This window comes from Chryseobacterium soldanellicola, from assembly GCF_900100115.1.
Lineage (GTDB): Bacteria > Bacteroidota > Bacteroidia > Flavobacteriales > Weeksellaceae > Chryseobacterium > Chryseobacterium soldanellicola.
The window spans coordinates 922,744-980,414 of the sequence record NZ_FNKL01000003.1 but is presented as its reverse complement, the minus strand read 5'-3'; the positions used below and the strand labels follow the sequence as shown (position 1 = coordinate 980,414).

Here is a 57,671-nt window from a genome sequence, read left to right as displayed (position 1 = left end):
AGCTTTACGGGCGCCACATAAATTTGTCTCTTTCCGGCAATATACTCTTTGGTAAGCTGTCCCGGGCGGATCATAAGATATTTTAAGGTTTTCCAGAATTGGCCGTCGTAGTGCGTAAAATCCTCAATAAAGTGTGTAAAAAGATAATGAAAAGGCTGTCTTGGCTCAGTATTTTCCTGTCCGCAATGTGGGCAGAAATTTTCTTCAACAAGATGCCCGCAGTTTAGGCAGTTTTTTTCTTCTCTGATTTTTCCGTGGCTCATGGTCTGTAAGGATTTGGAGCAAATATAATTATTTCAGAAAAGAAAAAATATTTTTGAATTTAAATTAAATATAAAGTTTGGATTTTTTTATTTATTTAATAATCAAGAAAATTATATTATCAAGGTTTTTTAAGGATCATTACAGATAAATTGATAAAGAAAGAGTTTAACGGATAAACTCTTTGCTTTATCATTTGTGTTTTTAGAATCTTCTAAAAATTTTTTTCATCGAAGTACTATTTACAATATTTATGCCATAGATAATTATAATAGATGAGTTTTGTCGAATCGTTTAACCGGACTTTACTTTCTAGGATTAAAATGAAATAAGTTTTTGCAGTCTGAAAAATATTTGTACCTTTGCACACCCTTTTAGGGGAAAATTATGTTTAATCTTTAACTAAAACGTGTGAATACATTAAGTTACAAAACTGTTTCAGCGAACAAAGCTACTGCAAATAAAGAATGGGTTGTGGTAGACGCTGAAGGACAGCCGTTAGGAAGACTAGCTTCTACGGTTGCAAAGATTTTGAGAGGTAAGCACAAGACGAACTTTACACCTCACGTAGATTGTGGTGATAACGTAATCGTTTTGAACGCTGGGAAAGTTACCCTTTCCGGAAACAAGTGGAACGATAAGACTTATATCTGGCATACAGGTTATCCTGGAGGTCAAAAGTCTATGACTGCTGCTGAGCTTCAGAAAAAAGATTCTTTAAAAGTATTGGAAAAATCTGTAAAAGGAATGCTTCCAAAAAACAGATTAGGATCTGCATTGCTTAAAAACCTTTATTTGTATGAAGGAACTGAGCACAAGCATGAAGCGCAACAGCCTACAACAATTAATGTTAACGAATTTAAATAATTAATTATGTCTATAGTTCACAAAATCGGAAGAAGAAAAACTTCTGTAGCTAGAGTTTATGTAAAGCCAGGTTCTGGTGTGATTACAGTAAACGGTAAAGATGCTGCAACTTATTTCTCTACAGACGTGATGGTTTATAAATTAAACCAGCCGTTTATCCTTTCTGAAACTGTTGGTCAGTATGACGTTACCGTAAATGTTTTCGGTGGTGGTAATACAGGTCAGGCAGAAGCTATCAGATTAGGTATTTCAAGAGCTTTATGCGAAATCAATGCTGAATTCAGATTAGCTTTGAAGCCAGCTGGTTTACTTACAAGAGACGCAAGAATGGTGGAAAGAAAGAAACCAGGTCAGAAAAAAGCAAGAAAGAGATTCCAATTCTCAAAACGTTAAAAAAGCGTATGGCTATTGGCTTATGGCGAATAGCTTTAGAAAAATTTTTAAAAAATTATTTTTTAACCCTAAGCTGGGAAGCCAGTTGCCAAAAGCAATAAGCCAACAGCAACTTTGCCCGTTACGTTTAGCATCCAAACACTTCTCCCATCTAAAGAAGTTGTTGATTGTTTAAGAAACGGAAAGTAAACTAACAAAAACAGAAAACATGGCAAAAGCAAATGTAAAAGACCTTCTAGAGGCTGGTGTACACTTCGGTCACATGACTAGAAAGTGGAATCCAAATATGGCTCCGTACATTTTTATGGAGAAAAATGGTATTCACATTGTAGACTTACATAAAACAGCAGTTAAATTGGACGAAGCGTGCAGCGCTTTAGAAAAATTAACTTCTGCAGGTAAAAAAGTTCTTTTCGTAGCTACTAAGAAGCAGGCGAAAGAAGTCGTTGCAAAACACGCTTCTGAACTTAATATGCCTTATATTACAGAAAGATGGCCAGGTGGTATGTTAACGAACTTCGTTACGATCAGAAAGGCTGTAAAGAAAATGAACTCTATCGACAAAATGAAAAAAGACGGTACGTTCGAAACTTTATCTAAAAAAGAAAGATTACAGGTTGACAGACAAAGAGCTAACCTAGAGAAAAACTTAGGTTCTATCTCTGACATGGTGCGTCTTCCTTCTGCGATCTTCGTTGTAGATATCATGAGAGAACACATCGCGGTAACTGAAGCTAAGAAATTAGGTATCCCGGTTTTCGGTATTGTTGATACAAACTCTGACCCTAGAAAAGTAGACTTCGTTATCCCAGGAAACGATGATGCTTCTAAATCTATCGATATGATCCTGAGCATTGTTTCAGAATCTATCAAAGATGGTCAGTCTCAAAGAAAAGCTGACAAAGAAAAATCTAAAGAAGAAGGAGAAGTAGTATCTGCTGATAAAGATGCTGATTTTGATGCTGAATAATTAAAGATTTTCTTTAAAATATTAAAACCGCTAAATAAGTTTAGCGGTTTTTTATTTTTCAATATTTTAAGGACATTTCACAAATGTAATATCCGGATTATTGGGGTCTTGATAAACGATGCCGATTCTGCAAACACCGCCGCAGCATATTTCACCTGCTTCCAGGTTACACCCGTCAAGGCAGCTTCTGTAACCTCCTTTAATTGTTTTTAATTCGTTTCTTGAAACTTTTTTTAAATTTTTCATGGTTTTAGTTTGTAATTTTCCTACTCTGTATGCTTTTCGGATTCCGCAGTAATATATTCAAATATAATAAAATATTGAATATCTCACATAGAAAGGAAAAATAAAATTTTAAGCTTTAAAATTTCGTTTAATTTGAAATTTTGATACTGGAAGAGCTTGATATAAACTTAGTTTTCTGATAAACAGAATTACATATTGTTCCGGATAAATTGTAATTCTGGTTTTTGGGAACCATTGCTGAGCCAATTTTACCGCTGGCAATTGGTATTTTTTTAAAATAATTATTTCCGCTGATTGTTAAAACCATATTGCATCTGGAAAGATTTTCTATTCTTATTGAAGTTGTAGGACCATCTGAGCCGTTTAAAATATCTGTAAGCACTTCGGCGGTTTCAGGTTTGTATGTTTTTATTAAATTACTGTATTCCAGCTCTGCCTGCGATATTTTGCTGGTATTGGAAACGGCCGGTTTTGGCTTTGGCTTTGAAATTGGGGCTTTTGGAGGTACCTTCGTATGGTGATTTACACTGCAATTTGCTAATAGAAGCAATAAAAAACTGCAGAACAGGAATTTCTTCATTAGATAATATTTGAGTATAAATGTAGGTAAAATTAATTTTTCATAGAAATCGTTTTATTCTCAACTTTTTCTGGGTTATTTATGGTTAAAAATATACTCTTATTAATGTCTTTCCGCGAAGAATATAAAACGTCACAAACATTGCTTGTTAACGTATAGCTGCCTTTATTGATCACAATAAAATTTTCTCCGTGAGAAGGAATTGCCATATTGTAGAATTCTTTTCCTTGAATTTTCATCACAAGATTGCAATCCGATTGGTTTTTGAATAAAATAATTACTTCTTTACTGCTAATATCTTCGTTAAACATTGTATTCAAAAGCTTCGTGGTTTTATCTTTATGCTGCCCGGAGGTTGAAGCGATCAGACGTTTAAACTCTTCTGCTTCATTCGAGTTTTTCATGACGCTGTTGGGGATTTCGGATAGGATAGGCCTTGCCTGCATAGGCTTTGCATTTTTCTTACCTTTTGTCCATTCTTCATTTTTCAGAGCGATTAATTTGGGTTTTAAAACGCTTCTTCTGGGATCTTCCTTATGCGCTGTTGCTAGGAATGATTCAATTTCTCTAATATTTTTAGTTTCTAAAATGTTTTTTGAAACATCAGCTGTGCCGCATGATATGAGCGTTATAAGTAACGAAATAATGAGGGATTTTTTTTTCATTGGGTGTTTTTTGTGTGAATTAATTCTTTGTTTGTGTTTAGGGACATTTAAAACATGCTCATACAAGACTGTAAAATTTACAGCCTAACGATTTTTAAATGAAAATTTTCATTTAAAATGTATGTTTTGGTTTAAATTGTAAAGTAAACGGAATTGTTAAATTTATTTTTCATCTGTTTTTATTGTGTGTTAATTAATTCTGAATTTAATGTAAGTGATTGTTTTTCCTTTCGCGGAAAACAATTCTTCATAATATGTTTTTATATCTCTTAAATGTTCAGTTCCGGGATCAAATTCCGGAGCTCCATAAATATCATGGTGCGCTGCAATTATTTCATAACCAGCACCTTGTAAATAACCCAAGGTATAGCCGTGTAAAAACTCAGAGTCAGTTTTTAAATGAACGATTCCGCCTGGCTTTAAGAATTTTTTATATCTTTCTAAGAAATCAGGGTGGGTAAGCCTGTGTTTTGTACGTCTGTATTTGATTTGGGGATCAGGGAATGTGATCCAGATTTCATCGACTTCATTTTCGCCAAAAAAATTGTCTACCAATTCTATTTGGGAGCGTAAAAAAGCAACATTGGTCATGTTATTTTCAACCGCTTCTTTGGCGCCAAACCAAAATCTGGCTCCTTTGATATCGATGCCGATAAAGTTTTTTTCTGTAAATGTTTTAGCAAGCCCTACAGAATATTCTCCTTTTCCGCAGCCTAGTTCAAGAACAATCGGATTGTCATTCTTGAAGAAATTTTTTCTCCAATTTCCTTTAAGTTCGAAACCATTTAAGGCTTCTTCTCTTGTTGGCTGAATAACATTTGGAAGTATTTTATTTTCTGTAAATCTTGCTAATTTGTTTTTACCCATGAGTCAAATATGAAATCCTGCAAAAGTAACAAAATTACAGCTAAAAACAGGTTTTTAACCTCAAAAAGACCTTAAAATCTTGATATTTAACTGAATTTTATTTGCCTGGATTTCCTAAAGCTACCATAATCGGCTTTTGAATTGTTTTTTGAGAAGCATATTGAGCGCCGCAGACAACGCTTGTAAAAAGATAGTCCCCTTTTTGTACCACAACAGAATTATCTCCGTGCGCAGGAACGGGAAGTCTGTATTTTATGGTTCCCGTGCTTTCCATTCTTACGATAATATTGCAGTCGGATTTATTTTCGATCATCACGATACATTCCTTGGTCGTCGGGTCATTGTCGAACAGGGAGTTTAATATTTTTACGGTTTTATTTTTGTGTTCCACAGGATTATCTGCCATCAGCATATTAAATTCCTGTGCTTCCGAATCGGGAATTGCAGCAGCAGTAGTTGTTGCGGGAGTATTTACAACAATTGCATTCTGCGGAGTACTTGGTGTATAAACGGCAAGAGATTTTCCTGCAGCCAGCTCAGCTTTATATTTTGCGATTTGTTTTTGCTTGATAATGGCATTCATCTCATCGAAAGAGATTTTTGTAGAAGGCCTTCTTTTGAGCATCGCAAGCCATTCCTGCATTTGCTTTACCTTTTGATCTGCGGGATGAGCATTTTTTATATATTCTCTCATCATTTCCATCACACGGGGCTTAAGAACAGATCTTCTGGGATCATCCGGATGTGCATCGCGAAGGAAAGCATTAATCTCGTAAATGCTTTTGCTTTTTAAAATATTACTGTAATCTTTCCCCTGCTTCTGAGCAGAAAGAGTACCGATCAACAACATTGTACTAAAGAGTAAAAGTAACTTTTTCATTCACTAATATTAAGTTAAAGATATACTTTTTTTCTTAATTTGTGCCCCGGCTATTAATTCTAAAATTGTATAACGATAGAAAAACAATTTTATTTTAAGACACTCATTTGTGAGATAAAATTAAACATATTTCTATAAAATCAAAAAGATGGGTACTGTAAAATTCATGAATACATCTCTTTTAAGCTGATAATAAGCATCATTATTTTATAACTTCCTGAAGATGAGAGTTTCTTAATCTTCTTTGATAAATAGGCAGATATTTTTCAATGGGGATTTTTACCGCTTCAAAATTACCCGACATGATATAAGGATCAATATTTTCTGAAGTATAAACGAATTGAAGGAAATTATCAATCAAATTCTCAGGAATTTTGAATTTTGTAAAATAATCTTTTCCCAGATAATTTTTAATCTGAGTGACAGAGCTGTTCATTCTCTCATAGGCGACATACCGTTGCTTCTTTTTTCTTTCACCTGATAAAATATCATAAATACTTTCTAAGCTGAAGGTAAGTCCGCCATCTCGCAAACCGGCTACAGGAAGTTGCGGAGAAGTTCCGTCTCCTTTTGGTTCGGGTAAGCCGATGACTTTTTTAATGGCTAATCCTTTATCTTCTTTTCTTAAAGCATTTACATCATACCTTAGATTTCCGGTTGGCCTGAATCTGTTGATGACCACTTCCTGGATATCATGGTAAGCGATTTTTAATTCAATTAAATTTTTCGGACCCATCATTTGAGGGGTAAGGCTGATATCTTTTCTTTCAGTAATAATAGAAGTAAAACGAATTACATCTCCCGGATTTGCCTGAATGCTGAAATCACCGTTGTAATCGGTAAGTACTGTTTTTTGTGCATTTAAATTGGTAACATATACCTGATTAAGATACAACACCGAATTATCCCTTAAAAATACTTGTCCGGAATATATTTGTGCATTAATTTTTGCCAGAAAAACTAATAGCAATAAAGTAATAAGTTTCTTCATATAATTGGCAAAATTACGGAGAAATACAGCAATTTATAATGACAGATGTTCTGAAAAGTGGTTAAAGTTATATTAAACTTTATGAGAAAAGTGTTAATGAATGTTATAAGGTTTTATATAATTCTTAATATGATTAAAAATATTCACTTATCGATGTTTTACCAACAGCCAGCTTGTATATTTTACGCTGGTAGTACCACCGAATTCAGACCAGGTGATAAAATACCAGTAAGTTGCTGTGCTTACAGGTCTTCCGCCTAAAGTTCCGTCCCAGGTAAATCTGTTGGTAGGCGTTCCTCTGAAAATTTCTGCTCCGTATCGGTCAAAAATTCTGAACACAATATTTTCATTGTCCATTAACGCGGAATAATCAATGTTGTCATTGTAACCGTCGCCATTTGGAGTAATCGTATTAATTAAATTGATAATCACAAAAGGTCTTTCCACAACCTTACAGTTTTTGGTGTCTCTTACGTACGCAATATGATTTCCGCGCGGTACATTGTAGAAAACACCGGACGTCTGCCAGTTTATGCCGTCCAAAGAATATTCATAAGGTGGTGTACCTCCTGCAGCGCCTATGGTCACTGTACTTCCGTTAATTTCTATAGAAACAATCGATGGAAGCGGAGAGGCAATAACATTTACATATTGTCTGTACACACAGCCTCCATAGGTAAGATCTACCCAATAATTTCCAGCGGGAACATTGGTAATCGAAGATGTTGTAGCACCTGTGCTCCATAAATAACTCTCAAAATTCGGTCCAGCATCCAGTGTTGTTTTTGCTCCCGGACAAATCTCTTTATCGACAAGAATACTTGAGCTTTTCGGAGCTTTAATGGTGATATTGATTGAGCCGATTTCAGGACAAACTCCATTTTTTTCAAATCTTATATAAATAGTCTGGGTTCCTGTAAGGTTAATAGGATTATTTAAAGGTGAAACATCATTCTGGGCATCAGCCAAACTTCCGTGGAACGTATAAGTTACAAGCGGATCTATTGTAAACTGACTGATAAACTGTGCCAGATCGACCTGTTTGATGCCATCCAGATCATCATCACACACACTTGTAATGACAGATGTTTTAATCAGCTGGATTTTTGCGCCGACACTGAAGTTTAAGGCTTTAATAACCGGCTGACAACCATCCGGAGAATCTACTCTGATGTAAATCGTGGTTGCGGCGGTATACGACCAGTTATTCGGAAGTGTATTGGTATTTCCTGCCGTAGCGTCTGCTAAAGAGGCATAATATCTTACATTTACAAAATAAGCCGGGTTATTGAGAACAATTTGAGTAATATCGGATAAAGTGATATTTACGGTTCCGTCTACATTATCATCACAAAATACCCCATTGTAATTATCAACGACGATCGCAAGATTATATAAATTAAGGGTAATTTCCGCAATGGCTTTACACCCACCAACATTATTTTTTACGACAGCATAAACAATGGTTCCTGCCGGAGCCTGATAAGTTGTCGGTGTAGAAATAAGGGCAGCAGCATTTTCGTTTTGGGCATCTAATAAAGTAGGATAATAGGTAATCGTTACAGGATTGTTATTCGTAACGTTTGCCGTTGTTAAATTAAAAGTGCCCTGTCCGTTTATGTTACAGGCATTTAAAGTGACATTTGTAACAATTAAAGCCTGAATATTAATGGTAACCGTTACTGTTTCACAATCAGGAAAATCCGGATCATTTCCGCAGAAAGTGTACGTAAATGTGTCAGTTCCTGTGGTTCCCGGATTGGTTACGGTGTATGTTATTACTCCTGTTGTTGGGTTAATGGTTGCCGTTCCCAACGTTGGCGGCGTTACAATGGCTACAGTTGAAACAACTGGAGTCTGTGTAGAGCTGCTGAATGTCGGTGTAATAATTTTATCTGTACAGACATCATATATTTCATGGGTAAGCCTTGTACAGTTTAAAACTTTATATTGTTCTGAAACCAAAGGCGCACAGCTTCCCATCGTAACCGAACACGTATAATATCCGGGTTGAGTTGGTGTGTGGCTTGATCCGGTAGCTCCCGGAATCAAATTTCCGTTGACGTACCATTGATAGGTATCATAAATAATAGGGTCTACCGTCAATATAATTCCGGGAACACAATCTCCTCCCGATTTTAAAATAACAGGCTGAGTCGGGAATCCCGCAAAAAAGCCACCATATCCTACAGCGTCACTTCCTGCATTAATTCCGGCGGTAATTGCTTTATCGGAAACAATAGTAAGAGTTCCTGTTACATTGGGAATTCCGTAAGTAACCCAATTATTGGTTCCGGTCATGCTGAAAGGTCCCGTTGCTGCAGGCGGAGTAACACCATTTACGGTAACATTCGCGCCTCTTTCCGTAATAAGATTAAGCTTTGTAGGAATGGTAAGAATTCCCGTAGGATTATTATTTGAATGAACAAAATTTTCATTAATAAACCCTAATTCATTGATCTGTTTGGGTAAGTAACAGTTTAAAGCCGGAATAAAATTAAAACCTCCGGTCGCAATTTCATTGGTTGTATTAGAATCTCCGGCCAATATCTGATAAACGTAAGCGTTCTTTGAGGTTCTCAGATATAAATTCGCATGGGTTGTGCTTTGAATTGCATATTTTGAATCAGGAACTACAAAATACTGCCCGGTATTGATTGTTGCAACAGGCGGAATTTCATTGTTAACAAAAATCTGCGTATTGTCTTCGGTAGCAATGACGATGGCACCTTCCATATGGGATCCGATGCGGCCATTTCCTTTTACAAGAGCAAATTCACTTCCCAGTCTTTCAACCGGAACAGACTGATCCATTAAAATATCAGAGCTGCCCGGGAAATTTCCTGCATACTGGCCGTTAAAATTTCCGTTGGTAACGTTGATAGGCTTGTTGGCTGTAATTTTAGCACCGATAAATCCGTCAAAATTTCCAGCAATATTCCCGATCCCGTCAATGATATAAGATTGGCCTTTATTTAAAGTAAAAGTAAGGGTAGGATTGGTAACGCCCGTCGTTCCGTTGGAAAACTGAACGGTCGGCTTGTATCCTGTAATCGTAACTGTCGTATTATCTTCGGTCGCCAGGATTCCCAACATAAAATTCAGAATCGAATTGGTAACACTGATCGGGGCAGATGCTGCATAAAAGGTTTTACCGGTTGAAGGTATCCCTTTTGAGGTAATAATTTCAGCATGATTAAACACCGAAAACCTTAAATTGGCATAAAAAGGAAAATCTGCTTTTATATATAAACCTTTTGAAGTAGGTGTAAATAAATCCGCCTGTTGAGTGGTGATGATATATTGTCTTAAAATATCAACTTTTTGGGGATTGTTTTTACTTATATTTACTGTAGCGATTAATACGTTATTATTATAGATGCTTACCGGAAAAGGGGTCGTTCTATTGGTAGACAGATATAACTTCTGGTAGGGATTGGGATTTCCGGTTCTGTCAACCATAGGTGCAAACCAATGCTCCCTATCCAATTGAGCAAAAGTAGAGGCGAATATTGAAAGTATAAACAGAAAAGATAGAATTTTCTTCATTCAGGACTAGCTTATATCACAAATTTAATAATAAAAAGTAGTAATGCCTTGAAAAAATAATAAAAAAACCACGATTTTGAGATCGTGGTTTTCTGTGTATCCATTTTATTAAGATTATTCTCTGTTTTTAACTAAAATCCAGCCTGTAAATTTAATGGCGGTCTTCTTGTTGGTTGGCTCGTTCCAGCTCACATCGTACCAATAGCTTCCTGTAGAAATTTTTCTCCCATTCATCATGCCGTCCCATTGGTAGTTGTTTAATTTATTTCCCTGATGGATTTTACTTCCGTATCGGTCATAAATATTGAAAACAAGGTTAGGCTTATGCGCTAATGCAGAATAATCGATCACATCATTTACTCCATCTCCATTTGGCGTGATGACGTTGATCAGATTAGGAATGGTGATTTCAACATTTATAGGCTCACAGTCATAGGCATCTTTTACATAAACGATTCCGTCACCTCTTGGTACTTCATTAAAGACATTAGAATCCTGCCAGTGAATATTATCCATTGAATATTGATAAGACGGTGTTCCGCCGGCTGCTGTTACGGTAACTGTATTGTTTGTAATATCAACATTGGTGATGACAGGCTGCTCAGAAGCATAAACATGTACCGTTTGCTTTGTTGTACATTCCCCGGTTTTAAGATTTACCCAATAAGTCCCAACTCCTACATTTGTAATTGATTGAGTTATTGCTCCGGTGCTCCATTCGTATGCGTTAAATCCAGGCCCTGCATCCAGCGTTGTTTTATCTTCAATACAAATGATTTTATCAGTTAACACAGAAGATTTTACAGGCGGAAGAACGACAAGGGTCACTTCTGCCACTCTGTAACATCCGTTTGCATTCGATACTTTAACGTAAACGACTCCGTTGGGTGCAATATATGCGGTAGGATTTGTAATTTCGTTGGTTCCGTTAACCGCATCTGTCGGAGATGGATAATATTTTTTGGTAATACCAGGTTCTACTGTTACTCCTGCAGCGGTAAGATTAAATAAGGCAGTTACAGGATTGTCTTCAAGAAAACAAGATCTTAAAGTAGCCTTATTCACAACCGGACTTGATGAAACGGTTAAATTAACTGTTACCTGCTCACAATCAATGAATTCGGGAGCATTTCCGCAGAATTTGTACACTAAAGTATCGGGCCCGAAATATCCCGTATTCGGAGTATAATTAATAACACCTGTTACCGGGTCAATTGTAGCTGTACCATTTGTTGGAGGTGTTACAATAGTCACTGTGCTCGGCACATAAGCCTGATTTGAATTGGTAAATTCCGGAATAATTGTCTGATATCCTTCACAGACCGTCAGCGTTTTTACAGATTGTTGCAGACATGTAAATACTTTATAAACAGGGGTAACTGCTGGCGGGCAAGATCCTACTGTAATTCTCACCGTATAATTGCCGGCCTGAGTCGGCGTATAAGTATTGGTTGTAGCTCCTGCAATCGGATTTCCGTTTAAATACCATTGATAAGTCTCAAAACTGTCATCCACCTCCAGAATAATTCCCGGAATACATTCTCCGGTTTGTTTTGCAATAACCGGAATTGAAGAGAATCCTGCAAAATAGCCGCCATAACCTGCTGTGTTATAACCGCCATTTACTCCGGCGGTTACTGCTTTGGTAGAGGTAATTGTTACGTTTCCTGTAATCCCCTGAATGGCGTAAGTTACCCACTGTGTATTTCCTGTAAGCGGAAAAGGGCCTTGCGCGGGAGTTGGAGTTACGCCGTTTATTGTTACTGCGGCACCTGCTTCTGTAAGGATATTTAATTTTAAATCTACAGCACCTGTAAAGGTTGGCATTTCGTTGATTCTTCCGATCTCATCGATTTTTCTGGGTAAAAAACAGTTCAATGGCGGAATATAATTGTAACCCCCGGTGTTATTTGCTGATCCTGAACCAACTAATTGATATAAATAAACATTTTTAGTTGTACGGACATAAATATTAGAATGGCCTCCTGCCTGTGTTGCGTAAGCGTTTGCTAAGATTCTGTAATATTCACCTTCATCAATTTGGGCAACCGGAGTTGTAGAATTGTTGATATAAATATCAGTATTATTTTCTGTAGCAATGATAATTCCGCCCTCCATATTGCTGGTGCTGGTGGAAATACTTTTTACCATGGCAAATTCATTTCCAAGACGTTCCAACGGAACAGACTGGTCCATAATCAGATCAGACCCGTCAGCTGATGTTGTGGTTGCATAAAACCCGTTGGCATTACCATTCGTAACGGATATGGGCTTGTCTGCATCAATTTTAGCTCCGATAAAACCTGTCTGGTTGGCAACAATGTTTCCAAGGCCCGCAAGAATGTAAGACTGTCCTTTATTTAAGGTAACAGTCATTGTCAACGGCGGAGTGGTGTTGTTAATAAACGAAATATTCGGATCATACCCTGAAACGGTAACATGCGTGTTGTCTTCAGTTGCCATGATCCCGGTAGTAAAGTTGTTGGAACTTGAGCTTACCGTCATAGGGGTTGCCGCAGCATAAAAATGCATACCGATTCCGGCCTTTCCTTTGGATGTTACGATCTCACCGTGAGAAATATTGTACATTCTAAGAGATGCAAAATAAGGTCTTTCCCCTTTTGTATAAACTCCTAAATTAGTAGCAACGGCCGCGCTTGAAGCTGCCGAGGTTCTAATATACTGAGCCCCCAAAGTGAAAACCTGTGGATTGGTTTTGCTGATTGTTACGGTTCCGATCACAACATTATTGCTATAAATTTTTACCTCAAACGGTGTAATTGCATCTGTGGAAAAATATAAAGCGTGTGCATAATTGGTAGCAGAAGTTGATGAGCTGTCAAAATACGGCGCAAACCAGTGATCTGTATCCCGTTGTGCCAAAAGTGTATTGACTGCAAAAAGCATCAATACGAAAGATAATAGAATTTTTTTCATAGAATAGGAATTAGGATTATTACAAAAATAAGAGAATATTTTATATTTGAGAAAGTAATTCCTAAAATAGCCTTGTTTATATAGCAAAAAAACCACGATTTTATAATCGTGGTTTAAAATTTTATCTAAAGAATGTTAGTCTATGTTTTTCACTAAAATCCATCCTGTATATTTAATTGGAGTTTTTTCTTTGTTTGGTTCGTTCCAATTAATATGATACCAGTAGGTTCCGGTTACTATTTTTTTGTCATAATGTTTTCCGTCCCATCTGTAGTTGTTGAATTTATCTCCGGTAAATATTTTGTTACCGTATCTGTCGTAGATTACAAATATAAGATTGTCTTTGTAAGATAATTCGCTGTAATCGATGTAATCATTTTTGTTGTCACCATTTGGCGTGATTGCATTAATCAGATTAGGAACAGTTACTTCTACATCAATCGGTGTACAATTATAAGAATCTTTTACATAAAATGTATGCTGGCCTCTTGAAAGCCCTGTGAATACATTTGAATCCTGCCAGTTTACAGTACCGTCTACAGCATATTTGTAAGGCGGTGTTCCTCCGTTTACGATCACTGTTGCTGTATTATTTGAAATTTGAATTTCAGTAATTACAGGGTCCATAGCTTTTTTAACGCTTACAAACTGTTTAACAAAGCAGCTGTTGTCTTCAAGAATTACCCAATAATCTCCAACAGGAACTCCCTGGATAGACTGAGTCGTTGCTCCTGTGCTCCATTTATAAGACTGGTAACCAGGTCCTGCATCAAGATTTGTTCTTGAATCGATACAGATATATTTGTCAACCAATAATGGTGATCTTTTAGGCGGAATTACCACTAAATTGATCTTAGCAATCGCATAACAGCCATTAGAATTGAATACTCTTACATAAACAGCTCCGTTTCCGGAAATATAGTTGGTAAGAGGTGTTATGATTTCGTTTGTTCCGTTACTTGCGTCCGTGAAAGTAGGGAAATATTTCTTCGTAACCGGAGTTTGAGAAGTTACGTTTGCAATCGTTAAATCAAATTCAGCTTTAGTTTCATTGTCTTCAAGGAAACACTCACTAAGAGTCGCTTCATTTACAATCGGAGTAGGATAGAAATCTAAAGTAATTTTAGCATTCCCCGTACAGCCTTCAGAAGTTGTTACTTTTACATAGACAAATCCTGCAGCGGATAAATAATTGGTCGGATTAAAGATTTCATTCGTTCCGGCATTAAGATCTGCTAAAGTAGGATAGAATTTCTTTGTTGTAGGGTTATAATTTGTAACATTAGCGGTTGTAAGATCAAAAAATCCTTTTCCGTTGTACTGGCAGGCATAAATCGTTCTGTCTGTCAGAGTAAATGGAACTACCGTTAAATTTAAAGTTACCTGCTCACAGTCGATAAATTCAGCGGCGTTTCCGCAGAACTGATAAACAATTGTGTCCGGTCCTAAATATCCAGGTGTTGGAATATAAGTAATTTGTCCTGTTGTAGGGTTTACCGTTGCTGTTCCGTGGCTTGGAGCCGTGATAATTGTTACGGTGCTCGCGACAGGAGTTTGTGTAGATGATGTGAATGCAGGTACGATTACTTTCGTAGCACATGCATTTAATGCTGTAGTGGTTTGTTTTATACAGGTAAATACTTTGTAGATAGGGGTAATTGCAGGCGGGCACGTTCCCATTGTAACTTTTACCGTATAATTTCCTGCCTGTGTTGGTGTATATGTATTTGCTGTAGCTCCAGGAATGATAACACCATTCAGAGACCATTGATAAGTTTCAAAACTGTCGTCTACTTCAAGTACGATTCCCGGAACGCATTCTCCGGTTTTTTTTGCAATTACAGGAACTGAGGAGAATCCTGCAAAATAACCGCCATAGCCCGCTGTGCTATATCCTCCGTTTACACCTGCTGTTACTGCTTTGGTCGAAGTAATGGTGAGATCTCCGGTTACTCCTGTAAGAGCGTATGTTACCCATTGGGTATTACCTGTAAGAGGATAAGGCCCTTGTGCGGCAGTGGGAGCAACTCCGTTTACAGTTACGGCAGCGCCAGCTTCTGTAAGGATATTAAGCTTCAGGTTGATAGCTCCTGTATATGTTGGCATTTGATTGATCTTGCCGATCTCATCAATTTTTCTAGGTAAGAAACAGTTCAATGGCGGGATATAATTGTATCCACCGGTGTTATTTGCTGATCCGGCACCGACAAGCTGATATAAATAAACATTTTTAGTTGTTCTTACATAAATGTTAAAGTGCCCGCTACCCGGAGTTCCCTGTTCAACATAAGCATTTGCTAAAATTCTGTAAAACTGACCTTCATTAATGGTTGCAACAGGTGTCGTTGAGTTATTAATGTAGATTTCTGTATTGTTTTCAGATGCGATGATGATTCCCCCTTCCATATTATCAGAACTCGTGGAAATACTTTTTACCATGGCAAATTCTTTTCCAAGACGGTCTACCGGTACAGACTGGTCCATAATAAGGTCTGATCCGTCCGCTGATCCTGTTGTTGCATAAAACCCGTTGGAGTTACCATTCGTCACAGAAATCGGTTTATCAGAGACAATTTTAGCTCCGATAAAGCCTGTCTGGTTAGCGGTAATGTTACCTTCTCCTGCCAGAATGTATGACTGCCCTTTATTCAGCGTTATGCTGATAGAGGCAGGCGGAGTGGGGTGATTGATAAATGAAACCGCAGGATTATAACCTGAGATCGTTACAACAGTATTGTCTTCTGTTGCTAAAATACCTGTTGTAAAATTATTGGAGCTTGAGCTTACCGTCATAGGTGTAGCGGCAGAAAAGAACTGTGTTCCGATACCAGCTTTACCTTTTGAAGTAATAATTTCTCCGTGAGCCGAGCTATATACCCTTAATGATACATAATACGGTTTATCTCCTTTTGTATAAAGTCCCAGATTCTTGATTGCAGCTGCATCTGCGACAATGTTTGCACGAATAAGCGCTGTCGGTACAGTAAATGTTTGGGAGCTTCCTTTACTGATGGTAACAGTACCGATAACTGCATTATTATTATAGATTTTTACTTCAAACGGTGTCGTGGAATCCGTTGAAAAATACAATGCATGCGCATATGTAGTAAAAGAACTGTCATAATAAGGTGCAATCCAATGGTCTGTGTCTCTCTGAGCAAAGAGTGTATTGATCGATAAGAGAACTAATACAAAGCTGAGTAGAAATCTTTTCATATGTTATGGAATTAGGATTTCTACAAATTTAAAATAATATTTGAGATATTGTTAATAAATTATAAAGAAAGTTTAAAATTTAGTCACGATTCTTAATTAAAATCCATCCCGAATACGAAACTGGTAATTTGGTATCAGGCTCGATCCATTTAAGTATATACCAATAAGTTCCGGTTGATAAAGGCCTTCCCATCACCTTCCCGTCCCATGTATAAATTTTATCTGCAGATTTGTAAACAGGTGCTCCGTACCGGTCAACAATTTCAATAGAAACATCTTGTTTTATTCTTAAATCAGAATAATTTAAAATATCATTAATTCCGTCTCCGTTCGGGGTGATGGCATTAACAAGATTTAATACTAAAAATTCTTTGATGACCGGCTGGCAACCGTCTGCTCCCAACACATACACATTGTGAATTCCTCTTGTTAAACCCGTAAAAACATTCGAAGTCTGATAATCAATCCCGTTTAAAGAATATTGGTAAGGCGGCGTTCCTCCTGAAACAAAAACAGTTGCGTTGAATCCTGTAACTTCAATTTTATTAATCGTAGGAGCCTGAGCGGTCGTTACCGTTACGTTCTGACGATATATGCATCCATTAAATCCTAAATCTACATAATAATTTCCTGCACCCGCAAGAATCGTCTGAGTGGTAGCTCCTGTATTCCAAAGATAGGACGTGAAGCCTGCACCTGCATCTAAGGTCACTTTTTCATCCGAACAAACGACCTGATCATGAAGCTTGTCTGATTTTTTTGGAGTTTTAAGATTAATATTTAAAACACCTGTATTCGGGCATTCTGTATTGCTTGTAAATCTTACATAAAATGTTCCGTTAGCGTTGATGAGCTGATTCGGAGAAATTGCATTGGTTCCTGCCTGAGCATTTGCCAATGAAGTATAGAATGATAAAATGACACTGGGATCGGTTGTAAATAAATTTTTATAATCATTAAGATTCACATTTTCAGAACCATTGATGTCGTTATCACAAATATCAGTCGTTACCGTACCGGAAAGCAGAGTGATCCTGTTTCCTATCTTAAAATTAATTTGTCCAAAGGCGGCGGGACAGTTTCCTGTGAGTGCATCTACTCTTATATACACAGTGGTATTGGCGGTGTACGTCCAGTTTGCGGGTAACGTATTGCTATTTCCGGCGTTAGCATCAGTTTGATTTAAATAATATCTTACGTTAAAATTTGCTGCATTCGTTACAATCTGTGGAGAAATAGTGGAGAAGCTTACATTGACAGTTCCGTCAAAATTATCATCACAAAGGGTTGCATTATAATTGGTTGTATTGATATTCGGAGCGGGAGTCGTTGTTAAATTTATCTGAGCCGGTTTCGGGCATCCGTATTGTGAAGTTACATTGGCATAAATTGTTCCTGCCGGTCCGCTGTACGTTGCAGGAGCTGTAATTTGCCCCGTCAGATTGGCATTGGTAAAATAAGTAACCGTAGTTCCCGGGTCCGGAGAAAGGTTTGTTGAGGTTAAATCAAAAGTTCCGTTTCCGTTTGCTCCTGCGCAGGATGTAAGGGAAGCGTTATTTACCTGTAAAACATCAATATTAATGATAATTTTAAAATATTCAAAATCAAAAGGATTGCCGTTTCCCTGAATATAATAAATAAATGTATCCGTCGTATCGTTTGTCAATCCCGGATTCGGAGTATAAATGATTTGTCCTGTTGCCGGATTTACCGTTGCCGTTCCTGAAGTTGGTGCAGAAATAATACTCGTCTGTGAAGGCGTTATCGTTTGTGTTGATGCTGTAAAAGCCGGAGTAATCACTTTTGTGTTACAAGAGCCAATATTGTAAGTCGTCGTCGAAATAGGCGGACATAAAGTATAATTATAAGCTGCTGTTAATCTTGATTCGCAATTATTTTTAGTAATTAAACAAGTGTAGGCTCCGGCTCCGTATAATTCAGGATTGATGGAATAGGATGTAGCCCCCGGAATCGGATTTCCATTTAAATACCATTGATAAGCATCATACGTATTGTCAACCTGAAGCAGAATTCCGGCGTAGCAATCGCCTGTTTTTGTAATTGCCGGAACCGAAGAGAATCCTGCGAAATATCCGCCATAACCAACAGCGCCACTTCCTGCAGCAATTCCTGCGGTTACAGATTTTGTTGAATTTACAGTAATAGTTCCCGTTACACTCGGAATTGAATACGTTACCCAATTCGGATTTCCCGTTACAGGATAAGGTCCGTTGGCAGCTGCAATCGAATTCCCGTTTAACGTTACCGTTGCGCCGGTTTGCGTGATAATATTAAGTCTTGTGCCAAAAGTTTGCGAACCGATTTTATTAATAAATCCGATTTCATCAATTTTATTAGGCATAAAACAGCTTAAAGGCGGGATAAAATTCATTCCGCCGGTAGGATATTCATTTCCTGTAGAAACACCGGCCAATAATTGATATACATAAATATTTTTCGTTGCCGAAATGCTCATGTTGTAATTATTGTTTCCGTGATTGATATAGCTGGTGCTCGGAACCATATAATATTGCCCCGCATTAAGAATAACGGGTGTAATGTTTCCGTTGATGGTAAGTTGTGTATTGTTTTCTGTAGCAATAACCAATGCTGTTTCCATTTGGGAAGCAACGGTGCCGTTTCCTTTTACGACCACAAAATCTTTTCCTAATCTGTCAACCGGAACTGCCTGATCCATCAATACGTCATTATTCGTAAAATTCATATTGGTGTAAACGCCGTTGAAATTTCCGTTGGTAACAGAAATTGGTTTTGTGGCAACGATTTTTGCGCCGACTAAACCATCTAAATTTTGGAAAGCATCACTGCTTACAACATCCATAATATAGGATTGCCCTTTGTTAAGAGTGACTGTTTTTGTAGGAGTCGAAGATCCGTCAGAGAAAATAACATTCGGATTGTATCCTGAAAACACAACCGTTGTGTTGTCTTCAGTTGCTGTTACGCCAATCATTGAACCGATGAAATAATTTGATCCTGTATTGGGAACTACCCCTGCATAAAAAGTCGTTCCTAAGCCTGCCAGACCTTTAGAAGTAATGATTTCAGCATGGTTTTGAAGTGAAAAACGATAATTTGCGAAGAATTTTTTAGAACCTTTCACATATAATCCCATTGAATTCGGCGTGAATAGCTGATTCTGATCCGGAGTTATTAAAAAACCATTAGGAATCGGGACCTGTAAAGGATTGCCCTTGCTTACCTGAACTGTAGTATAAAGAGTATTATTATTAAAAATCTGCACCGGAAACGGAGTGGTTTCGTTCGTCGATAGATATAAATATCCTTCAAGATTAACGACTCCGGCTTTCGCTGACATGGGAGCAAACCAGTGGTCGGTATCCAATTGTGCATTAGCGAATAAACAAAGAAAGGTGCAAACAGCTAGTAAAATTTTTTTCATGTTTATTAATAAGGGGTGCAAATGTAAGTATTAATAATCAAAATATTACACGGTTTTTTACTATAGAATTGTTTTATTTGTTAATTTGTTGAAAATTTAATAATTTTTTAATATTAAGAATAAATTCATAATTTGGTGAAATAAAATAAAAATCCCGATGAAAAAATTTCACCGGGATTGATATTTTTGTTTGAAAGATTAATTAAGCTAGGCTTACTCTTACAAATCCTGTTACTTTTAGGTCTGCGTTTACAGATTTTACATAATCAGCAACAGACATGCTGTTGTCTTTAATGAAATCCTGGTGCACCAATGTATTGTCTTTGTAGAATCTCTGCATTTTACCTTTCAAGATATTATCGATAATATTTGCAGGCTTACCTTCTTCAGTAAGTTTATGTCTTTCGATTTCTAATTCTTTATCGATAGTCTCCTGAGAAACAGCATTTTCATCAAGAGCAATTGGGTTCATTGCAGCAACCTGCATAGAAACAGACTTGGCAGCTTCGTCGGCTCCGTCTACTTTAGCAGAAAGAGAAGTGATGGCAGCGATTTTGTTTCCTGCGTGGATGTAAGCACCTAAGAAAGGCCCCTGGATTCTTTCGAATGCACCGATCTCGATTTTTTCACCGATAACCCCTGTTTGCTCGATTAATTTTTCAGCAACAGTAAGCCCGTGGAAATCTGTAGCTAAAAGCTCTTCTTTAGTTGCCGCGAAAATAGCCATTTCAGCCAATTCGTAAGCTAGCTCGATGAACGCTTCGTTTTTAGCAACGAAATCAGTCTCACAATTTAAAGAGATGATCGTACCCAACGTGTTGTCTTCGTTTACTCTGGCAATTACAGCACCTTCAGCAGATTCTCTGTCAGCTCTGTTGGCAGCAACTTTTTGTCCTTTTTTTCTAAGGATGTCTACCGCTTTTTCGAAGTCTCCTTCAGCTTCAACTAGCGCTTTTTTGCAGTCCATCATACCTGCACCTGTTTGGTTTCTCAATTTTGCTACGTCTGCAGCAGCTGGTGTATAAGACATAATATCTATTATTTTTTATATTGTAAGATTAGTATTAATTTTTAGCTTAATTTTAAAGCTGTGCAAAGATAATGATTTTAATGATAAACTAAAAAATGACTTTTCACGTTATGTACTTATTTAACGATTTTTAAATGTTTAATAGATGAAAAAAATATTCCTGATCCTATTTTTATGCATATTTACCCTTGGTTTTTCTCAAAAAAAGAAAAAAGCCAAGTCAAAAGCCATCGTGGAGAAAGAAACCATGATCATATACACCGAGCAAGATGCCGAAATTTCTAAAGAAGCAAGAGTGATTGCCGGTTTTCTAAAACAAAATCCGGGGCACGCCAGAACCGATTTTTTCAAGAAAAGGCTCATAGAAATCATTATGGCAGATAATTCCCCTGAAGCAAAACCTACCATTACCCCATTAAGTAAAAACGAAGTGGCAAAGATTACCAACAATTCTGAGCTTAATAATTCTAAAACTTTCGCTTCAAATACAAAAAATACAGCGACAACGCCGGCAAGAACGGTAAATTATGCTAGCGTAGGAAGTGTAGGAACTTCAAGCAAAAAATCTGAGCCCAATGAAAAAAGTAAGCGCACTGCTGCTTTATTGACTCATATGCTAAACAATGATCCGTCGGATAAAGATGCTTACATTAATATTAAAAACAGATCAAAATGTAATTTAATTGTAAAAATAAGTGGTAAAAAATATTATAATCTGGATGTTCCCGCAAACGGAGAAAATTATCTGATGGTAGATAAAGGCGAATATGTTTTAACAACAATGGTTTGTGATGCCAAATATTCTTCGTTGAAAAAGATTAATAAAGATATTGAGATTGAGCTGAATCTGAGAGATGATTGATAAACTTGGATATTAACGAAACGAAATAAAAAACGGTTAAGAAATTTCTTAACCGTTTTATTTTTATCCTTTAAACTGGCCCATCGCAATAAATTTATCTTGTCTTTGGGTTTCAAGTTCTTTGCCTGTGAATTTTGAAAAAGCTTTAATGTTTTGTAAAATTGAAGCTTTCAAATTTAAGTAAGTCGTTTCCGGATCATAATGTGCGCCACCAAGTGGTTCTTCGATGATTCCGTCAATGAATTTTTCTCTTAAAGCGTCTTTTGGAGTAAGGTTTAATGCGTTGGCAGCATCTTCTTTGTGATCCCAGTTTCTCCAAAGGATTGATGAGCAGCTTTCCGGTGCGATTACGGTGTACCACGTATTTTCCAACATGTATACTTTGTTTCCGACACCGATTCCTAATGCGCCGCCACTTGCTCCTTCACCGATAATATAAGTGAAGATCGGCGTTTTAAGCATTGTCATTTCAAAAATATTTCTTGCAATGGCTTCTCCCTGACCTCTTTCTTCAGCCTCCAGCCCAGGATATGCTCCCGGTGTATCAACCAAAGTTATTACAGGAATTCTGAATTTCTCAGCAAGCTTCATTAGTCGTAAAGCTTTTCTGTATCCTTCAGGATTCGGCATTCCGAACCTTCTGTGTTGTCTTTCTTTGGTTGTTCTTCCTTTCTGAGTACCTATAATCATTACTTTTTGACCGTCTAATGTCGCTAAACCACCAATTAAAGCGGGATCATCAGCGAAATTTCTGTCACCGTGAAGTTCCAGGAAACTTCCTTTGTCTACCATTCCGTTGATATAGTCTAGTGTATAAGGGCGATCCGGATGACGCGATAGTTGTACTCTCTGCCAAGGCGTAAGGTTTCCATAGATTTCTTTTTTCTTCTCTATGATCTTGTCCTCAATCTGGCTGCATGCTAATTTTACATCAACACCACTTTCTTCTCCTACTAAAGAGCATGTCTGGTATTGCTCCATTAATTCTTGTATAGGAAGTTCGAAACTTAAATATTCCATTTCTTGAAGTAAATTAAATCTTTCAAATTTATGAAAAATTATGGGAATTCTATTTAAAATTATTTATAGCATTGTGTATTCTGGAGATACTTTCTTCTTTTCCAATAAGTTCCAGAATATCGGGAACGTCCGGACCTTTCAATTCTCCAACCAGTGCCAGACGTAAAGGCATCATCACTTTACCCATTCCCAAGCCTTTATTTTCCGCAAAATCATGCACAACCTGCTTTACGTTTTCAGCATTAAATTCAGCATTTTCTAAATTTGAAGCTAATTCACCTAAAATGGCAGAAGTTTCATCATTCCAGGCTTTTTTTGATGCTTTTTCATCATAAGAAGTGGGTGCTTTGAAGAAAAATTTTCCGTTTTCGTAAATATCTTTCGGGAAAGTGGCTCTTTCTTTCATCAAATGAATGATTTTCAGCAATTTTCCGTCTTCAATATTTAAATTTAAATCTGAATTTTTCAAAATCTGAAGTAATTCTTCATCAGATTTTAGCTGAATATATTGATGGTTGAACCATTCTGATTTTTCTTTACTGAATCTTGCTCCTGCTTTATGCACTTTATGAAGATCAAATTCTTTAATCATATCTTCCAAAGGCAAAATTTCTTTATCATCGGCAGGCGACCAACCTAATAATGCCACCATATTAATGAATGCATCAGGAAGATAGCCGTTTTCTCTGTAACCTTTAGAAACAACGCCTGTCACAGGATCTTTGAAGTCCAGCGGAAACACGGGAAACCCGAATTTATCACCGTCTCTTTTGCTTAATTTTCCTTTTCCTTCAGGCTTTAAAATCAATGAAAGGTGCGCAAATTGTGGTGATTCCCAACCCATTGCTTCATACAGTAATTTGTGTAAGCCTAAAGACGGCAGCCATTCTTCGCCACGAATGACGTGAGAAATTTCCATTTCGTGATCATCGATGATGTTGGCAAAATGGTAGGTTGGCATTCCGTCGTTTTTTACCAAAACTTTATCGTCTAATGTATTGGTATTCACAGAGAATTTCCCGCGGATGATGTCTTCAAGATTTAATACTCTGTCAATCGGCATTTTAAATCTTACGACATACGGTGTTTTTTCAAGCAATAATTTTTCAACTTCCTCTTCAGAAAGTGCAATGCTGTTTCTCAAACGGTTTCTTGTTTTGTTATCATAAGAAAAAACGTCTCCTTTTGCTTCAAATTCAGCACGGATGGCGTCTAATTCTTCTGCGGTATCAAAAGCGATGTAAGCGTAATCTGTTTTTAAGATCTGCTCTGTATATCTGTCGTAAATATCTCTTCTTTCCGATTGTCTGTATGGAGCGAATTTTCCTCCTTTTTTAGGACTTTCATCAGCGATGATCCCGCACCATTCAAGGGCTTCTTCGATGTATTCTTCTGCTCCTTCCACGTATCTTGCCGTGTCTGTATCTTCGATTCTCAATACAAACTCACCTCCTTGGTTTTTAGCAAAAAGATAATCATATAATGCGGTTCTTACGCCTCCCAAATGCAAAGGTCCGGTAGGACTTGGAGCAAAACGTACTCTTACTTTCTCCATTTCAATTAAAATTTTGATGCAAATTTACTTAAAATTATGTGTTTTAAGGAGGTTTAATGTCTTGGTTATTGGCTTTTTTGATTTGAATATCTACATTTGTATAATTAATAAAAAGTAAATTATGTTAGAAATCGGAGAAAGACCTTGGGGGAAATATTTTGTACTGGCCGATGAGCCGAATTATAAATTAAAGAGAATTGAAGTTGATCCGGGTCAAAAGCTTTCTTACCAGTATCATCACAAAAGACAGGAACAGTGGACGATCGTTGAAGGCGATGCCACAATTGTTCTGGATGATAAAGAAATAAAATTAGCTTACGGAGAAAGTATTTTTATTCCGCTTGGCGCAAAGCACAGAATGATGAATCTTTCTGATAAGCCTGTGGTTTTCATTGAAGTACAGACAGGAACTTATTTCGGAGAAGACGATATTGTGAGGATTGATGATGAGTATGACAGAAGCTAAAAGATAAATACAGCAAAAAGCAAAGGTAGTATTATGCTACCTTTTCTATTATATAGTAATGTAATTAATGAATTTAAAAAAAGCCTTTGATCCGCATTTTTATTTTTTTTGTAAAAGACAGGTTCAGATGTAATTCTTTTTGGGGGTATTTTTTTGAAAATAAGGAAATAAACTCATCGATATTTTTAGATGGGAAAAAAGATAGTTCTTTCCATAATGATTTGTATATCGGATGAAAATCTTTAAATTCTGAATAATTAGATGCATTCAGTTCCTTCCATAGATCGAGGAATTTTGAAGTATCGAAGTCATTTTTATGTCCCCAGTTATTAATTTTTTCTACAATTTCCTCTTCGTCTCTTGCCCAGGATTGATGGATTAAATAATAATCTAACGGAAGAGTACGGCCTTTATTCGTAAGCCTTGCGTATTCATATTTTGGATAATTGGTGATAAGCATACACTTTTCGTCAAAAGGAGTAATCACAAAAAAACCTTCTTCGTTTTGTTTAAAAAGAGTGACAAAATTTACCTGAAAATTAATAGGATTCTTTTCCGGCTTTTTTAAGAGAAAACTGTTATTTCTTAAAAATTGAGTTATTTTTTTGAAGTCGTACGCATATTCATCGCCGTCTATTTGTATATGCCATCCATCCAGACCCAGCTTTTCCGCCATCATGTTTCTTTGTCTGGTTTCAAGTTCCATAGGCTGCATTCCGGGAACGTAGAACTTATCTTTGTAAAATGTAATCTTATTATCAGAATCAATTTTTTTAATATCTGTAAAAAAGCTCTCCGGAATAAAAACATCATTCCCTGCCCAGGTTTTATGATCGGCATCATAGCTTATCACGATACTGTCAACCTCATGATAAATCTGATTGACAGATGTAAAAATATAAGAATAATCATAGGATAAAAGATAACCCGCTTTGATCATATTTTTGTTTTTGCCCATAATGCGTAATAAACTTAAATCATTATAACTTTGAATAAATCCCGTCTATAATACCTTTGGTATATGCTTTTGCTAAAGAAAAATCTCTTCTTTTAAAGGCTTTTCTTGCCAGTTTCCATCGTTCTTTTTTTACATATTTTATATTTCCGTTGTATAGGCGGCAAAGCCAAAATCTATTTCTGGTCATATAATATTCGTAAAAACTTCCCTTTTCGCTGTAAATATTAAAAGCGGATACAGTTGTATTGACCGCTAATTTCCATTTTGTTTTTTTTAAAACTCTTAAACACCACTCAGATTCTTCATAATACATGAAAAATTTTTCGTTCATGAATCCTACTTCATCCAAAAGCTCTTTTCTGAACATAAAAACACTGCCGTCAACATAATCTATTTGATAATTATACGGTTGGCTTTGCGCGTCAGATTTATTTATGTTAAAATGTACATGTTCTCCCATAAAACCTTTTTCAGGATGCAATAATCCACCATCTGAATAGATTTTATTTTTGTCATTTCTATAACATATTCTGGGACCAACAACACCAATATCGGATTTTTTCTGTAAATCTTTATATAATGTTTCTATAGTTGCAATATCTATGTCAATATCAGGATTAAGCAGTAAAAAATACTTTTTCCCATCTTTTATAGCCTCTTTTATGGCCAGATTATTACCGTATGCATAACCTCCATTTGTATCACTTACAATAAAATTAATGTTTTTTTGTAATCCGAATTCTGCAATTTTATCTTTATCTCCGGAATTATTATCTACAATGTAGATCGATTTTACGGGACAATTTTGACTCAACAAAGCGTTTACTTCTCTTGATGTATCTTCAAAAGAGTTGTAATTCAAAATAATTATTGCTAAATCTTTCATTGCAGCATTTCAAAAATTTCTTCTTTCTGAGCTTCGATAGAAAAAGGATAAATCGCTTTTTCTGAATTGTAGTGAAGGGTATTCCAGGTTGATTCGCTGGTGCAGATTTCAATGATATTATCTGCGAATTTCTGATAATCTTCGTTTCCTGAAATCAATGCGGTCACTCCATTTTCCAGGAACATTCCTTCTGCGCCGATCTCGGTTGTCAGTACAGGAAGTGTGTATTCCAGGGCCTGTCCGATCTTACCTTTCACGCCCGCGCCAAATCTTAAAGGCGAAACGGAGGCAAAACATTTTTCGTAATAAGGAATAATATTTTCTACAAAACCTGCGATTTCAAACCTTTCAGAATTCATTTTTTCAATATGCTCAGGAGCTTCCGAACCGATGATTGTGATTTTTAAATCAGGCAAAACTTTCCAAACCAAAGGCATGATATTGTTGTATAAAACTTCAACGGCATCTACGTTAGGATCGTGTAAAAATGTACCAATAAAGAAAATTCCGTCTCGTTTTTCGAAAGGCGGCATATCTTCCGGCTTTACTTTTAAATTATGAACATTGCTCACTGTAAATAATTTTGACTGATCTACAAAAGCCGTCATAAATTCTTTTTCTTTATCACTGATTACCGCAATTTTGTCGGCTTGCTTACAAAGTTCGGTTTCAATATGTTTATAATGAATGAGTTCCTTTGCTCTTACTTTGTCGTATTTAATTTCAAGACCTCTTTCCATTCTCAGGTAATGAATGTCAACCATATCATAAATAATTTTCGCTTTTGGAGCTTTTTCTCTGAAAAAATTTAAATAATGCTCAAAAAGTTCAGGTCTGTGGCACCACACAAAATCAAGCTTCGGAAGAAGCGTGTTAATGAAATGCTTTTTACCTTTCATAATGCCATATTTACCTATGAATGGTGTATAAACGATGACATTGTGGTCATTTAAGTTTTTAATATATTTTTTTGATTCTACTTTTGGAATTGCTTTTCGCCAATCCATAAGATAAACATTGTAATATTTTGCTAAGAATTTCGCGATTTCCGTAATTCTGTTTGATGCAGAATCTTTGTCAAATGTAGGAATCTGGCTGTCTACAATAAGTATATTTTTTTTATTTTCATCAGGAATAATGGCCTTCTCCGATAAAGGATAATGATTTTTTAAATAAATATAATTTTTTATTTTTCTCTTGATACCCATGTTCTTATAATTTGAATATTTTCTTTGTAAAAGTCTCTACCGTATATTTTTTTATAATGTCGGGAGAAATTTCTACATCATCTAACTCCAGGAAATTTTTAATTTCATCAGGATGCAAATTATTGCTGTCTATGACCAACATATTATTTGGATGGTAAAAATCGTAATTTTTTACCGAAATATTAGTTGTTATTAATTTTTTTCGATATCCCAAACTTTCAAAAGTCCTGAAAGACAATCCTTTCTGATCCTGTCTCTGAATATCGATCATGGCTTTCGACTGTGAAATCAGTTTTTTTGTTTCCTTAAGTGAAAGATATTCTGTGGTTGAAATTAAATGCGGATACGACAATTTTTCAAACCAAAACAGGACAAAATAAATCTTGAAACCCGCTTCAAATAATTGCGTTGAAACCGTGTTGATTTCATCAATTCTGGAATCATAAGATGAAACGTTGAAAATATCATATTTTATTTCTTCAGGTTCTATTTGCTGATCGTAAATAAAATTAGATGTTTCAATAAAATGATATTTTTCTATATCTTCTTTTTCGTACGAATAGATTTCGTCAAAAAAATGAGCTATTTCGAGTTGTTTTGGATATTTTTTACAGCTGTCATAAAAATAAGCGATAAAAGTTTCTGTGTTTTGTTTTAATTCCTTTAATAAAGAAACTTCCAACATGTCTGGCCTGATCACAAAAATAATATCCTGTTTTTCCTTGATCTGCTGTAAAACCTGTTGGGCAAAATATTTTTTTTTGATATTGCTTCCGAATAATTTAGTGATTCCGTTCCGGATTTTCACAAAAATATTGGGATAAGTATATTTTATAGTATCAGTTTTTATGTCTGTTACCTGAATATTTTCATTGGATTGAAGCTCCTGAACGACAAAATCAATATAACCGTACGCAAAAGGATAAATTAATGTAATTTTCTTTAACGTCATTTTTTAAATATTTCTTTCAGTTTTTCTTCAAATGCAATTTCCTCGTTCAAAACCATTTTTTTATAGGTTGTAAATTGAGGAATATGGTCTGAATAATTTTCTAAAACATCTTTAATTTTTGCAATAATTTCAGGAATTTTACTTTCACTGAAACTGAATTTATAATCCTCAGGAATCATTAAATCTTCATAAAAAGCAGAAGATCCGTTTTTTCCGGAAATGATGCAGCAATCCTGTGATACAGACTCGCGCAGCATTTTATCTCTTCCCGGGTTTTCACCGAAATCTACATACAGTAAAGATTTTGCCATCAAATCCTGTATCTGGCCGGCATTCATATTCTGAATAGGAACCCAAGTGAGTTCCGGTGAAGCTTTAATTAACTGAGAGATTTCTTTTTTTCCTTTTCTGGGATTGTACAAAATTGTCTTATTGGTAAGATCTTTTTGTATCGCTTCTTTATTGGCTAAAAAGCTTGGATTAATATAATCACAAACAAAATCTATCTGGTTGGCAGGAATGCCGTGATCTTTGAGGTAAACGGAAGATCGGTAAGACTGCGCCCACTGAAAAACATTAGGCAAATGCTCAAAATAATATTCCCGGTCTTTTTGCTGGTAGAATAATTTTGTGAAAATGCTTTGTCTTTTTATTCTGTGATCCATTAAAATTTTATAAAAATCTACGCTCAGCCACCAGATTACTTTTTGGCTTTTGGGGTGTTTTTTTACTAAAAAAGTCATGGATTCCGGGATGATCAGAATATTTTCTGCTGTGTCTTCAACACTATCTATCTCATTGGTTTGATAAACATTATAATTGATAGGTTTTGCATTTTTTCTCTGAGGAATGTAATGCATAAACACATTTTTAACCTCAAGATGATATAATTTATCGGCTAATTGATGTAAAGCTTCGGGCCCTCCCGTAACACTGTTTGGGGGACAGAAAATAATGATTTTTGATTGGTCGGAATATGTAATCATGAGGCTAAATTCTAAAATATATTACGAGGCATTCAGCGTAATTTAAAAACTACATTTACCCAGTTGTCAAGCGTGTATTTGTAGTAAACATCATCAGGAATTTTTTGATAAGGCAGCTCAAAAAAAGATTTGTCAAGATTACTGCAGGTCTCGTTTAAAACCAAAATATTGTTTGGATTGTAAAAGTCGTAATTTTTAATGTATTCATTATCAGTAATGATCTTTTTTTCCAGCGCCATGGCTTCAAATACCCTAAAGCTCAGCCCATGCTGGTTTTCCCTGGTAAGATCCAGTAAAGCTTTTGAATTTTTATAATATTCAGGAAGCTTTTCGTGGCAGATCTTTTTAATGCTGAAGATAATATTAAGCTGTTCGGGAACGGTAATAAAGATGTTTTTCAGTTGATGTTTCCAGCCTTTTTTTCCAATGACCATAATCTGGAATTTAAGCTTCAGGTCAATTAATCTTTTTGCCAGTAATTTGATAAGTGAAACCCTTTTATTATCGTAAGAAGTAATATAAAAAAGATCCATTTGAGGGTTTTGGTCTTCACTTTTCTGATGGGGAAGATAAATATAATTGGTTAATTTTTCAAAATCATTTCTTTTGCTGTCTGCAATGTCAAAGGAAAAAATTTTATCAAAAAGAATTAATTTTTGCTCTTCTACAGCAAGCCTGTCAAGGCTGTCGTACAGATAGGTAATCAACCGGTCGGTATATTTTCTTATTTTTTCTAATGTTGCCAGATCAAAAGTGTCGGGATTTAACACCAAAATCTGATCCTGATGTCCTAAATTTTCGAGAGAATCTAAAACGAATTTCTGTCTTTTCTCCGTTTTCAGGTTTTTATTGAGAAAAATTTTGCTTACGGCATTCGTCGCCCTTTCACTAAAATTAGAATGCGTTACATCGCCTATTTTAATGTGATGAGCGTTGATACCTTTTGCACATAAAGCTTCTACAATATGCTCGTCATACCCCCAAAAATCGAAACTAATTACACAAATCTTCATTCAATCAATTTTGCTCCTTTTTTAATGATTCATATGTTTCAAAAACACTTAATGACTGCAGATACGAAAGCTGATAGCCTTCTTTTCCGTCTAGAATACCTAAACGCAAAATGTATGCCTTAAAGAATTTGAACGCGGTTTTGGAGTATTGCGTCAAAGAACTGAATTTTTTTCCTTTTGAAGCCAGTTCCTGCCCTTTTAAAACTCCGTAATGAATCATTTTTTGCTTGTAAGATTCATAATCACTAACGGAAAAATGCAGCAGTTTATTTCTTAATTCACCGATTGTACCATGTACTTCCAATGTTTCATGCACTTTTTTCTCTGAAATATATCTTGCTTTTGATCTTCTGAAAAGCCTGAAATTTTTATCAGTCTGCGTCCCTGAATAATTGATGGGTTTTCCGGCAAAAAAGAACTTTCTGTAAAAGTAATAAGCATCTTTTTTATAAGGCCTGTTTAGCTTTTCGATGATTTCACTTCTCAGTTGGGGCGTAATTCTTTCGTCGCCGTCGAGAAACAGAACCCAGTCGTTTTTTGCATGATCCAGCGCAAAATTTCTTTGTTTTGTAAAATCTTCAAATTTATTCTGAATAATTTTTACATTGGGAAAGCTCTGCGCTATTTCCAGTGTTTTATCAGTGCTGAAAGAATCAATGATGATAATTTCATCACAGAAATCAAAACATTCGAGTACTTCCCGGATATTTTTTTCTTCGTTAAATGTTATGATTAGGCCACTAACTTTCTCAGTGAGTTCAGGCATATTTATTTTTTGAAATCTAAAATAGTTTTTTCAATAATTCTTATACAATCAAGCAATTGCTCTTCTGTAATAACCAACGGTGGCGCCAGTCTGATGATGTTCCCGTGCGTTGGCTTGGCAAGAAGTCCGTTTTCTTTTAACTGTAAACAAAGATTCCAGGCTGTTGAGCTGTCCGGAGTATCATTAATTAAAATAGCATTTAGCAGACCTTTTCCTCTTACTTTTGTAATAAGGTCGGATTTTTCAATCAGTTTTTCAATTTCATTTCTGAATAGCTGACCCAATTCTTCGGCTCTTTCAGATAAATTTTCTTCCGCCACAACATCCAAAGCAGCTACAGCAACCGCGCAAGCGATAGGATTTCCTCCAAATGTTGACCCGTGCTGTCCCGGTTTAATGACGTTCATAATTTCATTATCAGCCAAAACAGCCGAAACAGGGTACATTCCGCCCGAAAGTGCTTTCCCAAGAATTAAAATATCAGGTTGTACATCTTCGTGATGACAGGCGATCAATTTTCCTGTTCGTGCAATACCGGTTTGTACTTCATCGGCAATGAAAAGCACATTGTGTTTTTTACAAAGCTCCGAAGCGTTTTTCAGGAAACCTTCATCAGGAACATATACTCCGGCTTCACCCTGAATGGGCTCAACCAGGAATGCTGCAATATTTTCCGCTTCATTATTCAAAACTTCTTCCAGCGCTGCAATATCGTTGTAAGGAATTTTAATAAAGCCCGGCGTAAAAGGGCCGTAATTTTGGTTGGCATCAGGATCATTTGAAAAAGAAACGATGGTTGTCGTCCTTCCGTGAAAATTATTTTCGCAAACAATGATTTTTGCTGAATTTTCTGAAATTCCTTTTACTTCATAGCTCCATTTTCTGGCTAATTTTACGGCAGTTTCTACCGCTTCAGCCCCGGAATTCATGGGTAAAACCTTATCAAATCCGAAAAGAGAAGTTATTTTCTTTTCATATTCGCCTAAATTTGAGTTGTAAAAAGCTCTTGAGGTTAAGGCTAATTTCTTGGCCTGATTTACCAGGGCTTCAACAATTTTTGGGTGTGAATGTCCTTGATTGACAGCAGAATAAGCGGAAAGAAAATCATAATATTTCTTGCCTTCCACATCCCAGACAAAAACGCCTTCCCCGCGGTCTAAAACCACTGGAAGAGGGTGGTAGTTGTGCGCTCCGTGTTTGTCCTCAAGGTCAATGAAATACTGTGAGTTTTTTGCTGTTTCTACTGTTGACATATGTTTCTAGGTTTTCCACAAAGTTAGTGATTTATTTTAAAGTTAAAAAAGTGACTTGAATGAACAATAATAACCGGATACATGTTTTTCAGGTCTTTTATTAATTTTATTCTGAAATTATTAATGCTGATCCTTAATATGAATTATATTCATATTAGCAATAAAAAAAACTGCCTCATTTTTGAGACAGTTTCATCAATTTTATTTAAATAATCTTAGTGATTATCATATTTTCTATCCATTACAAAGCTCTCCATGAATTTTGTAGTGTAGTTTCCTGAAAGATAATCTTCATCATCCATCAATTGTCTGTGGAAAGGAATTGTAGTTTTTACCCCTTCAATATAGAATTCTTCCAATGCACGTCTCATTTTTGCAATCGCTTCTTCACGGGTTTGAGCCGTTGTGATCAATTTTGCGATCATGGAGTCATAATTAGAAGGAATTGTATATCCTGAATACACGTGAGTATCCACTCGGATTCCGTGTCCGCCAGGAATATTTAATCCCGTGATTTTTCCCGGAGATGGCCTGAAATCTGCGTAAGGATCTTCCGCATTGATTCTACATTCGATTGAATGTAATTTTGGGTAATAATTAATTCCTGAAATCGGAGTTCCTGCAGCTAAAAGGATTTGTTCTCTGATCAAATCATAATCAATAACCTGCTCAGTAATTGGATGCTCCACCTGAATTCTGGTATTCATTTCCATGAAATAGAAATTTCTGTGCTTGTCAACCAAGAATTCGATTGTTCCAACCCCTTCATATCCAATAAATTCTGCTGCTTTTACGGCTGCATCACCCATTTTCTCACGAAGCTCATCGGTCATGAACGGAGAAGGCGTTTCTTCTGTTAATTTTTGATTTCTTCTCTGAACCGAACAATCTCTTTCAGAAAGGTGGCAAGCTTTACCATATTGATCACCCGCAACCTGAATTTCGATGTGTCTAGGCTCTTCAATCAGTTTTTCCATGTACATGCCTCCGTTTCCGAACGCAGCCACAGCTTCCTGAATGGCAGATTCCCAGTGATCTTTAAGATCTTCAGCTTTCCAAACGGCTCTCATTCCTTTTCCACCACCACCGGCAGTTGCTTTGATCATTACGGGATATCCTGTTTCTTCAGCAACCTTTACAGCATGCTCGTAAGATTCAATCAAACCGTCGGAACCCGGTACACAAGGTACACCAGCAGCTTTCATGGTCGCTTTAGCATTAGCTTTATCTCCCATTTTCTCGATCTGCTCAGGAGAAGCACCGATAAATTTGATGCCGTTTTTCTGACAAATTCTTGAGAAGTTAGCATTTTCAGATAAGAATCCATAACCCGGATGGATGGCGTCTGCATTTGTAATTTCTGCAGCCGCAATAATGTTAGGGATTTTTAGGTATGAGTCTTTACTCATCGCAGGACCAATACAAACAGCCTCGTCAGCAAATCTTACATGAAGGCTGTCTTTGTCGGCAGTAGAATATACTGCAACAGTTTTGATTCCCATTTCTTTACAAGTACGTAAGATACGCATTGCAATTTCGCCACGATTGGCAATTAATATTTTTTTGAACATCTCTCCGAAATTTTAAATTATAAATTTTTGAATTTTAAATTATTTTAAATGAAAAAGTTTTCATCTAAAATTTATAATCTTTAATCTAAAATTCCTTAAGATGGATCTACCAAGAATAAAGGTTGGTCATATTCTACAGGCGTAGCATCGTCAACTAAAATTTTAACGATTTTTCCGCTTACTTCAGATTCAATCTGGTTGAATAGCTTCATTGCTTCGATTACGCAAACGATTTTTCCGTTAGAAACTTCGTCACCTACGTTTACAAATACGTCTTTATCTGGAGATGGCTTTCTGTAGAAAGTTCCGATCATTGGAGATTTTATGGTGATATATTTGCTGTCATCAGATGCAGCCTCAGCTTTTTCAGCAGGTGCAGATACAGCAGCCGGAGCTTGTGCGGGAGCAGTCATTTGTTGTGGAGCAGTGTGGTACACTGCAGGTTGAGCGTATGCTACTTCGCTTCCAGCTAATGGAGTTTTAATAGTGATTTCGAAATCTTTAGTTTTATACTTCACTTCAGAAACTTCAGCCTTAGATACAAACTTGATAAGATTTTGTATGTCTTTAATGTCCATAAATTTGATATTTGATTTTGGTTCAAAGATACCAAAAAAACATAAAAAACAACAAAAAACCGCTCAATTTTATCAAAATCGGGCGGTTTTTGTATTAAAACGAGTGTTTTTCGATGAAAAACGACTCTTAGTTTTCTTCAGTAGTTGCTACTTCTTTTTCCAATACTACTTTACCTCTGTAGTAAAGTTTCCCTTCATGCCAGTGAGCTCTGTGGTAAAGGTGCATTTCTCCTGTTGTTGCATCTTTAGCTAATTGAGGAACTACAGCTTTGTAGTGAGTTCTTCTCTTATCTCTTCTTGTGGACGATTGTCTTCTCTTTGGATGTGCCATCTTGTAATAACTTTTTTAATTTGATGAGCGATGAGATTCTTTTCATCATCTCATCATATTTAAATTATTTTAATTTTTATCTTTTAATTTTTTGAGTGCATCCCATCTCGGGTCACTCTTTTCTTCCTCTTCAACTTCTTTCGGACTGAATTTTTCAAGAATTTCAAGATCTTCATCGCTTACGTTAGGTGAAACCTTTTTCATAGGTATTGAAAGGGCTACAATCTCGTAAATCAGTTGTGCTACATTGAAAGCATGGTCATTGGCCGGGATGGTGATTACATCTTCTTCGCTGTCATCATATTCTTCTCCAAACTTTACCAAAACCTTGATCTCGTTTTCTACAGGATGGTCAAAATCTTCGTTTGTAATATCACAAACCAGTTGTACCGTTCCGTTGATCTTTATTACAAATTCTAAAAAAGTAGTGTGCTTTTCAAGAAAAACATCTACTGAAATCTTAGGATTTGTAAATTCTTGCTCAGTGTCAAATAATTGAAAGAACGTTTTATCTATCTCAAATTTGAACTGATGCTTCCCGGTTTTAAGTCCGGAAAAGCTCACGTCATAGTTTCTTAACTTGTCCATAAAATGAGTGTGCAAAAATATGCATTTTTTTTATAATTACAAATAAATTGTTCAACAAATTAATATAAAATTTGTTTTAATGATTTATGCTTCGGCTTCATCCGGCAAATCTTCGTCTACTCCGTTGTCAATAGCCATTTTTCTAGGTTGTAGTCTGTTGCTCATCAGATCATTATATTCCGCTCTGTTTTTAAAAATCTTAATGGCCGTGAAAATAGCTTCCGTAAAACTCTGTTCATCGGCAAGGTTTTTTCCTGCGATATCGTACGCTACTCCGTGATCGGGAGAGGTTCTTATGTAAGGAAGTCCGGCTGTGTAATTAACGCCTTCTTCATACGCTAAAGTCTTAAACGGAGCCAGGCCCTGATCGTGATACATCGCTAAAACGGCATCGAAATTTCGGTATTTATTCGGTTGGAAAAAACTGTCGGCAGGGAAAGGTCCAAAGGCAAGAATCCCATTATCTGAAAGTTCTCTGATCGCCGGAGAAATGATTTCAATTTCTTCATTTCCGATCACACCGCCGTCTCCTGAATGCGGGTTTAATCCTAAAACTGCAATTTTCGGCTTCTGAATACAAAAGTCTTCAATTAAAGTCTGGTTTAAAATTCTGATCTGCTTTTTAATTTTTTCCTTAGAAATGTTTTCAGCAACTTGTGCAAGGGGAATATGATGAGTCAGAACGGCTACCTTCAAACCGTCTGTTACCAGAAACATCAATCCTTTTTTACTGAATTTTTCTTCAAAATAACCGGTATGGCCCGCATGTTTGAAGCCCATTTTCATCATTTCATCTTTATTGATGGGTGCGGTTACAAGAACATCGATTTCTCCTTTCATTAAAGCTTCTGTTGCTGCTTCCAGGGAATCAATCGCCATTTTTGTAGATTCTTCAGTGGGATTTCCCAGATCTACATTCACATTTTCCTTCACGAGATTCACCATATTGATCTTTCCACCCTGTGCTTGTGACGCCTCATTGATGTAATTGAAGTTTAAATTAAGCTTAAAAATATTTTTCTGATAGGTGAAAAGTTTTCCCGAACCAAAAATTACAGGCGTGAAAAAATCTGTAATAAGTTTGTCATTCAGGGATTTCATGATGATTTCCGGACCGATGCCATTGAAATCTCCGATTGAAATTCCTACTCGTACTTTATGGTTTTTTGGGCTCATTTTGATTATCTTTGAAGATTATAATTTACAAATTTAGCAAAAAATAATATGTTCACAGGAATTATTGAAGCAGTTGGGGTTATTGAGAAGATTGAAGAAAAAGGAAGTAACATTGATTTTACTTTAACATGCCCTTTTACCAATGAATTAAAGATAGATCAAAGCCTGGCGCATAACGGCTGTTGTTTAACGGTTGTAGAGATCAAAGGCGATCATTATGTAGTCACTGCAATTAATGAAACTTTAGAAAAAACCAACCTCGGAAAATGGGATGTAGGAACTGTCGTAAATCTTGAACGCTGCATGAAAATGGATGGAAGATTAGACGGGCACATCGTTCAGGGACATGTTGATAAAACCGGTGAAGTGGTAAGCATTGAAAATAAAGACGGAAGTTATTTTATTACGATTAAATATGAAGCCGGCGGAAATTTTGTAACCGTTCCTCAAGGCTCAATTACAGTCAACGGAATTAGCCTTACCGTCGCAAAAAGCGAGGATTCTCAGTTCTCGGTGGCGATTATTCCTTACACTTGGGAATTTACCAATATGCAATATTTGAAAACAGGAGACAAGGTAAATCTTGAATTTGATATAATTGGTAAGTATATTGCTAGGTTAATTAATAAACAAAATGTCATCGTTGAATAAATATAAAGGGTACAGCTTAAGAAACCGGGTGTTTTTCGGTTTCTTGCTTGTTTGTCTTTTGAGCGTTGCAGCATCGTCACTGGTTCCGTATTTTGTTTTAAGGAATAATTCTTTGGAGCAGAGCGAGATCGATATGCAGGATAAAACCAACGCTGTAATGGGATATTTGGATTATGCTGTGAGCAGATCTTATGTAGAAACTAAAGATCTTCCTGAGGTTTTAAGTAATAAAATACTTGAAATTGCAGATATTAATCAACATGATATTGTTATTTATGATTTAAAAGGAAATTATTTGCTTTCCAATAAAGATAAAAGTCTGGTGGAGCAAAAAAAAGTACCGATAAATGTTGTCAATAAAATCCTTTCCAAAGATTCCCGGATGGATATCAGAGGTTATGATCAGGCTAAAGATGCGGTTTTCACTTCATCTTATCTGGTTTTAAAAAATAATGTCCTGGAACCTATTGCCATTGTATATATCCCTTTGTATCATAATGAATCTGCGTACCTTGATGTTCTTCATAAATATGTTAAATACATCCTTTTGGTTGATATTTTTCTTATTTTATTCAGTATCTGGATAAGCTGGATTACTTCTAATGGCCTGTCGAAAACAATTACCAAGTTTTCTGATATGATCACAAGAATTACCTTATTTGAAAACGAAATGCGGCCCATCAGATATTATAAAAATGATGAGCTGAATGCATTGGCAAGAGCTTACAACAGGATGATTTTGCAGATTCAGGACCAGAAGGAAAGGTTGCGTTTCAAGGCATCGGAAGAAGCCTGGAGAGAAATGGCAAAACAGGTTGCGCATGAAGTAAAAAATCCTTTAACGCCAATGAAGCTGACAATCCAGAATTTTGAAAGGAAATTTGATCCCACCGACCCGAATATCAATGAAAAAGTGAAGCAAATGAGCAAAACAATGGTCGATCAGATCGATCTGATTGCGACGGTGGCCTCCGCTTTCTCGGAATTTGCCAAGCTTCCCGAAAAAAATAATGAAGTAATTAATTTAAATAACGAAGTCGAAGATATCCTGAGAGTTTTCAATGATGACAGTATTTTTATTCATTCCAATAAAAGTAATATCATGATCAATATGGATAGAATTTACCTTTCCAGGATCATTACCAATCTTGTGACCAACGCCAAACAGGCGCAAAGCGATGAAAGAAAATTAATTATCAATGTAGATGTTGAACAACATCAGCGAAGAGTGATGATTTCTGTGCAAGACAATGGTATCGGAATTGCAGAAAATATTTACGAAAGAATTTTTGAACCTAATTTCACCTCCAAAAACAGTGGAATGGGACTTGGCTTATCAATGGTAAGAAAAATGGTTGAAGATTATAAAGGAGAAATTTCCGTAAAATCTGAGGTTGGGAAGGGTTCTACATTCACAATTACGTTACCGACCAATTTATAGTGAAGCCTTTTACGTTTAAACAATTTGAAATCCAACAGTCAAAGGACGTTTTCCGTGTGGGAACAGACGGCGTTTTGCTTGGTGCTTTAGCCAATATAAATAATGCTATAAAAGTTTTAGAAATCGGCACAGGAACGGGTTTGATTTCATTAATGCTGGCTCAAAGAAATCCTAAAGCTCAATTTTTAGGAATTGATATTAATGAAGAAGCTGCAAATCTCACTCGATTAAATTTTGAAAATTCTGTTTTTCATTTAAGGTTAAAAAATATTTTTCAGGATTTTAAAACTTTTGAAATGGAAGAAAAATTTGACTTAATTGTTTCAAATCCGCCTTATTTTGAAGAATCTGGTTCAGAAAAAGATAAAATTGCCCGACAAACTGTGGAATTAAATTTCGCTCAATTAATTTCAAAATCCTCAAAATTCCTTTCTGAAAACGGAATTTTTTCAGTCATTATTCCTGTCGAAGCCGGAGATGATTTAATTGAAATTGCAAACGAAAATCAATTGTTTTTGATTCGGAAAATCAATATTAAAGGCATTGAAAATTCAAAAGTAAAAAGACTGATCTTAGAATTTTCTTTAGCTGAAAAAACGCTTGACGAATCAGAATTTACCATAGAAAAAAGTCCGAGACAATACTCGGACCAATATCTTGAACTCACGAAAGAGTTTCATATTTTTAAAGTATAGAAGTTAGAAATTAGATTTTAGAAGTTAGTAGTATCATAATCTCTAAATTTCTTAATCTTCTAATTTATTCAAATAATTCCGCCGTATCCAGTACAGAAACCTTGCCGTCCTCACATCTGATTGCCTCTCCCGGGAAATTCTGGATCATGTGATAATCGTGTGTTGCCATTACTACAGCTGCTCCGTTTTCTAACGCGACCTGCTTTAATAAGGTCATAATTTCATTAGAAGTTTCAGGGTCCAGATTTCCTGTCGGCTCATCCGCTAAAATCAGGTCCGGATGATTCAATAGAGCTCTTGCAATCGCCACACGTTGTTGCTCGCCACCGGAAAGCTCGTGAGGCATTTTGTGCTTCTTGCTTTTCATATTCACACTTCCTAAAACCTCATTGATACGGTCTTCCATCTTTATTTTATCGCTCCAGCCTGTCGCTTCAAGAACGAATCTTAAATTTTTCTCAACCGTTCTGTCGGATAACAACTGGAAGTCCTGGAAAACAATTCCCAACTTTCTTCTCAGATTGGGAATATCAGAAGTTTTCAGTTTTGCTAAATCAAAACCTACAACCGCTCCATGTCCTGATGCTAAAGGAATATGCCCGTAAAGCGTCTTTAAAAGCGAGCTTTTTCCGGAACCTGTTTTCCCGATAAGGTAGCAAAATCTACCTTTTTTAATGTTTAAATTAACATCAGAGAGAACAGTAAAGCTTTTTTGAGCGATTTTGGCGCTTTGTAAACTTATGATATTGTCTCCGGCGATATTTGTATGTGGCATAATTCAATTTTAAGAGGCTAATTTCTAAAATATTTTTTCAGAATTTAAAAATAGAAAAAAGAAGCTTAACGAACCTAAATTTTAGTAAATTTTAACAACAAAAAATGCCTGAAAAACTTCTTTTCAAGCATGATTTGTATATGATAATTCAAGAATTATCTCTTAGCGCGTGCAGCACTTACAGTTAAACTCTTTCTGCCTTTAGCTCTTCTCGCAGCCAAAACTCTTCTACCGTTTGGCGTAGACATTCTTTCTCTGAAACCGTGTTTGTTTCTTCTCTTTCTTTCTGATGGCTGGAATGTTCTTTTACTCATTACTATATGTTTAAATCGTAATTATCTATTAATTTTTCAGGTTGCAAAGATATAGATTTTTTTATAAGTTACAAATTTTCACTGTCTTTTTTTTAAATAATTTGAAATGTTTTTCATCCGCCTTTAATGAACTTAAGTTGTGAAAAGGGTTGTCTTATGTTTTTAAAATAATGAGGAATGATTTATTTAAAAGCTCTATCTTTGGAGACTCAAATTTAAAGAAACATAAGAATGTTTACACCAGCAGAACTTTTAGAAATCAACACGCTTCTTGTCCCGGAAAATAAAATTGTAATTCTTACTCATTATAATCCGGATGGCGATGCGATTGGTTCCAGCCTTGGTCTGAAGCATTATCTGGCAGCGAAAGGTCTCAATGCTGAAGTAGTTGTGCCCAACGATTTTCCAAAGTTTCTGAAATGGATGCCCGAAGCAAAAAAGAATGTCATCGGTGAATATAAAAGAAAGATTGCATTTGATTTAATTAATGAAGCAGATGTGATTTTCTGTCTTGATTTTAATTCTCCTTCAAGAATCGGTATTTTGGGTGAATGGCTGACAAAAGCCAGGGCGAAAAAGATTCTTATTGACCATCATCAGCAGCCTGAGCAGTTTGATTTTGTGTATTCTGATACGGTTATTCCTGCGACCTGCCAGATGATCTATCATTTTATCGAAGCGATGAATGATGAAGAATTGGTGAATAAAGAGATCGCAGAATGCCTTTATACAGGAATCATGACTGATACCGGAGGTTTCCGTTTCCGTTCTACAAGTGCAACGACGCACAGAATTATTGCTAATTTGATCGAAAAAGGTGCTGATCCTTCCATAATCACTTCAAATACCTGGGATACGAACACCGTTTCGCGTCTTCAGCTATTGGCTTTGATTTTAGGACGAATCGAAGTGGTAAATGACGGAAAAGTTGCCGTTTTATATTTAACAAGGAATGAATTGAAGGAATATGGCTTCCAGAAAGGCGATACCGAAGGTTTTGTTAATTACGGATTAAGTATTGTCGGTGTAAGAATGTCTGCCTTTTTTATGGAAGATTTATATGAAGATTTTATCAAAATATCTTTCAGGAGCAAAGACGATGTCGATGTTAATCAATTTTCGAGAAAATTTTTCAGTGGAGGAGGCCACATTAACGCAGCAGGCGGAAAATCTTACGAATCTTTACCCGATACAATTGAAACTTTCAAAGCAAGAGCTGCAGAAGAAAATTTGTAAGAATTAAGAATTAAGAATTAAGAATTAAGAATTAAGAATTAAGAATTAAGAATTAAGAATTAAGAATTACAAACTCTAAAACTCTAAAACTCCCAAACCTCGGGTATGACCTTTTTCTTCCAATTGTTGACAGGTATATTCATACACTTCCTGGAACATAATATCCAGCGATTTTTTGTTGAATAAGCTGAATTTCGTCATTTTTGGTGGATCTAAAAAAATATCACAGGATTTTACTTTAGAATAGACCGATTTTGCGATGGCTAAATGTAAAATTCTGTCAAATTCCTTCATCAGGCTCATATTTTCAAGACTGTCATAGCTGATAGAATTGACGTGGGAAGCGATTAAAAAATCACATTTATCAATAATAGGTTCGATGGGAAGATTGTCTAAAACTCCGCCGTCAACATATATTTTTTCGCCCATTTTGACGGGTGGAAGTACAAACGGAACACTGGATGAAGCCAAAAGAGGCATAAAAAGTTCTCCTTCTGAAAAAAAATCAACGATGCCATGAGTCATTTCTGTGGCCGTTACATAGACGGGGATTTTTAAAACCTTAAAATCATCTTCTGGAAAATAATCTTTCAATAGTTTTAAAATAAAATTTGAACTGAAAATTCCGTTTTTAGAAAGCCTTAAATATGATCTTGAAAAAAAGGTGGTCTGTCTCACGATTTCCATCATTTCGTCAGGCGTTTTTCCTAAAGAATAAAAAGCCCCAACGATAGATCCTGCGCTGGTTCCAGAAATAATGTCCGGTTTCAGATTATATTTCTCGAGGGCTTTTAACACGGCAATATGGGCAATTCCACGCATTCCGCCGCCGGAAAGAGTTAAGCCGATAATTGGTTTCTTTTTTTTGAGTGAAAAAATGCCCATTTGATTTCTACTAAGATACGAGAATTTTCAATATCTATTAGATGAAGTTAATCAAAATACGATTGAATTCAATTCTGAAATAATTTTAGAAAACTAAATTTTTCGGCATATTGTGAAGAAGCTCTGTATTGATGATTTCTGCGCAGATGGCCGGTTTTTCCCAGTGTCCGTTATGCCCGCAATCGAGAATATAGGATTTGATATTGGTTCTGTCCGGAAGATTTTTGATCATCATTTCCGTTTTTACGGCGTTGTCGTGTTTTCCGGCAATCACTAAAATTTTGGCATTAAGATTTTCCAGAACGTGCTTTTTATCCGTTCTTTCAACCATTCCTTTTACGCTGGCCAAAGCACCGAGATTGTTGGTGGCAAGGGCAACTTCCAGTGCGGTTTCTATTTTCCCTTCTAAAATATCTCTTTCATTAGGATTGAATAAATTCGGAATTCCGGCTCTCACATAATGCGAAAAAGCATCTTTTATAATTCTGTAGCTTTTTATACGCTGTTCTTTTTTTTCTGCATCATCCGGAAGAAACGAGGAAAAAAATAAGGTTAAACTCTTCAAATATTCAGGGTATTTTTCGGCAAAGCCTAAAGAAATATATCCGCCCATCGAATGGCCCAATAAATGAATTTTTGTTAAATTTTGATCATCTAAAACCTTTTTAACTTCATCAGCCATTAATTCCATGGTTTGAACTTCTGCCAAAATATCAGATTGCCCATGTCCGGGAAGATCGATTTTTAATAATGAAAAATTTTCGGAAAGATGAGGTTCCATATCGCTCCAGATGGAAAGGTTTTCCATAAAACCGTGAAGCAATACAAGCGTTTCTTTTCCATTTCCTTTTCTCTCAAAGTTTAGCATGATTTCAGATATTAAAAGTGAATATCAATATAATCTACAAATCCTGAACCATTTACCATATCCTGAAGCCTCCAGGTTTTTCCGCCGTCTTTAGACATAAAAGTTTTGGTGCCTTTTCTGGTGTATGGTTTTCCGTTGTTGTCTGATGAGATTTTTTGTGTGATTTCTCCGGTGAAATTCATGTGTTTAGGAGAAACAACAACAGATGAACCTTTAATGGTTACAGAGTTTTCTCCGGATTTTATACTTCCCGAAACATCATAATCATCTCTGCCCATTTTTTTGAAATTTACAGAGCCCGTTTTTGTTGACAAATTCTGACTTTGATAGGTAAACTTGTGATCTCCGCTAAAATCTTTGAAACGATTTTCACTGTTTTTGACTTTGATGCTGTCGTTGATTTTTGTTCTCGCAGCGTTAATAGAATCGATGATTTTTGTGCTGTCAACCTGATTTGGAGTAGATTGTGTTTCTTTTTTAGAACATGAAACAACTAAAGCTGTAATAGCAATTGCGGTTAAAAATTTTTTCATTGACGTGTAATAATATCGGCGTCAAAATTAAATAAAAAAAGAGCATTTTTACATGCCCTTTTGTTTTATTTTGTTAATTCTTCGTAGACTTTCTTTTCCCAAGGTTTGATGTCGGTAATTCCGTAGCGCTCTTTTTTAGAAATGGCGATGTTGTCTAACATATCAACGAAGTTTTTATAATTTGCGTCATCCGTAGGTTTTACAATGATTGTAAAGTTTTCGGGTTTTGGAGCTTTTTTATAAGCTTCAGAAATTAATTTTGAGATATTAATTCCGCTGAAATCAGTTTCTTTTAAATTAGATTTATTTAAATCTTCCGCAGCTTCTTGATGATAAAATACTCTGTTGTCTTTACCAATGATAAATGTAATTTGATTTTTTGTATCAATGTCATAAATTGGTGGAATTGGATTTGGAGAATGATCTTTCGCCGGCAATCCCAGATCCATCACGTTCGGTTTTGTGAAATTTGTGGTAAACATAAAGAAGGTAATTAATAAAAATCCTAAGTCTACCATAGGAGTCATGTCAACTCTGATGAGTTTCTTTTTTTGTTTTCCTCCTGATTTTTCTTGTGCTACTACTTCAGCCATAATTAATGATTTTTAAATGTTAAACGGTACTTAATGAAATGTGAAAATTCACATGTTATTTTATTGAATCAATACAAAGTTTGTACCTAAAATTCAAAAATGATATTAATTTTACAATTTGATTAAAAAATTATCCTTAAATATTGTTAAAATCAAGACATTAAAAAAGCCTTACCAGTTAAAATTGATAAGGCTTACTATATTTTTGTGTGAAATTATTTATTCTTCTTGTAATAATTTACTCCGCATTCAAGGAATTTTTTGAAATCTTCTTTCGGCATATATCCTGAAACGGGTGCATTAATCACTTTTCCGTCGGGAGTTACCAAAACGTAGTGCGGTTGGGAATTATTATTAAAATTCACCTGTTGGAACAAGCTCCATCTGTCACCGATCGTTTTGACTTTTTTCACTTGTCCGTCACCAAGATCGATTTTCGTTTTTTGATCTTCAGGAAGTTCTTCTTTGTCGTCAACATAAAGTGAAGCCAACACAACATCATTTTGAAGGATCGGTAAAATATCCGGCTCGCTCCAAACAAATTCTTCCATTTTTCTACAGTTTTCACAACCGTAACCTGTGAAGTCAATTAAGATGGGTTTCTCCTCTTTTTTAGCTAATTCAACAGCTTTAAAGAAATCATGTTCAGGATGCATTCCCAAAATTCCGTCTTTTTCATCATGGAAATAACTTACATTTAAGGGAGGTAAAATTCCGCTTAATAATTGCAGTTTCGGACGTTCGGCAGGCATTAATCCCTGAATCATATAAATGACAAAACCTATTCCCAAGACTCCTAAAATTTTTCTCGTAATGGAAATTTTAGGTTTTTTATCGTCATGCGGAAATTTGATTAATCCAAATAAATATAAAGCTAAACCGATTCCGATAATAATCCAGATCGCGATGAAAAGTTCTCTTTTTAACAGGAAGGTTTTAGAAACTAAATCCGCTTTTGACAAGAATTTCAGTGCTAAAGCCAATTCGATAAATCCTAATACAACTTTCACTGTGTTCATCCAGCCTCCTGATTTTGGAAGACTTTGCAATGCCTGCGGGAATAATGCCAGCAATCCGAAAATAATTGCCCAAGCCAACCCAAAACCTGTTAAAGCCAAAGTTAAGAGGGTCGGAATATGAGATGAACCAGACAATGATCCTCCCAACAAACTTCCTAAAATAGGACCTGTACAAGAGAAAGATACGATCACCAAAGTCAAAGCCATGAAGAAAATACCGATGATTCCGCCTGCTTCCTCCGCTTTTGATGATTTGTTTGCAATTGAGCTTGGTAATGAAATGTCATAATATCCGAAGAAGCTTCCCGCAAAGAAAATAAATACAACAAAGAACACGATATTCAGCCAAATGCTTGTTGAAATTTCATTGAAAACATTTCCTGCAATCCCGTCAATTAAATGGAAAGGAACACTTAATAAAACAAAAATCAGAAGAATGAAAAATCCGTAGATCAATGCGTCTCTTTTGCCTTTTGCTTTGTTTTTATTACCTTTTGTAAAGAACGAAACCGTCAAAGGAATCATTGGGAACACGCACGGCGTCAATAATGCGATCAATCCGCCGATAAAACCGAGGAATAAATATGTCCAGTAATTTTCGCTGTCTTTAACGGCAGCTGTTCCGCAATCTGTCAAAGGCTTTTGGAAATCGATAGATGGTATTTTTAATTGTTTAGGATCAAGCTCAGGCTTTTCTGTAACCGTAACTTTCGAGTTGGCAGGAGCTACAACCGTGACTTCAGCAGTTTTTGCAGAATCTTTTACCGTTTTTGCAGTTGTTTCTGTTGTCGCTGTTTCTGTTGTGCCCTTTGGGGTAACTTTTTGATTAAATTCTAATGTATTAGGAGCCAGGCAAACTCTGTCGTCGCACGTCTGATACGTAATTTCAGCGACTACATCGGCAGGTTTTGCACTGTCTTTTAATTTAAATTTTTGCTTAAAACCGGCAGAATTAGAATAAAAAACAATCTTTCCCCCGAAAGCTTCAGAAAATTCTTCATGCTTTTTACCGACTTCAACAAATTTACCGATCAGCTCAATATTTTTCCCGGAAACTTTATATTCCGTCGGGATTCCCGTATCTTCCGGAATATCCCTTGAATAAATATGCCAGCCGCTTTCCATTGTTGCATTCAAAACGGCTTCGTATTGGTTATCTCCTAATTCGTTGATTGTAAATTTAAACTTTACAGGATTTTTGATTTGTGCATTAATTCCCGTTGCTAAAAACAGCAGAATTAATAAAAACCAGTTTTTAAACTTCATTTTACTTTAATTAAAAATTTTGAGAATATTTTTCGTTTTCTCATCCCTTGCATATCGTCTGTCTTGCCTGAAAGGAATAATTCCCAGAACGGAGTTTTTGCCGTCAGCCAAGATCCATATTTTTTGCCTCGCTAAAATAGATATTTTTTCGTCCCTAAAAAACTTAGAAACCTTCTTTTTCCCTGAAAAGCCCGACGGATAGAATTCATCACCCTCTTCATATTTCCTTAACCGCAATGGAAACTGGAGTTTATCTGCATCAAAATCCCACTCAAAAGTCTTATTGATTCCGTCAATGCTTTCAATAGCATCTTCGAGATTAATCTTGATTTGGTTTTCAGAATAGTCAAATTTTTCAATCAAAAGAATGTCCTTTTCCATCTCTGGGCTTTCATTTTCTATTTTCCCGCTTATAATCAATTCATTATAATTAATAATCAATTGATGATTTTTTGAAAAAAAAGAACTCCCGTTTTCGGCTTTAAAAATTTTTGAAATTTCCTCTTCCTGGTTAAAACCATATTTTTTTAAGATTTCAAACTTGACAAAATCAGTTTCCTTATTCAGCTTTTCCTTGGATAAGATTTTATGATCTTTGTTAAATATTGAAATGCTGTCTTCAATTGCCTGAATTTGTTGTTGAACAAAATCTTTAGTCTGATTTAAATATGAAATACTTTTTTTGAAGTTTTCTAAAAAATGATCGTTGGTTTCCAGAAGTTTTGGGACAATTTCATTTCTGATTTTATTTCTTAAATAATCACTTTTTTTATTGGAAAGATCTTCACGAAAATTAATCGCATTTTCTTTTGCGAATTCATAAATTTCTTTTTTTGTAAAGTTTAAAAGAGGTCGGAGAATATTGTTGTCATTCGCGGGAATTCCGCTTAAACCATTAATTCCTGATGCTTTTGAAAGATGAATGACGAAAGTTTCCAGTTGGTCATTCAAATGATGTGCGGTTACCAGAAATTCCAGGTTTTCCTGTTCCTGAATTTGTTTAAAAAAATCATACCGAAGCTCCCTCGCCCAAAGTTGAATAGAATTTTCAGGCTTGTTGTCTTTCTCCGAAACTTCGTATGCATGAAATTTAATATGATTTTTCTCACAAAAATTTTGTACAACTTTCTGATCAAGTTCAGAATCTTCACCACGAAGCTTATAGTTGATGTGAGCAACCTGAAATTCAACCTCCAAATCACAGAATAACGTTGCCAAAACCATAGAATCAGCGCCGCCGCTCACTGCCAGTAAATAGGTGTGGTTTTCAGGTAAGTTAACGAGATTTTGTAATTGATTTTTAAAACTTATTTTATCCAACATCTACGTTGAGAATTTCTTTTATGCAAAGATAACCCATATAATTAAAATGAATTTTCCTAAATTTGATTCGTCTAAAAAAGATTATTTATGAAGATTTTTAAAATTTTAGCAGTTTCTGCAATGGTGTTGGGATTAACGTCTTGTATCAGTAAAAAACAGTATGATGCCTTGAGTTCAAACTACAAGCAATGTATTGAAAACATCGGTGAAAGACAAAGAGAAATCCAGGATTTGAAATCGCAAAATTCTGCGTTGACTGGAGAGAATAATTTACTGAAAAGTCAGCATGATGCTTTAAAATCATCACTTGATGCTTGTTTGTCAAATACAGGAAAAAGCTCTGCAAATATTGATAAATTGGTAAGCGAGATCAATTCTTCAAATTCTTATATTAAGCAATTGATTTCTAATAATGCTAAAAACGACAGTTTAAATTTAGCATTGTCAAACAAATTAAAAAGATCTTTGGATAATGTAACCGACGAAGATGTGCAGGTGAAAGTATTAAAAGGAGTTGTAATGATCTCACTTTCAGATAAAATGCTGTATAAAGTTGGAGATTATAATGTATTGCCTGCTGCTCAGGAAGTGTTGGGAAAAGTAGCGAAAGTAATAAACGATTATGACAAATATTCTGTATTAATTGAAGGGAACACTGATAATTCACCTTTAAGTTCTCCAAATTTACCGAAAGACAACTGGGATCTTTCTGCTTTGAGAGGTACGGCAGTTGCAAAAGTTTTACAGACTCAATTCGGGGTTGATCCTGCAAGAATTACGGCTGGCGGACGTTCCGAATACAATCCTAAAGCGACAAACATGAGCGTTTCGGGAAGAGCTGAAAACAGAAGAACGGAAATTATCATTATGCCTAAGCTTGACGAGTTTATGAAGCTAATGGATATTGCGCCTAAAAAATAATTTACAATATATACGTATAAATAAATCCCGAAGAAATTCGGGATTTTGTTTTTCATTAAATTAATTCTTCTTTTTTCAATAATGAAATAATTCTTTGCAAAAATGAATTGGATATTTCGGTATTAGTTTTTTTCGACGCCGGAACCCTCTTTTCGGCAGGCTCTTCAGATTCCTTTGTAGTGATTCTCTTATTCATGGCTGTGCTTTTACCCCTTAATGTTTAAATTCTAAAGCAAAGGTATTTTTTTTATAAGGCAAAACCATCCGTATTTTTACGGTATTTTATTGTGCTTTTCCCGGTTTTTTGAAAATAAGATCGCCAATAGTTTTATCTTTTTCTTTATATTTAAGTAAATTTGAGCAACAAAAACTTGTAGAATGAGCTTTTTTGAAGAAACAAATCCTGAAATGGACAGGTATCTGGAAAATCACGCGTCTTCCGAGCCTGAAATTCTGAAAAAATTAAGAAGGGAAACATATCAGAAAACAACACAGCCTCATATGATCTCCGGATATCAGCAGGGAAGATTATTAACGATAATTTCCCAGATGATGCAGCCGAAAAATATTCTTGAAATCGGCACTTTTACGGGATATGCTACACTTTGTTTAACAGCAGGGTTGGCAAAAGATGGAAAAATCACAACTTTAGATGTTAATGAGGATCTGGCATACCTTCCGAAAAAATATTTTGGTGAAAGTGAATATGCAGATCAGATTGATTTTAAGCTTCAGGATGCAAAAGAATTTTTAAGACAAACCGATGAGGTTTTTGATCTTGTTTTCATTGATGCGGATAAAGAAAATTATGCCGAATATTTCAGATTGATTAAGCCCAGAACAAAATCCGGTTCGGTGGTACTATTTGACAATGTTCTTTGGTACGGCAAAGTTTTAGAAGAAAACCCGAAGCAGAAATCTACTCAAATTATTAAGGAATTAAACGATTTGATCGCAAAAGACAATGATTTTGAAAATCTTATTTTACCTTTGCGGGACGGAGTAAATTTCCTGAGAAGGAAATAATTAAAAGATTAAAGAATTCAGAGATTTAGAAATTAGAAAGCCTGTAATTTTCTTAATTCCTAAATTTCTTAATCTCTAAATTTAAAAGATGAATAAAGGAATTTGTATAGTTACAGTAGCGCCGGTGCGTGCGGAAAATTCTGACAAAGCGGAAATTGTTACGGAAATATTGTTTGGCGAAAGCGCAGATATTTTGGAAGTCAATAAAAACTGGACCAAGATAAAAATGCACTACGACGGCTATGAAGGCTGGATGGACACCAAACAGCTCAGACCTGTAACGGAGGAAGATTTGGCAAAAAGAAAAGTAACTGTAGTCACGGAAGATTTTTCGTCAGTAATAATGAATGACGGAAAAACTTTACTTTCAATGGGTTCGGAAGTTGAATTTCCTGCTGTAGCATCAAGAAGAAGTCATGATGTACGTGAAAGTGTGGCTTTAACGGCAAGAGAATTCCTTAATGTGCCTTATTTGTGGGGCGGAAAAAGCTTTTTTGCGGTAGATTGTTCCGGTTTTACACAATTGGTGTATAAAGTTCATCATATTAAGCTTCCGAGAGATACTTCTCAGCAAGTGGAAGTGGGTGAATCATTAACTTTTGTTGAAGAAAGTCAACCGGGGGATTTGGCGTTTTTTGAAAATGAAGATGGGAAAATTATTCATGTGGGAATCATGCTGGAAAATCAGAAAATCATCCACGCTTCCGGAAAAGTGAGGATCGATACGCTGGATTCTACAGGGATTTTCAATAAAGAACTGAATAAGCATACGCATAAATTGAGAGTTATTAAAAGCATACTTTAACTTAAATTGATCTGAAATGGGAAATGTAATTTTAGGAATTTTTGATGTTCTTAATTTCGGATTGGTGGTTTTTCTGTGGTGGTTTACCTTGAAAAATTATAAAGCTTTGCCACAGACAATTCCTATTCATTTCGATTTTGACGGAAAAGCTGATAATTTCGGAAGTAAAAAATATTCTTTTCTAATGCCTATTCTAATAACGGCAATCTATTTTTTGTTTGCTTTTATTGTTAGAAACCCTGAGAGTTCAAATTATCCCGTAAAAATTACAGCAGAAAATCAGGATGCGCAGTTTTTTATCATGAAGTTTTTTCTAAGATGGTTATTTTTAGTTATTTCATTAATATTTTTGAATAGTCAGGACTATATGTTCAGATATTCTTTTGATGAAAACGCAAAACCGAGAGTGCCGATGGCAGCATCGATATTTTCTGTTATCGGAAGCTTGATTATCCTATTCATTTTTGTAGGTCTTTTCAAATGATAAAATCTAAAAATAATTCACACCATTATATTTGGGGAAGCAACTGTGATAGCTGGGTTTTAAATAATTCCGAAAACCTTTCGGTCAAGCAGGAAAAAATGCCACCTAATACTTCTGAAAAGCTCCATTTTCATGAAAAAGCTGAACAGTTTTTCTATATTTTAAAAGGAGAAGCTATGTTTTATATCAATGATGAAAAATTTTCTGTAAAAACCGGAGAAAGTATTACTATTATTCCAAAGTCAAAACATTATATTTCTAATGAATCTCCACAAGAATTAGAATTTTTAGTGATCTCAAGCCCGTCAACCAATAACGACCGAACAGAAGTTAAAAAATAAATTATATGTCTTTCTTTTACAACATATTTGTCAATCTTCTCATTTTCGGAATGAAAGTTTTTTCGTTGTTTAATGATAAAACTAAAAAAGGCGTTGAAGGAAGAAAGGAATCTTTAGAAAAAGTAAAATCTGAATTTTCAACGACAGATAAAGTCATTTGGATGCACGCCGCAAGCCTTGGTGAATATGAACAGGGACTTCCTGTTTTAGAACAGTTAAAGCAACAGTTTCCCGACCATAAAATTTTAGTGACTTTCTTCTCTCCATCGGGTTATGAGAATGTAATTAAGAAGAAAAATATTGCAGATATAATTTGTTATTTACCCTTTGATAAAAAGAAAAATGTGCAACAATTTATCTCGCAGTTTAGTCCTGAACTATTTTTTACGGTGAAGTATGATTACTGGTATAACCTATTGGAAGAATTGAAAAATAAAGGGACAAAAACGCATGTTATTTCCGCGCTTTTTTATGAAAGACAGGCATTTTTTACCTCTTACGGAAAATGGTTTGTCAAGCAGCTGCAGAAAAATATCGACTGGTTTTTTCATCAGACAGAGTTTTCATTGGCACTGGCAAAAAGTATAGGTCTTACAAAATCTTCTGTGACCGGTGATACCCGATTTGACAGAGTGAAACAGCTGAAACAAAGAGATAATCACGTAGATTTTATCAAGGAATTTATTGATAATAAAAAAACGGTTGTTTTCGGGAGCTCGTGGCAGGCAGAAGAGAAAATTGCAGAAAAAATTTCGCAAAAGAATGACGATTCAAAAATTATTATTGCGCCTCATGATCTGAAAAGAGTCCAGAATTTAAAGCAAATGCTTCCGGATGCGCTTTTATATAGTAAAATATCTGATAATCAAAATTTTACTGATATTCAGGTGCTAATTATTGACAGCATCGGTTTGCTTTCAAAATTATATTCTTACGCTGATATTGCGGTTGTTGGCGGAGGTTTTCACGATGCGGGATTGCATAATATTTTAGAAGCTGCAGCTTTTGGAGTTCCTGTGATTTTTGGAAATCAATATAGGAAAAATCCTGAAGCAGATGATCTGATCGAGGCCAATGGCGGAAAATCTTTTGAGAATGAAGGAACTGCAGCCGAATATGTTCTTTTCCTTCTCGATGATAATGAAACGCTGCAGTTAATGTCTGAGAACGCTGGAAAATTCGTTGCTGATAAACCCAATTCGACAGAACTTATCTTGAAGAAAATTTTATCTTAAAAATCCCTGAGCCTTTATTTCTTTAATAATCGAATCTAAATTTTCGGGAATATTTTCACATTTCAACCAATTAAGATCAATGCTGTTGTTGATGCAAAGCTTTTGAAGGTAATTATTGTCTTTTATTTTCTTGTGAAGTTCGCTTAAATGTTCGTCAATTTCAATCCAGTAATCTTCATCTAATTTTTTAGTTAACAATAAAGATTTAACGATTTTATTGATCAGATAAATATACAATTTGTACACATTATCAAACCTTTGTCGGCTAAGATCCTGGTTGTGATCTAAGATTTTATTAATCAGTAATAAATTAAGAGAAACTTCCCCGAATTTATCCGTTGTGATTTTTACGTGTTCTGTAATTTCGGCACTTATTTTTCGGACGATACTCAGAAAATATTTTTGATTTCCGATGTATTTTGATGCTAAAAGAATTTTTTCGTCAATGATTTCTTCCATTGCATCTCGTTTATTATCAGTGGTTTCCTGATCAATTAATTCGAAATACAGTTTTTTCGATAAAAGCTTATCTTTTTTCAGTAACCTGAAAATCAGACGGTCTTTTTCTACACTGGAAAAAGCACTCAATGCTGCTTTAAACTCTTTTGAATATTCCATTAATTAAAAAATTTAGAATATTTTAAAAATCCGTTTACAGCCCAGTTTGTTGTGTAATACAAAGATTTTAAGGTAGAAAATCCCATAAAATCTTTATACACCAAATATTGATCAACAATGATATTTTTCTTCTTTCTTGAAACGCTGTTTTCTCGCATTCTGTATTTTGCCAGCGTTTTTTTCAAAGGATATCCTTTCGGGATTTCTTTCAATAAATTCAGCCACATCACGTGATCTTCACGTTTACTTTTGATCGGGAAGAAAAATTTTCCGACTCTTTTTGTGTCGTACATCGTAGAAACGGGCGCGAGTCTGCAGGTTTTTAATAAATTTGAAAATGTTACAATTTTATCAGCGATAAAATCCTTCAAAATAGGCTCCATCGTATGCTCATCACATCTTGAATAATTGCAATACACCAGCTCTGCATTGTTTTGCTGCATAAAACCGGTCATGGTTTCCAGATAAGCGGGATACCAAAGGTCGTCGGAATCCAAAAAGGCAATATATCTTCCCTGAGCTCTCTCAAGGCTTTTGTTTCGGGCATTTCCGGCGCCTCCGTTTTGTGCTAAGACGTGCAGCTTTATTCTCGGATCGTTGTATTTTTTAATAATTTCGATCGTATTATCTTTAGAAAGATCGTCTGTGATGAGCCATTCCCAATTTTCATGGGTTTGATTCAGAACAGATTGTATCGTTTCTTCGATAAATTCTGCTGAATTGTAGCAAGGGGTAATGATGGAAACAAGGTCTTTCATTCGTGTTTTAAAATTAATTATAAAAATTTTTTCTCATAAAAATGCCATGAGCTGACGCCGACACCAATTACCACCAACATGCATACCAAAGCCATTACGAAAGGATTATAGTCTTCAAATAATCCCAGTGTCGTAAATGTTCTGATAATAGGGAAGTGGAAAATATAAATCCCGTACGTGAAATCTCCGTATTTCCCGAAATTATTTAAGAATTTAAATGAATAGGCAATATAAAGTACAATAACACCAATCATTATGGGAGAAATTAATTTAATATCAAAAATTAAATCGATCCAAACGGTAATAACTGCAACAATAAAAAGTGGATTTTTATACTTAATAAATTTATCAAAATTAAAATAAATCAGCATTCCGGGGATGAAATAGCACAATACTCCGGGAATCTGTTTTGCAAGTGAGATTTTATTCAATGATTCAAAATAATTAAGATAAATCAATGATAAGAAGTAAATAATAATCAAACTTATATTTCTGTATTTATTGTTTTTTCCGAATAGTAAAAATAACAAAGGCACACAAAAATAATAGCACATTTCTACCTTGAGCGTCCAAAGGGCTCCGTTAACAGCCTGATTGCCGAAAACTCCGGGAAGCCACGGTGCTTTGAAATTCAGGAACAGGGAATTCCAGAAAAGATATTTATAAACCTGTGTATTGGTAAAATATTCGTAGAAAGAAAGTTTACTTACCAAACTTAATAATATGGCGCATAAAAATACAACCAGTAAATAAGCGGGAACAATTCTCAAAATCCTCTTTTTCAGATAACTTTTTAAACTTGAAGATCTTTCATAGCTTCTTGCGATAAGAAATCCGCTGACCACAAAAAAACCGAAAACGGCAATTTCTATCGGGCTATGTTCAAAAATTTTGAGGTCTTTTGAGGCACTGAGCGTTCCCAAATGTCCTACAAAAACGATAAAAGCGAGGAGAACACGGATAAAGTCAAAATTATTTTTCGTAATGTCTTGCATCTGCATTTGCAATGTTTTGTGCAAAAATAGTTTTTTTAATAAAATACAAGCGTTTTGTTTTCATGAATATTTGTTAAATAAAGGTAATTTTGAGCTTTAAGATTTTTAAATAGACAGAAATATGGGTTTTTAAAATAATTTTTGATAAAAAATGATTAAATAAATCAAAAAAATTATAATTTTAGGCCTTGAAAAATTTGATACATGAAGAAATTAGCATTATTATTTGCAGGTTTATCATTATTAGTGGCTACGGGATGTAACGACGATGACGAAACGGTAATGGAATATCCACTTGTGGGAACATGGCAACCGCTGAAAGAAGTTGTTACAACGATTCCTGCTTCGGGTGCGGGAATTTCTGACGAAATTACTTACTCGGCCTGCCAACAGGAGGGAAGATGGGTGTTTAACGAAAATCTGTCCGGGAAGATTACAGAAAGAGGCGAAACAGGGACTCCTGCGGTTTGCAGCACAATTTCTGAAAAAAATATCGTATATACTTATGATAAAACTGAAAAGACCATTCAGATCAAATATCAGGGTGTTGTCGTTACTGATAAAGGAAAAGTAACTTTGCTCAACGATACGACGATGAACCTGAAAATAGAAGATACGACGGATCCTAACGAATATCAGTCTACAACTTATACATTCAAGAGAATTCCTCAGCAATAAGTTTGGATTAAAAATTATAAAAGATCTCATCTTCGGATGGGATTTTTTTGTTGACAGCTTTGCGAGAATTAATTCAAAATTAAATTTCCATTTCTTTTAAAATCATTATTTTTGTGAATCTTGATTTTAGAATTAAAAATCTAATATCTAAAATTTAACATCTAATATCTAAATAAAGTGTTTTACGATCATCAGCAGATAGAAAAAAAGTGGCAGAAATACTGGGAAGAAAACCAAACGTATAAAACTTCCAATAACACAGACAAACCAAAATTTTATGTTCTCGATATGTTTCCGTATCCGTCGGGAGCGGGGCTTCACGTAGGTCATCCGCTGGGATATATCGCATCAGATATTTATGCGAGATATAAAAGACATCAGGGTTTTAACGTTCTCCACCCGGTTGGCTACGACAGTTTCGGACTTCCTGCTGAGCAATATGCAATTCAGACAGGGCAGCATCCTGCCATTACAACAGAACAAAATATTACCAGATACGAAGAGCAGTTAAGAAAAATCGGTTTTTCATTTGACTGGAGCCGAGAAGTGAGAACTTCCGACCCTTCTTATTATAAATGGACACAATGGATTTTCATTGAATTGTTCCACTCATGGTATAATAAAAATACAGATAAGGCGGAATCGATCTCTACTTTAATTAAACATTTTGAAGAAAAAGGAACAGAAGATTTAAATGCCAATCAAAACGATGAATTAAATTTCACCGCAGAAGAATGGAAAAACGCTTCTGAAATCGATAAAGAAGATATTTTATTAAATTATCGTTTAGCCTACAGAGCGGAAACGACAGTAAACTGGTGTCCTGCTTTAGGAACGGTTCTGGCAAACGATGAGGTAAAAGACGGAAAATCCGAAAGAGGAGGTTTCCCTGTTTATCAGAAAAAAATGATACAGTGGAGCATGAGAATCTCTGCTTATTCTGAAAGATTATTACAAGGATTAAAAACTCTTGACTGGCCTCAGCCTTTGAAAGATTCTCAGGAATACTGGATCGGGAAATCTCAGGGAGCGCAGGTGAGATTCAATGTTGAAGGTCATGATGAGATCGTTGAAGTATTCACCACAAGGCCAGATACAATTTTTGGAGCAACCTTCATGGTGCTGGCTCCGGAAAATCCTTTAGTGGAAACAATTACTACTCCGGA

The 57,671-nt window shown here is 35.6% G+C and carries 56 protein-coding genes (2 of these 56 only partly in view); 17 read left to right on the top strand and 39 right to left on the bottom strand.

Annotation, left to right across the window (positions count from 1 at the left end):
* Positions 1 to 263, bottom strand: partial view of a DUF3667 domain-containing protein gene (locus BLT04_RS13895; RefSeq protein WP_089756372.1) — the 5' end (the start) only. It extends 835 nt beyond the left edge of the window; 263 of the gene's 1,098 nt are visible here — the first part of the coding sequence; it begins with the start codon at positions 261 to 263; its stop codon lies beyond the left edge, outside the window.
* Positions 264 to 672: 409 nt separating this feature from the next.
* On the opposite strand from BLT04_RS13895, the gene rplM reads away from it, so the two are divergent.
* From rplM to rpsB, 3 genes are all read left to right on the top strand, one after another.
* Positions 673 to 1,128: a 50S ribosomal protein L13 gene (rplM, locus tag BLT04_RS13890; protein WP_089756371.1), complete on the top strand. Its 456-nt coding sequence runs from the start codon at positions 673 to 675 to the stop codon at positions 1,126 to 1,128.
* Between the two features lie 6 nt (positions 1,129 to 1,134).
* Positions 1,135 to 1,521 (top strand): 30S ribosomal protein S9, encoded by a 387-nt coding sequence (rpsI, locus tag BLT04_RS13885; protein WP_034706090.1) that lies wholly within the window; start codon positions 1,135 to 1,137, stop codon positions 1,519 to 1,521.
* Positions 1,522 to 1,729: 208 nt separating this feature from the next.
* Entirely contained in the window at positions 1,730 to 2,491 is a 762-nt protein-coding gene (gene rpsB / locus BLT04_RS13880) for a 30S ribosomal protein S2 (protein WP_089756370.1), read from the top strand.
* 66 nt (positions 2,492 to 2,557) lie between these two features.
* On the opposite strand, the gene BLT04_RS13875 is transcribed toward rpsB, so the two are convergent.
* From BLT04_RS13875 to tsf, 11 genes are all read right to left on the bottom strand, one after another.
* The gene (locus tag BLT04_RS13875) at positions 2,558 to 2,737 is read right to left on the bottom strand and encodes a bacteriocin-like protein (RefSeq protein WP_089756369.1); all 180 of its coding nucleotides are present in this window, start codon (positions 2,735 to 2,737) and stop codon (positions 2,558 to 2,560) included.
* Positions 2,738 to 2,864: 127 nt separating this feature from the next.
* On the bottom strand, positions 2,865 to 3,317 hold the full coding sequence (locus BLT04_RS13870; RefSeq protein WP_089756368.1) for a DUF6759 domain-containing protein: 453 nt from the start codon (positions 3,315 to 3,317) through the stop codon (positions 2,865 to 2,867).
* 32 nt (positions 3,318 to 3,349) lie between these two features.
* A complete protein-coding gene (locus BLT04_RS13865; RefSeq protein ID WP_089756448.1) occupies positions 3,350 to 3,982 on the bottom strand; it encodes a DUF6759 domain-containing protein in 633 nt (210 codons plus the stop codon).
* A gap of 189 nt (positions 3,983 to 4,171) precedes the next feature.
* Positions 4,172 to 4,849, bottom strand: a complete 678-nt coding sequence (trmB, locus tag BLT04_RS13860) for a tRNA (guanosine(46)-N7)-methyltransferase TrmB (RefSeq protein ID WP_089756367.1) — start codon at positions 4,847 to 4,849, stop codon at positions 4,172 to 4,174.
* A 97-nt stretch (positions 4,850 to 4,946) separates the two neighbouring features.
* Positions 4,947 to 5,729, bottom strand: coding sequence for a DUF6759 domain-containing protein (locus BLT04_RS13855; RefSeq protein WP_089756366.1), 783 nt, complete (start codon positions 5,727 to 5,729; stop codon positions 4,947 to 4,949).
* A 202-nt stretch (positions 5,730 to 5,931) separates the two neighbouring features.
* Positions 5,932 to 6,720: a hypothetical protein gene (locus BLT04_RS13850; protein ID WP_089756365.1), complete on the bottom strand. Its 789-nt coding sequence runs from the start codon at positions 6,718 to 6,720 to the stop codon at positions 5,932 to 5,934.
* Positions 6,721 to 6,867: 147 nt separating this feature from the next.
* Positions 6,868 to 10,269, bottom strand: a complete 3,402-nt coding sequence (locus BLT04_RS13845; protein WP_089756364.1) for a T9SS type B sorting domain-containing protein — start codon at positions 10,267 to 10,269, stop codon at positions 6,868 to 6,870.
* A 114-nt stretch (positions 10,270 to 10,383) separates the two neighbouring features.
* Entirely contained in the window at positions 10,384 to 13,206 is a 2,823-nt protein-coding gene (locus BLT04_RS13840) for a T9SS type B sorting domain-containing protein (protein WP_089756363.1), read from the bottom strand.
* A gap of 135 nt (positions 13,207 to 13,341) precedes the next feature.
* A complete protein-coding gene (locus tag BLT04_RS13835) occupies positions 13,342 to 16,422 on the bottom strand; it encodes a T9SS type B sorting domain-containing protein (RefSeq protein ID WP_089756362.1) in 3,081 nt (1,026 codons plus the stop codon).
* A gap of 79 nt (positions 16,423 to 16,501) precedes the next feature.
* The gene (locus tag BLT04_RS13830) at positions 16,502 to 19,846 is read right to left on the bottom strand and encodes a T9SS type B sorting domain-containing protein (protein WP_089756361.1); all 3,345 of its coding nucleotides are present in this window, start codon (positions 19,844 to 19,846) and stop codon (positions 16,502 to 16,504) included.
* Between the two features lie 202 nt (positions 19,847 to 20,048).
* Positions 20,049 to 20,876, bottom strand: a complete 828-nt coding sequence (gene tsf, locus BLT04_RS13825) for a translation elongation factor Ts (protein ID WP_089756360.1) — start codon at positions 20,874 to 20,876, stop codon at positions 20,049 to 20,051.
* Positions 20,877 to 21,021: 145 nt separating this feature from the next.
* Between tsf and BLT04_RS13820 the strand changes: the two genes are divergently transcribed.
* Complete coding sequence (locus tag BLT04_RS13820) at positions 21,022 to 21,738, top strand: DUF6759 domain-containing protein (protein WP_089756359.1); 717 nt, start codon at positions 21,022 to 21,024, stop codon at positions 21,736 to 21,738.
* Positions 21,739 to 21,801: 63 nt separating this feature from the next.
* Here BLT04_RS13820 and BLT04_RS13815 read toward each other — a convergent pair whose 3' ends face one another.
* Positions 21,802 to 22,758, bottom strand: coding sequence for an acetyl-CoA carboxylase carboxyltransferase subunit alpha (locus BLT04_RS13815; protein ID WP_089756358.1), 957 nt, complete (start codon positions 22,756 to 22,758; stop codon positions 21,802 to 21,804).
* A gap of 49 nt (positions 22,759 to 22,807) precedes the next feature.
* A complete protein-coding gene (gene gltX, locus BLT04_RS13810; protein ID WP_089756357.1) occupies positions 22,808 to 24,313 on the bottom strand; it encodes a glutamate--tRNA ligase in 1,506 nt (501 codons plus the stop codon).
* A 121-nt stretch (positions 24,314 to 24,434) separates the two neighbouring features.
* On the opposite strand from gltX, the gene BLT04_RS13805 reads away from it, so the two are divergent.
* On the top strand, positions 24,435 to 24,779 hold the full coding sequence (locus BLT04_RS13805) for a phosphomannose isomerase type II C-terminal cupin domain (RefSeq protein ID WP_170828480.1): 345 nt from the start codon (positions 24,435 to 24,437) through the stop codon (positions 24,777 to 24,779).
* A gap of 73 nt (positions 24,780 to 24,852) precedes the next feature.
* Here the strand turns inward: BLT04_RS13805 and BLT04_RS13800 are convergent, their stop codons facing one another.
* From BLT04_RS13800 to pdxA, 13 genes are all read right to left on the bottom strand, one after another.
* A complete protein-coding gene (locus BLT04_RS13800; RefSeq protein WP_089756355.1) occupies positions 24,853 to 25,737 on the bottom strand; it encodes a hypothetical protein in 885 nt (294 codons plus the stop codon).
* Between the two features lie 22 nt (positions 25,738 to 25,759).
* On the bottom strand, positions 25,760 to 26,623 hold the full coding sequence (locus BLT04_RS13795) for a glycosyltransferase family 2 protein (protein ID WP_089756354.1): 864 nt from the start codon (positions 26,621 to 26,623) through the stop codon (positions 25,760 to 25,762).
* A complete protein-coding gene (locus tag BLT04_RS13790) occupies positions 26,620 to 27,831 on the bottom strand; it encodes a glycosyltransferase (RefSeq protein WP_089756353.1) in 1,212 nt (403 codons plus the stop codon). Before BLT04_RS13790 ends, BLT04_RS13795 begins: the two co-directional genes overlap by 4 nt.
* A 4-nt stretch (positions 27,832 to 27,835) precedes the next feature.
* Positions 27,836 to 28,783: a WaaS/CpsH family glycosyltransferase gene (locus BLT04_RS13785; protein ID WP_089756352.1), complete on the bottom strand. Its 948-nt coding sequence runs from the start codon at positions 28,781 to 28,783 to the stop codon at positions 27,836 to 27,838.
* Positions 28,780 to 29,769, bottom strand: coding sequence for a hypothetical protein (locus tag BLT04_RS13780; RefSeq protein WP_089756351.1), 990 nt, complete (start codon positions 29,767 to 29,769; stop codon positions 28,780 to 28,782). Before BLT04_RS13780 ends, BLT04_RS13785 begins: the two co-directional genes overlap by 4 nt.
* A gap of 32 nt (positions 29,770 to 29,801) precedes the next feature.
* Entirely contained in the window at positions 29,802 to 30,782 is a 981-nt protein-coding gene (locus tag BLT04_RS13775) for a WaaS/CpsH family glycosyltransferase (RefSeq protein ID WP_089756350.1), read from the bottom strand.
* 4 nt (positions 30,783 to 30,786) lie between these two features.
* Positions 30,787 to 31,548: a glycosyltransferase family 2 protein gene (locus BLT04_RS13770; protein ID WP_089756349.1), complete on the bottom strand. Its 762-nt coding sequence runs from the start codon at positions 31,546 to 31,548 to the stop codon at positions 30,787 to 30,789.
* A 2-nt stretch (positions 31,549 to 31,550) separates the two neighbouring features.
* Positions 31,551 to 32,801: an ornithine--oxo-acid transaminase gene (gene rocD, locus BLT04_RS13765; protein WP_089756348.1), complete on the bottom strand. Its 1,251-nt coding sequence runs from the start codon at positions 32,799 to 32,801 to the stop codon at positions 31,551 to 31,553.
* A gap of 215 nt (positions 32,802 to 33,016) precedes the next feature.
* A complete protein-coding gene (gene accC / locus BLT04_RS13760; RefSeq protein ID WP_089756347.1) occupies positions 33,017 to 34,372 on the bottom strand; it encodes an acetyl-CoA carboxylase biotin carboxylase subunit in 1,356 nt (451 codons plus the stop codon).
* 95 nt (positions 34,373 to 34,467) lie between these two features.
* The gene (accB, locus tag BLT04_RS13755) at positions 34,468 to 34,950 is read right to left on the bottom strand and encodes an acetyl-CoA carboxylase biotin carboxyl carrier protein (protein WP_089756346.1); all 483 of its coding nucleotides are present in this window, start codon (positions 34,948 to 34,950) and stop codon (positions 34,468 to 34,470) included.
* Positions 34,951 to 35,077: 127 nt separating this feature from the next.
* Positions 35,078 to 35,281 carry a 50S ribosomal protein L32 gene (rpmF, locus tag BLT04_RS13750; RefSeq protein ID WP_034678990.1) on the bottom strand — a complete coding sequence of 68 codons (204 nt, stop codon included), beginning with the start codon at positions 35,279 to 35,281 and terminating at the stop codon, positions 35,078 to 35,080.
* 69 nt (positions 35,282 to 35,350) lie between these two features.
* The gene (locus tag BLT04_RS13745; RefSeq protein WP_089756345.1) at positions 35,351 to 35,869 is read right to left on the bottom strand and encodes a YceD family protein; all 519 of its coding nucleotides are present in this window, start codon (positions 35,867 to 35,869) and stop codon (positions 35,351 to 35,353) included.
* 84 nt (positions 35,870 to 35,953) lie between these two features.
* Positions 35,954 to 37,045: a 4-hydroxythreonine-4-phosphate dehydrogenase PdxA gene (gene pdxA, locus BLT04_RS13740; protein WP_089756344.1), complete on the bottom strand. Its 1,092-nt coding sequence runs from the start codon at positions 37,043 to 37,045 to the stop codon at positions 35,954 to 35,956.
* 48 nt (positions 37,046 to 37,093) lie between these two features.
* Here pdxA and BLT04_RS13735 point away from each other — a divergent pair, with 48 nt between their 5' ends.
* Genes BLT04_RS13735 through BLT04_RS13725 form a run of 3 tightly spaced genes read left to right on the top strand, consistent with a single transcriptional unit; the run spans position 37,094 to position 39,832 of the window.
* Positions 37,094 to 37,696 (top strand): riboflavin synthase, encoded by a 603-nt coding sequence (locus BLT04_RS13735; RefSeq protein ID WP_089756343.1) that lies wholly within the window; start codon positions 37,094 to 37,096, stop codon positions 37,694 to 37,696.
* Positions 37,680 to 39,137, top strand: coding sequence for a sensor histidine kinase (locus BLT04_RS13730; RefSeq protein ID WP_089756342.1), 1,458 nt, complete (start codon positions 37,680 to 37,682; stop codon positions 39,135 to 39,137). The genes BLT04_RS13735 and BLT04_RS13730 overlap by 17 nt, the downstream gene beginning before the upstream one ends.
* On the top strand, positions 39,137 to 39,832 hold the full coding sequence (locus tag BLT04_RS13725; RefSeq protein ID WP_089756341.1) for a tRNA1(Val) (adenine(37)-N6)-methyltransferase: 696 nt from the start codon (positions 39,137 to 39,139) through the stop codon (positions 39,830 to 39,832). Before BLT04_RS13730 ends, BLT04_RS13725 begins: the two co-directional genes overlap by 1 nt.
* Positions 39,833 to 39,896: 64 nt before the next feature.
* Here the strand turns inward: BLT04_RS13725 and BLT04_RS13720 are convergent, their stop codons facing one another.
* On the bottom strand, positions 39,897 to 40,607 hold the full coding sequence (locus tag BLT04_RS13720; RefSeq protein WP_089756340.1) for a cell division ATP-binding protein FtsE: 711 nt from the start codon (positions 40,605 to 40,607) through the stop codon (positions 39,897 to 39,899).
* 155 nt (positions 40,608 to 40,762) lie between these two features.
* Positions 40,763 to 40,921, bottom strand: coding sequence for a 50S ribosomal protein L34 (gene rpmH, locus BLT04_RS13715; protein ID WP_039365072.1), 159 nt, complete (start codon positions 40,919 to 40,921; stop codon positions 40,763 to 40,765).
* A 231-nt stretch (positions 40,922 to 41,152) separates the two neighbouring features.
* Here rpmH and BLT04_RS13710 point away from each other — a divergent pair, with 231 nt between their 5' ends.
* Positions 41,153 to 42,157 carry a DHH family phosphoesterase gene (locus tag BLT04_RS13710; protein ID WP_089756339.1) on the top strand — a complete coding sequence of 335 codons (1,005 nt, stop codon included), beginning with the start codon at positions 41,153 to 41,155 and terminating at the stop codon, positions 42,155 to 42,157.
* A gap of 75 nt (positions 42,158 to 42,232) precedes the next feature.
* Here BLT04_RS13710 and BLT04_RS13705 read toward each other — a convergent pair whose 3' ends face one another.
* From BLT04_RS13705 to tilS, 6 genes are all read right to left on the bottom strand, one after another.
* Positions 42,233 to 43,042 carry a patatin-like phospholipase family protein gene (locus tag BLT04_RS13705; protein WP_089756338.1) on the bottom strand — a complete coding sequence of 270 codons (810 nt, stop codon included), beginning with the start codon at positions 43,040 to 43,042 and terminating at the stop codon, positions 42,233 to 42,235.
* An 85-nt stretch (positions 43,043 to 43,127) separates the two neighbouring features.
* Entirely contained in the window at positions 43,128 to 43,910 is a 783-nt protein-coding gene (locus BLT04_RS13700; RefSeq protein WP_089756337.1) for an alpha/beta fold hydrolase, read from the bottom strand.
* A gap of 11 nt (positions 43,911 to 43,921) precedes the next feature.
* Positions 43,922 to 44,443 (bottom strand): hypothetical protein, encoded by a 522-nt coding sequence (locus BLT04_RS13695; RefSeq protein WP_089756336.1) that lies wholly within the window; start codon positions 44,441 to 44,443, stop codon positions 43,922 to 43,924.
* Between the two features lie 65 nt (positions 44,444 to 44,508).
* Positions 44,509 to 45,036 (bottom strand): biopolymer transporter ExbD, encoded by a 528-nt coding sequence (locus BLT04_RS13690; protein ID WP_089756335.1) that lies wholly within the window; start codon positions 45,034 to 45,036, stop codon positions 44,509 to 44,511.
* Positions 45,037 to 45,251: 215 nt separating this feature from the next.
* Positions 45,252 to 47,321, bottom strand: coding sequence for a protein-disulfide reductase DsbD family protein (locus BLT04_RS13685; RefSeq protein ID WP_089756334.1), 2,070 nt, complete (start codon positions 47,319 to 47,321; stop codon positions 45,252 to 45,254).
* A 6-nt stretch (positions 47,322 to 47,327) separates the two neighbouring features.
* On the bottom strand, positions 47,328 to 48,644 hold the full coding sequence (tilS, locus tag BLT04_RS13680; RefSeq protein WP_089756333.1) for a tRNA lysidine(34) synthetase TilS: 1,317 nt from the start codon (positions 48,642 to 48,644) through the stop codon (positions 47,328 to 47,330).
* An 87-nt stretch (positions 48,645 to 48,731) separates the two neighbouring features.
* On the opposite strand from tilS, the gene BLT04_RS13675 reads away from it, so the two are divergent.
* Positions 48,732 to 49,565, top strand: coding sequence for an OmpA family protein (locus BLT04_RS13675; RefSeq protein WP_089756332.1), 834 nt, complete (start codon positions 48,732 to 48,734; stop codon positions 49,563 to 49,565).
* 55 nt (positions 49,566 to 49,620) lie between these two features.
* On the opposite strand, the gene BLT04_RS18930 is transcribed toward BLT04_RS13675, so the two are convergent.
* Complete coding sequence (locus BLT04_RS18930; RefSeq protein WP_170828479.1) at positions 49,621 to 49,761, bottom strand: hypothetical protein; 141 nt, start codon at positions 49,759 to 49,761, stop codon at positions 49,621 to 49,623.
* Positions 49,762 to 49,943: 182 nt separating this feature from the next.
* Between BLT04_RS18930 and BLT04_RS13670 the strand changes: the two genes are divergently transcribed.
* The 5 genes from BLT04_RS13670 (at position 49,944) to BLT04_RS13650 (ending at position 53,456) form a co-directional block, all read left to right on the top strand.
* Complete coding sequence (locus tag BLT04_RS13670) at positions 49,944 to 50,591, top strand: O-methyltransferase (protein ID WP_089756331.1); 648 nt, start codon at positions 49,944 to 49,946, stop codon at positions 50,589 to 50,591.
* A gap of 88 nt (positions 50,592 to 50,679) precedes the next feature.
* A complete protein-coding gene (locus tag BLT04_RS13665; RefSeq protein ID WP_089756330.1) occupies positions 50,680 to 51,396 on the top strand; it encodes a C40 family peptidase in 717 nt (238 codons plus the stop codon).
* A gap of 16 nt (positions 51,397 to 51,412) precedes the next feature.
* Entirely contained in the window at positions 51,413 to 51,880 is a 468-nt protein-coding gene (locus tag BLT04_RS13660; RefSeq protein WP_089756329.1) for a DUF1648 domain-containing protein, read from the top strand.
* Positions 51,877 to 52,221 carry a cupin domain-containing protein gene (locus BLT04_RS13655; protein WP_089756328.1) on the top strand — a complete coding sequence of 115 codons (345 nt, stop codon included), beginning with the start codon at positions 51,877 to 51,879 and terminating at the stop codon, positions 52,219 to 52,221. The genes BLT04_RS13660 and BLT04_RS13655 overlap by 4 nt, the downstream gene beginning before the upstream one ends.
* A 5-nt stretch (positions 52,222 to 52,226) precedes the next feature.
* Positions 52,227 to 53,456: a 3-deoxy-D-manno-octulosonic acid transferase gene (locus tag BLT04_RS13650; RefSeq protein WP_089756327.1), complete on the top strand. Its 1,230-nt coding sequence runs from the start codon at positions 52,227 to 52,229 to the stop codon at positions 53,454 to 53,456.
* On the opposite strand, the gene BLT04_RS13645 is transcribed toward BLT04_RS13650, so the two are convergent.
* From BLT04_RS13645 to BLT04_RS13635, 3 genes are read right to left on the bottom strand one after another with little or no spacing between them, the layout of a single operon-like run.
* The gene (locus BLT04_RS13645) at positions 53,448 to 54,074 is read right to left on the bottom strand and encodes a deoxyuridine 5'-triphosphate nucleotidohydrolase (protein ID WP_089756326.1); all 627 of its coding nucleotides are present in this window, start codon (positions 54,072 to 54,074) and stop codon (positions 53,448 to 53,450) included. The two genes, BLT04_RS13650 and BLT04_RS13645, sit on opposite strands and share 9 nt — an antisense overlap.
* Positions 54,074 to 54,832 carry a glycosyltransferase family 2 protein gene (locus BLT04_RS13640; RefSeq protein WP_089756325.1) on the bottom strand — a complete coding sequence of 253 codons (759 nt, stop codon included), beginning with the start codon at positions 54,830 to 54,832 and terminating at the stop codon, positions 54,074 to 54,076. Before BLT04_RS13640 ends, BLT04_RS13645 begins: the two co-directional genes overlap by 1 nt.
* Before the next feature lie 17 nt (positions 54,833 to 54,849).
* Positions 54,850 to 55,833 (bottom strand): acyltransferase family protein, encoded by a 984-nt coding sequence (locus BLT04_RS13635; RefSeq protein WP_089756324.1) that lies wholly within the window; start codon positions 55,831 to 55,833, stop codon positions 54,850 to 54,852.
* A 198-nt stretch (positions 55,834 to 56,031) separates the two neighbouring features.
* On the opposite strand from BLT04_RS13635, the gene BLT04_RS13630 reads away from it, so the two are divergent.
* Both BLT04_RS13630 and BLT04_RS13625 read left to right on the top strand, forming a co-directional pair.
* Complete coding sequence (locus tag BLT04_RS13630; protein WP_089756323.1) at positions 56,032 to 56,505, top strand: lipocalin family protein; 474 nt, start codon at positions 56,032 to 56,034, stop codon at positions 56,503 to 56,505.
* 177 nt (positions 56,506 to 56,682) lie between these two features.
* A protein-coding gene (locus BLT04_RS13625) for a leucine--tRNA ligase (RefSeq protein WP_089756322.1) crosses the window boundary here: on the top strand, positions 56,683 to 57,671 show its 5' portion. Its footprint extends 2,050 nt past the window's final position; only the first 989 of its 3,039 coding nucleotides appear in the window; the start codon lies at positions 56,683 to 56,685; its stop codon lies off the right edge, out of view.

Bases quoted from the DNA above. Each gene is read 5' to 3' on its own strand.
- rpsI (WP_034706090.1), top strand. From the start codon at position 1,135: ATGTCTATAGTTCACAAAATCGGAAGAAGAAAAACTTCTGTAGCTAGA.
- rpsB (WP_089756370.1), top strand. From the start codon at position 1,730: ATGGCAAAAGCAAATGTAAAAGACCTTCTAGAGGCTGGTGTACACTTC.
- BLT04_RS13875 (WP_089756369.1), bottom strand. From the start codon at position 2,737: ATGAAAAATTTAAAAAAAGTTTCAAGAAACGAATTAAAAACAATTAAA.
- BLT04_RS13870 (WP_089756368.1), bottom strand. From the start codon at position 3,317: ATGAAGAAATTCCTGTTCTGCAGTTTTTTATTGCTTCTATTAGCAAAT.
- BLT04_RS13865 (WP_089756448.1), bottom strand. From the start codon at position 3,982: ATGAAAAAAAAATCCCTCATTATTTCGTTACTTATAACGCTCATATCA.
- trmB (WP_089756367.1), bottom strand. From the start codon at position 4,849: ATGGGTAAAAACAAATTAGCAAGATTTACAGAAAATAAAATACTTCCA.
- BLT04_RS13855 (WP_089756366.1), bottom strand. From the start codon at position 5,729: ATGAAAAAGTTACTTTTACTCTTTAGTACAATGTTGTTGATCGGTACT.
- BLT04_RS13850 (WP_089756365.1), bottom strand. From the start codon at position 6,720: ATGAAGAAACTTATTACTTTATTGCTATTAGTTTTTCTGGCAAAAATT.
- BLT04_RS13845 (WP_089756364.1), bottom strand. From the start codon at position 10,269: ATGAAGAAAATTCTATCTTTTCTGTTTATACTTTCAATATTCGCCTCT.
- BLT04_RS13840 (WP_089756363.1), bottom strand. From the start codon at position 13,206: ATGAAAAAAATTCTATTATCTTTCGTATTGATGCTTTTTGCAGTCAAT.
- BLT04_RS13835 (WP_089756362.1), bottom strand. From the start codon at position 16,422: ATGAAAAGATTTCTACTCAGCTTTGTATTAGTTCTCTTATCGATCAAT.
- BLT04_RS13830 (WP_089756361.1), bottom strand. From the start codon at position 19,846: ATGAAAAAAATTTTACTAGCTGTTTGCACCTTTCTTTGTTTATTCGCT.
- tsf (WP_089756360.1), bottom strand. From the start codon at position 20,876: ATGTCTTATACACCAGCTGCTGCAGACGTAGCAAAATTGAGAAACCAA.
- BLT04_RS13820 (WP_089756359.1), top strand. From the start codon at position 21,022: ATGAAAAAAATATTCCTGATCCTATTTTTATGCATATTTACCCTTGGT.
- BLT04_RS13815 (WP_089756358.1), bottom strand. From the start codon at position 22,758: ATGGAATATTTAAGTTTCGAACTTCCTATACAAGAATTAATGGAGCAA.
- gltX (WP_089756357.1), bottom strand. From the start codon at position 24,313: ATGGAGAAAGTAAGAGTACGTTTTGCTCCAAGTCCTACCGGACCTTTG.
- BLT04_RS13805 (WP_170828480.1), top strand. From the start codon at position 24,435: ATGTTAGAAATCGGAGAAAGACCTTGGGGGAAATATTTTGTACTGGCC.
- BLT04_RS13800 (WP_089756355.1), bottom strand. From the start codon at position 25,737: ATGGGCAAAAACAAAAATATGATCAAAGCGGGTTATCTTTTATCCTAT.
- BLT04_RS13795 (WP_089756354.1), bottom strand. From the start codon at position 26,623: ATGAAAGATTTAGCAATAATTATTTTGAATTACAACTCTTTTGAAGAT.
- BLT04_RS13790 (WP_089756353.1), bottom strand. From the start codon at position 27,831: ATGGGTATCAAGAGAAAAATAAAAAATTATATTTATTTAAAAAATCAT.
- BLT04_RS13785 (WP_089756352.1), bottom strand. From the start codon at position 28,783: ATGACGTTAAAGAAAATTACATTAATTTATCCTTTTGCGTACGGTTAT.
- BLT04_RS13780 (WP_089756351.1), bottom strand. From the start codon at position 29,769: ATGATTACATATTCCGACCAATCAAAAATCATTATTTTCTGTCCCCCA.
- BLT04_RS13775 (WP_089756350.1), bottom strand. From the start codon at position 30,782: ATGAAGATTTGTGTAATTAGTTTCGATTTTTGGGGGTATGACGAGCAT.
- BLT04_RS13770 (WP_089756349.1), bottom strand. From the start codon at position 31,548: ATGCCTGAACTCACTGAGAAAGTTAGTGGCCTAATCATAACATTTAAC.
- rocD (WP_089756348.1), bottom strand. From the start codon at position 32,801: ATGTCAACAGTAGAAACAGCAAAAAACTCACAGTATTTCATTGACCTT.
- accC (WP_089756347.1), bottom strand. From the start codon at position 34,372: ATGTTCAAAAAAATATTAATTGCCAATCGTGGCGAAATTGCAATGCGT.
- accB (WP_089756346.1), bottom strand. From the start codon at position 34,950: ATGGACATTAAAGACATACAAAATCTTATCAAGTTTGTATCTAAGGCT.
- rpmF (WP_034678990.1), bottom strand. From the start codon at position 35,281: ATGGCACATCCAAAGAGAAGACAATCGTCCACAAGAAGAGATAAGAGA.
- BLT04_RS13745 (WP_089756345.1), bottom strand. From the start codon at position 35,869: ATGGACAAGTTAAGAAACTATGACGTGAGCTTTTCCGGACTTAAAACC.
- pdxA (WP_089756344.1), bottom strand. From the start codon at position 37,045: ATGAGCCCAAAAAACCATAAAGTACGAGTAGGAATTTCAATCGGAGAT.
- BLT04_RS13735 (WP_089756343.1), top strand. From the start codon at position 37,094: ATGTTCACAGGAATTATTGAAGCAGTTGGGGTTATTGAGAAGATTGAA.
- BLT04_RS13730 (WP_089756342.1), top strand. From the start codon at position 37,680: ATGTCATCGTTGAATAAATATAAAGGGTACAGCTTAAGAAACCGGGTG.
- BLT04_RS13720 (WP_089756340.1), bottom strand. From the start codon at position 40,607: ATGCCACATACAAATATCGCCGGAGACAATATCATAAGTTTACAAAGC.
- rpmH (WP_039365072.1), bottom strand. From the start codon at position 40,921: ATGAGTAAAAGAACATTCCAGCCATCAGAAAGAAAGAGAAGAAACAAA.
- BLT04_RS13710 (WP_089756339.1), top strand. From the start codon at position 41,153: ATGTTTACACCAGCAGAACTTTTAGAAATCAACACGCTTCTTGTCCCG.
- BLT04_RS13705 (WP_089756338.1), bottom strand. From the start codon at position 43,042: ATGGGCATTTTTTCACTCAAAAAAAAGAAACCAATTATCGGCTTAACT.
- BLT04_RS13700 (WP_089756337.1), bottom strand. From the start codon at position 43,910: ATGCTAAACTTTGAGAGAAAAGGAAATGGAAAAGAAACGCTTGTATTG.
- BLT04_RS13695 (WP_089756336.1), bottom strand. From the start codon at position 44,443: ATGAAAAAATTTTTAACCGCAATTGCTATTACAGCTTTAGTTGTTTCA.
- BLT04_RS13690 (WP_089756335.1), bottom strand. From the start codon at position 45,036: ATGGCTGAAGTAGTAGCACAAGAAAAATCAGGAGGAAAACAAAAAAAG.
- BLT04_RS13685 (WP_089756334.1), bottom strand. From the start codon at position 47,321: ATGAAGTTTAAAAACTGGTTTTTATTAATTCTGCTGTTTTTAGCAACG.
- tilS (WP_089756333.1), bottom strand. From the start codon at position 48,644: ATGTTGGATAAAATAAGTTTTAAAAATCAATTACAAAATCTCGTTAAC.
- BLT04_RS13675 (WP_089756332.1), top strand. From the start codon at position 48,732: ATGAAGATTTTTAAAATTTTAGCAGTTTCTGCAATGGTGTTGGGATTA.
- BLT04_RS18930 (WP_170828479.1), bottom strand. From the start codon at position 49,761: ATGAATAAGAGAATCACTACAAAGGAATCTGAAGAGCCTGCCGAAAAG.
- BLT04_RS13670 (WP_089756331.1), top strand. From the start codon at position 49,944: ATGAGCTTTTTTGAAGAAACAAATCCTGAAATGGACAGGTATCTGGAA.
- BLT04_RS13665 (WP_089756330.1), top strand. From the start codon at position 50,680: ATGAATAAAGGAATTTGTATAGTTACAGTAGCGCCGGTGCGTGCGGAA.
- BLT04_RS13660 (WP_089756329.1), top strand. From the start codon at position 51,413: ATGGGAAATGTAATTTTAGGAATTTTTGATGTTCTTAATTTCGGATTG.
- BLT04_RS13655 (WP_089756328.1), top strand. From the start codon at position 51,877: ATGATAAAATCTAAAAATAATTCACACCATTATATTTGGGGAAGCAAC.
- BLT04_RS13650 (WP_089756327.1), top strand. From the start codon at position 52,227: ATGTCTTTCTTTTACAACATATTTGTCAATCTTCTCATTTTCGGAATG.
- BLT04_RS13645 (WP_089756326.1), bottom strand. From the start codon at position 54,074: ATGGAATATTCAAAAGAGTTTAAAGCAGCATTGAGTGCTTTTTCCAGT.
- BLT04_RS13640 (WP_089756325.1), bottom strand. From the start codon at position 54,832: ATGAAAGACCTTGTTTCCATCATTACCCCTTGCTACAATTCAGCAGAA.
- BLT04_RS13635 (WP_089756324.1), bottom strand. From the start codon at position 55,833: ATGCAGATGCAAGACATTACGAAAAATAATTTTGACTTTATCCGTGTT.
- BLT04_RS13630 (WP_089756323.1), top strand. From the start codon at position 56,032: ATGAAGAAATTAGCATTATTATTTGCAGGTTTATCATTATTAGTGGCT.